Origin of the sequence: Streptomyces sp. NPDC093600 (assembly GCF_044764755.1) — a bacterium.
GTDB lineage: Bacteria > Actinomycetota > Actinomycetes > Streptomycetales > Streptomycetaceae > Streptomyces.
Window position 1 is genome coordinate 113,043 of record NZ_JBIWIU010000003.1, and the last position, 57,671, is coordinate 170,713.

Consider the following 57,671-nt stretch of genomic DNA (forward strand, 5'->3'; position numbering starts at 1 on the left):
GTACGACCGCCAGAACCAGGAGACCCCTACCGGCGGCACGCATCCACCGCATAGGTTCCTCCCAGAGCGCCGCGCCGTACACCTTCGTCCGGCGACAGGGCATGTATACCCGTTAGGCATGGGCGATACTAGAGCCCACATCACACCGGGAGCACGCCAAGGGAGGACAGCACGGGTGCGCCTTCCCCTCCTCGCCCTCCTGGCCAGGGGCCCCGCCCACGGCTACGAACTCAAGCAGGAGCTTGAGCAACTGCTGGGCGCCGCGTACCCTCCCACCAACGTCGGCCAGATCTATGTCACCCTCGGCCGGCTGGAGAAGTCCGGGCTGATCGAGGGCGAGGAGATCGCCCAGGAGAGCCGCCCCAACAAGAAGATCTACCGCCTCACCGACGCCGGGCAGGAAGCACTGCGCGCCTGGTTCGACGAGACGGCGGACGAACCGAGGGTCCGGGACGAGTTCTTCATGAAGCTCGCCCTCGCCCCGCACACCGGTCTCGCCGACCAGATCGCCCTCATCAACAAGCAGCGACGCGAGTACCTCACCACCATGCGCAACCTGTCCAAGCTGGCCGCCACCGAAGACCGGGACAACCGCATCGCCCACCTGCTGATCGAGGGCGCCATGCTGCACCTCCAGGCTGACCTCGACTGGCTGGAGCGGTGCCAGGAGGAATTGGAGGAGCTGCGATGACGGACTCCGCCGCACCCGTACCGCTGCTGTGTGCCGAGGGCCTCGTCAAGACCCACCACGGCGAGGGCGCGCCCGCACACGCCGTGCGCGGTGTCGACCTGACCGTGCGGCGCGGCGAGTTCGTCGCCGTCACCGGGCCCTCCGGCGCCGGGAAGTCCACCCTGCTGCACCTCCTCGGCGGCCTCCAGCGCCCCGACAGCGGCTCGCTCCGGCTGGACGGCGAGAGCACCGACGGCTGGACCGAGGCGCGCTGGGCGGTGGAGCGCCGCCGCCGCATCGGCATCGTCTTCCAGTTCTTCAACCTCGTCTCCAACCTCACCGTCGCCGACAACGTCGAGCTGCCCGCCCTGCTGGCCGGCGCCTCCGCCAGGCGCGCCCGCGCCGAGCGCGAGGAGCTCCTCGCCGAGCTGGGTCTCGACGGCAAGGCCCGCAGCATGCCGGGCGAGCTGTCCGGCGGCGAGCAGCAGCGCGTCGCCCTCGCCCGCGCCCTGGTCAACCATCCGCGGCTGCTCCTCGCCGACGAACCGGCCGGCAGCCTCGACAGCAAGGGCACCCGCGAGGTGATGCGGCAGCTGACCCGCTTCCACCAGCGCGGCCAGACCATCGTCCTCGTCACCCACGACGCCCGGCTCGCCAGCGCGGCGGACCGGGTGATCAGCTTCTTCGACGGCCGGATAGCCGACGACGCGGAACTGGGCGACACCCCGCCACGCGGCCAGGGCCTCGCCGGCGTACTCGAACTGAAGGACTGACCGGTGCGGGCCATGCTGCGCTGGGCGCACGCCGATCTGCGCACCCACCGGGGCGAGGCGCTGTTCATGGTCGTCGCCACCGCCGGTATCGTCGCCTCCCTGCTGCTCGCCACGGCGCTCTTCGGCTACGCCACCAACCCGTGGCAACGCGTCTTCACCCAGTCGCGCGGCGCCCATGTGTGGATCCACGCCGGCCCCGCCGCCGACACCCGCCCCCTCGCGACGCTCGACGGCGTCGAGCAGCTCTCCGGCCCCCACCGCACCGCGGCCGCCACCGTCACCTCCCGGGGCGCCCGCGCCGCCGTGGAACTGCGCGCCACCGGCGCCGAACCCCCGGCCGTCGGCCGGCCCCAGCTGACGTCGGGCCGGTGGCTCGACGACGCCGCAGCCGACGGCGTCGTCCTGGAATCCGGCCTCGCCCGCGCCCTGTGGGCCGAACCGGGCGACCGCCTGACCCTGCCGACCGGCCGCACCCTCACCGTCCTCGGCGTCGCCGACAGCGCGGAGCCCCGCTACCGCCCCGGCGAGCGGCCCGGCATCGTCTGGGCCCTGCCCCACGCCGTACCGGGAGGCGGCGGCCAGGTCGTCGGACTGCGCCTCGCCGACCCGGACGACACCGACTACACCGTCCAGCGCGCCGTCACCGCGCTGGGCGCAGGCGCCGTCACCGACGTCTCCACCTGGCAGCAGGCCCGCGGCGAGGCCCAGGGCGACACCCGGCTCCTCGGCCAGGTCCTCGGCCTGTTCGGGCTCGGCGCGCTGATCGCCGCCGCCCTCGCGGTCTTCGGCGCCATCAGCACCCGGGTGCGCGGCCACCTCCGGGACATCTCCGTCCTCAAGGCCATCGGCTTCACCCCCGGCCAGGTCGTACGCGTCTTCCTCGTCCAGCACCTCGCCTTCGCCGCGGCCGGGGCGACCCTCGCCACAGCGGCCGTGCAGACGCTCGGCAGCCGCCTGCCCGGCCGGCTCGGCGACGCCGTCGGCGTCTGGCAGGGCCTCCAGGGCCACACGGCGGCGCTGCTCGCCGTGCCCGTCGCGGCGGTGCTGTTCATCGGGGCGGCCACCTGCCTCGCCGCGTGGCGGGCCGGGCGCGTGGAGCCCGTGCCCGTCGTCCCGGCCGCGGTCGCCCCGGGCGGCGGCCTGTCCCGGGCCGCCCGCGGAGCACTCGGCCTGCGCGTGCCGGCCGCCCTGGTGCTCGGCTGGCACCAGGCCTTCGGCCGGGGCCGGCGCGCCCCGGCCGCCATCGTCCGCCTCGCCCTGCCGCTGCTGCTGATCACCGTGGCGCTCAGCGCGTGGACCACCATCGAACGCTTCGACAGCCGCCCCGAACAGCTCGGCCACGCCGCCGCGCTCACCGCCCGCCCCGACGCGACCCTCACCGACCGCGAGGCCGCCGCGCTCCTCGATGCCCACGACAAGGTCGTCGCCGCCCACCCCGGCCTGGAGGTCGCCGCCCTGGTCCCCGGCCAGACCGGCACCATCGCGCTGCGCGGCCTCGGCACCCGCGACGAGCCCTACCCGTACTCGATCGCCGAGGGCCGTCCCGCCCACGGCCCCGACGAGGCCGTCGCGGGCCAGGGCCTGCTCGACCTGCTCGGCGTACGCGTCGGCGACTGGGTCCGCGTCACGGTCGGCGGCCACCCGCAGGTACTGCACCTCGTCGGCCGCAGCATCGAACCGGAGAACGGCGGCCGGGTCATCTCCACCTCGCTCGACACCCTGCGCGAGAACGACCCCGCCCTGCGCCCCACGCTCTACCAGCTCCGTCTGGAGCCCGGCGCCGACCCGCGCGCCGTGCGCGCCGAACTGGCCGACGCCTCCGCGGGCCGCCTCGACGTCCACGAGGTCACCACCCCCGCCGACCGGCTGTCCACCCTGCGCGGCGTCGTCCTCGGCCTGATCGCCGTCCTCGCCCTCATCGGTCTGACCGAACTCTCCACAGCGATCGGCGGCGGCATCCGCGACGGCGAACGCGACCTGCTGGCCCTGAAGGCCATCGGGCTCTCCCCGCGCCAGATCACCGCCGTCACCGTGACCGCCATCGGCTGCACCGCCCTCGCCGCCGCCCTCGCCGCGACGGCCCTCGGCGTCCCCTTCGCCCACTGGCTGATCGACCACGAGGCCCACACCACCGGCGTCGGCGCGGGCATCGCCCAGAGCCCGCCCGCCGCGCACCTCGCGGCCGTGACCGCGGCCGCCGTCCTCGGCGCGATCGCCCTGACCACCCTCCCCGCGGCCCGCGCGGCCCGCCACCGCCTCGCGGACACCTTGAGCGCGGTCACCTGACGCCCCGGCCCGGGGCGGAGGCTCTGGTGCTACCTCTCCCCGCGCGCCTGGGCCGATTGCGTGCCGTGCCATTCGGCGAGGAGGACGGTGGCGTCGTCGTTGAGTTGGCCGTCGTGGTGGTCGAGCACCGCGCGGACCAGGCGGCGCAGGGTCTCCGGGACGGGCAGGGCGGCGGCCTGCTGGCGGACGATGAAGTCGACGAAGTGGTCGAGTCCGAACTCGCGGCCGTGACGGTCGCGGGCCTCGGTGATGCCGTCGGTGTAGAGGATCAGCCGATCGCCCGCCTGCAGCTGCTCCTGGTGGACCCGGGCGGGGAGATTGAGTTCGGTTCCCAGCGGGTGCGTCGGCGGGCGGTCGAGCGCGGTGATCCAGCGTCCTTCGCGGATGAGAATGGGCGGCAGGTGCCCGCAGTTGAGCCAGGAGAGCAGGCCCGTGCCCAGGTCGAGGTCGGCGAGGATGGCGGTGGCGTAGCGGTCATGGGTGAACTGCTCGATCAGGATGCGCTCGATGCTGTCGCGCGCGTGGCCGAGGCCCCGGCCCTGGCGCCGCTCGCTGCGGCAGGTGGCCATCGCCAGGTTGGCGGTGAGGCCGGCGGCCGTGTCGTGGCCCATGGCGTCGAAGATCGCCAGATGGGCGATATGGCCGGAGATCGCGTAGTCGAAGGCGTCTCCGGCGGTGGCGTAGGCGGGTTCCATGGCCGCCGCGATGGTGACCTCGGGGCCGGTGTAGGTGCGTGGGGGCATCAGCGTCCACTGCATCTCCGCCGACACCGACATCGGCTGCAGGCGGGTGAGCCGGGCGTAGGAGTCGCTGTGCGGCCGCTGGGAGACGAGCATCAGCCCGACGACGGAAGCGAGGTCCTCCATGGCCTGTTCCGTCTCGTCGTCCGGCTCTCCCTCGACGGTGAGGCCCAGGACGCCCAGGCGCTCCGTGCCGTCGAGGAGCGGGATCCAGTACTGGGTGCCCGACCCACTGGGAGCCGAGCGGACCCGCATGGCCTGGAAGACCCGTCCCGCGAGCGTGCCGTCGACCTTCAGTTCCTGACCGCCCCGGCCGGCGTCGATGCCCTCTCCGGTGACCTCCCGCAGCGTGTCCTCGCGCAGGTCCACCACATACAGCCGCACCTGCTGGAAGCCCGCCGGCGAGGCGTACCGCCGCACCAGCGCCGGCAGCTGTTCGAAAGCGGCCGTGTGGCTGGCCCTCAGCAACCCCGTCAGCATGCGCGCGTAATCGGTGGCAGCGACCATGCCTCTCATCCTGCTGCGAAAGGCCGGGAGCCACCATCCACCACTGTGACGAGGATTATGGCGAAAGGGTGCCCGGGAGGTGTTGTGGCGGCCGGGACGACCTGCACACAATGAGCGCCCTTTATGACTTTCGGCAAGTTGGTGCCTTATGGGTGAACATGTTCACGTGCGGCTCAGGAACGACGTACGGGTCTCCGCGAGCGGAGAGCTGAGCGAATCCTTCCACTGCCGCTGCGGCGCGACCTGGACCAAGACGTACGACGGCAGCGGTACGGAGCCCGAGTAGCAGCCCCCCGGCCCCGTACCCCTGCACTCCGCGCTACTCCCCGCCGGTCTGCGGGTCCATCTGGCTGGGCTCGGCCCTGCCCTCGATGGTGCGGCGGCCGCCACCTATCTCGATCTTGCGCCGGCCCGACCGCTGTTCCGTCTTGGGGACCGTGACCAGGAGGACGCCGTTCTCGAAATTCGCGTCGCACCGCTCACTGTCGCTGCCCGGCGGCAGCGTCGTGCGGTACATGAACTTCCCGGTTCTGCGGCTGAGCACCTTGCCCGTGTGCTCCTCGGCCACCTCACCGCTGACGACCAGCTCGTCCCCCTCCACCTCGATGTCGATGTTCTCCGGCGAGAAGCCCGGAAGCTCGACCTTCACGGTGTAGGAGCTGTCGTCGTCCTGCTCCTCCGCCATCGGCATCCAGGCGCCGCCCGCCGGCGTGGCCGCACGTTCGAGCCGCCGGCCCATCTCGTCCCACATGCTCTCGAAGTCCCGGATCGGGCGCCATGCCGCCGCGCGGCCTCTCGCGCCGCCGGCCCGCCGTATCGGCAGTCCCATGGGGACACACCTCCTCCTCTCCTGACCTGTGTCCGGAGGCCGGAGCAGCCCCCGGCGTACGCGCGGTTAACCCGTGGAGTCGGTGGCAAACCCGCCCGTCATTCCCTGTCCCGGGTGGCCGAGAGCCAGGTGACGGCTCTGTGATGTCGGTGGGAGAGGGCGCCGACGAGCGCGCGGCCGTCCGGGGCCAGGACGAGCACGCGGTTCTCGTTCGCCGCCTCCAGGCGGGGCAGGACGTCGCCGATGGGCTCGCCCGGGGAGGCGGTGGCGACCTCGTCGAGGGGGGCCATGACCTCGGCGATGGTGGTCGAACCGCGCTGGGCCCACGACGTCCGGTCGATCCCGGCGGCGGTCACCAGCCCTACGGGCGTGCCGTCACCTCGACGCCGTTGCGCCGCGCCACGACCGCGTGGGCCAGCTCGTGCGCCAGGATGGAGAGCACGAACACCACGGCCACCGCGGACCCCGGCCCCCAGTAGGTCCCGGTCGGGTAGCCGGGGTAGGCGTGGGAGAGCCGCCCCTCGGCGAGGCTGACGGTCACCAGCCAGAAGATGACGACGACGCTCCAGTTGAGGGCGACGCGTACTCCGACGATGCGTCCCAGCGGGAGCGTTGCCTCCACCGTCCGCCTCCGCTCCTCCGCGGTGACCGGGCGAGATGCCGTCATGGTTGCCCTCACCCCCGGGATCGTTCCGGGCAACAGGCGCGGCCCGGCCCGGTCGGCCGAGTGGAAGCGTCCTCGCCCTGCCGGCACTCGGCGCAGATCCCGGTGAGTTCGAGGGTGTGCTCGACGTCCGCGAAGCCGGTCGACCGCACGACGGCGGCCACCCAGTCCTCCACGACGTCCGTCTCCAGGGGCTCGTTGCGGCGGCAGCGGCGGCACAGCAGGTAGTGGCGGTGCCCGGTCTCGGGGCGGCGGTAGCGGTAGAGCCTCTCGCCGACGTCGTCGCGTACGACATCGGCGGCGCCGGACCGCTCCAGGCCCCGCAGTGCGCGGTAGACGGTGGTGAGACCGACGCGGATGCCCGACTCGCTCATCGACCCGTGGAGCTCCTGGGCCGAGACGAACTCGGCGCGATCGGCCAGCGCCTTCCGCACGGCGGCGCGTTGACGTGTCATGCGCCTGTTCGTCTCCACTGCTGTGACGGTCACGACCGACCCCCTGCCGACGGCTGTTCCTGTTCGTCGAAGCCCGGGTCCCACGGAGGCGTTCCATGGGACCCGGGCAGTGTCGGCCTCCGTGTGACGTGCCCCGGCACGCGGAGGCCGTCCGCTCAGTCCCCGGCGGAGGCGGCGGGCCGGGCCGCGACGCGGGCGAGGACGAGTGCCACCAGCGTCAGTCCGCCGAGGGCCGCCGCCGTGCCCGGGAAGCCGCCGAGGGCCAGGCCCACGCCGCCCAGTCCGGCGCCCACGAAGACACCGAAGCTCATCCCGGCGGCGTTGACACTCAGCGCCGTGCCCCGCAGGGAGCCGCAACGCCGTACGAGCAGGGTGGTGACACAGGCCGCGACGGTCGCGTGCCCGGCGCCGACCAGGGCCGTCAGGGGCAGGGCCAGCCAGAGCGAGTGGGTGAAGAAGACGCCGACCAGCGCGGCCAGGGCCACCAGCAGCGCCATCGTCATCAGGCGTTCCGCCGTGACCTTCGTCCTCTCGGCGCTCAGCAGCCTTCCGGCGAACAGATTGCCGAGGAAGAAGGCCGTGCCGCTGAGCGTCCACACCAGCGCGAAGGGCTCGGGAGCGAGCCCGAACCGCTCGTCGTAGAAGGCGGCGAGATAGGCGAGATAGCCCATGAACGCGGCCGTTCGCAGCATGGCGACCAGGACGAGCGGCACGACTCCGGGCAGGGCGCCCAGAAGCCGGAACGACTCCAGGTAGCCGGGCCGCTTCGTCTCCTCGGCGACCTCCTGCCCGGCCTTGCGGCCGCGCAGCAGGAAGTACACCGCCAGGACGGAGCAGAGCACCGCGATCGCCCACAGGTCGCCGCGCCAGCCCCACACCAGGGCCGGCAGCGCCACGAGCGGCGCCGCGAGGAGCGCGGTCAGCGACTGGGTGGCGGTGATGAGGGTCGCGGCACGGCCCGCGGCGGCATCGTCGGCGAAGCGATCGGCCGCGGCCGCGGTCAGCGCCGGGTTCAGTACGGCCGTACCGGCGCCGACCAGCAGGCAGAAAGCGGCCAGCAGGAGGAAGTCGCCGCTCGCCCCGAGCGCCGCCGACACCGCGAGCACGGCCAGGCCGCCGGCGGCGGCCCACTCCCTGCGGACGCGGTCGATCAGCGGCGCGAGCGCGGTGCCCACCGCCAGGGCGGCGAGACCGCCGAGGCCGCGCAACTGGCCCAGCGCCGCGACGCCGCCGCCCGACTCGGCGGCGATCGGGACGAGGAAGGTGCTGTAGATGGTGAAGGGCACCAGACCCACGGCGGAGGCCAGCATGAAGGGCCACAGGAGGCGGGTCATCCGCAGGTCGCCCGGCACAATCCCGGCCTCCGTCCTCGCCTCGTGCTCGGAGGCCACCGCGGGCTTCCGGGTCTCGCTGCTCATGCCCGCTCCGCCCGGTACCGGTACAGCGGGGTCTCGTCGGCGCTGAACTGGGAGAAGGGGAACGGCTCGGCGGACAGCGCCGTCACGCCGGCGCCGAGGAAGGCACGCGCGACGGCGCTGCCGGTCTGGGCGTACACCACCAGCGGGAGCTCCCGCTTGCGGCAGTGCTCCAGGATCTGGTCGAAGCTGCCGTTGCTGAGGGTCATACCGGTGGCGACGACCGCGTCGGCCTCGGCGAGGACCTCCGTCATGTCGTCGGTGACGGGGTCGCCCCAGTTGGTCGTGCGCAGGTTGAAGTCGCAGGGCAGCGGGACGCCGCCCTGCTCGCGTATCGCCGCGACCAGCGGGTTGACGACGCCGATGAGGGCGACCTTCGCGCCGGGGGCGATGTCGGGGAGCCCGGCGACGGCCGCGTCCCTGGCCCCGGCCCGTACCTCGGGCGTTCCGGTCGGCAGGGTGACCGTCTCGGCCTCCGCCGCGTCGCGATGGGGCCGCACGCGGCCGAGGTAGGCGTCGAGCGCGGCGACGCGCACCGGGGCCGACTCGTGACGGATCAGCGTGTCGAGGGTGTGTCCGGAGGCGTCGGCGCAGAACTCCGGGGCGAGGTCGCCGGCTTCGAAGGAGCAGGCGCCGAAGGCGTCGCCCGAGCGGAGCAGCAGATAGTGGTTGCGGTACGTGACCTGGCTGCCGGCCAGGCGCGTGGTGTGGTGCAGCCAGAAGGCGCTGGTGACGGCCAGTTCGCTGGGGAGCGGCCCGAAGGCGCCGTCCAGGACGGCCTCGCGGAGTTCCGGTACGGACTGCGGCTGTAGAGGAGACATGACGGTTCTTTCTCGATATGTGTACGGGCACGGGCTGTGCCGCATGGGGTGTCGGTACGGGAGCGGAGGTCAGGGCAGGTCGGCCAGCCGCTCGGCGTGGTAGGGCAGGCCGGCGAGCTCGGGGCGCCCGGCCGGCTGGAAGCAGAGCAGCAGCGAACGCCGGTCGTGGGCCGTCCGGTTGGGGCCGGAGCGGTGCACGATGAGCCCGGGGAACATCAGCACCGATCCGGCCGGCGCCTCGACGGTCACGGCGCCGCGCACGTCGGTGCGCGCGGCGTCGACCAGCAGGCCGGTGGGCTCGGCCCGGTCCCGGGGCACCGGCCCGGCCCGATGGCTGCCCGGCACGATCATGAGGGCGCCGTTGTCGGCCGTGACGTCGTCGAGGAAGACCATCGCGGTGGCCACGTCCCGGGCGTCGGGTCCGGCGCAGCAGTACCAGTACGGATAGTCCTGGTGCCAGCGGAACTCCGAACCGACGCCCGCCCGCTTGAAGTTCAGTTTGGACGTGAACCTGCCGAGACGCTCGCCGCCGATGATCCGGCGCATGGGAGCGGTGATCCGTTCGTCGGTCCACAGGGCGTCGAGGACCGGGTCCAGGTGGGTGACGGGCGACAGGCTGCGCACGGCGGGCGGACGGGCCTCCGGCTCCCAGTGGACGGTGGTCCCGTCCACTCTCTCCAGCCGGTGCCCGTCCGGCCACACCGCGACATCGGCCTCTCCTGCCGGTGCCTTGCCCGTCACGCGGGTGAGCACCGACTCCGCCGCCTCGCCCAGGGCCGCTGTCTCGGCCGGCCCGAGGAGCCGAGGCAGGAGAACGAAGCCGCGGGCCAGTTGCTCATCGAGGGAGCCGGGGGAGTCGAGGGAGTCGAGGGACACGGAGGCACCTTCCGGGTCGTTGCACGGGTGGTACGGACGAGGAGCGGTGGCGGGCAGCGCCCCGCGACGTGGCTAGGCCCTCTCGGCCACCAGGACGGGAGCGCCGCGCAGCAGCGCGCCGTCGACCGGCGGCCAGTCCATCGCGGACCACGGGTGGCGGAGCTCGTCCCGCGCCGTCACCTCGTGCGGCCGCATGGCGCCGAGGCCCTTGGCGTCGGAGTGGTGGGCGTAGGCGCTGTCGACGTAGCGGTGTCCGGTGTCGGCGGCGAGGAAGACGTACGTACGGTCGGCGTCGCGCTCCCGCTCCCAGAGCGTGGCCAGGTACGCGGCCCCCGCCGACAGGCCGGCGAAGATGCCGCTGGCCCGCAGGAGTTCGACGGCACCCGACATGGCGTAGTCGAAGTTGACCCAGTGGATCCGGTCGTACAGATCCTGGCGCACGTTCCGGAACGGGATGGAGCTGCCGATCCCGGCGATGATCATGTCGGGGTCGGAGACGTGCTCGGCGCCGAAGGTGACGCTGCCGAACGGCTGCACCCCGACGAGGGTGACGTCCTGGCCCGCCTCGCGCAGGTAGGTGGCGATGGCGCCGGTGGACGCGCCGGTGCCGACGCCGCCGACGAGCGAGAGCGGGCCCTCCGGGACCTCCTTGCGGATCAGGTCGGCGACGTCGCGGTAGCCGAGGTAGTGGATGGCGTCGTGGTACTGCCGCATCCAGTGGTAGTGCGGGTTCTCGCGCAGCAGTTCGCCGATCCGCTGGACGCGGAGGTTCTGGTCCAGGCGGAGGTTCTTGGACGGCCGGACCTGCTCCAGCGTCGCGCCGAGGATCTCCAGCTGGACGCGCAGGGTGCGGTCGACCGTGGTGGAGCCGACGATGTGGCAGTTCAGGCCGTACCGGTGGCAGGCCAGGGCGAGGGCGTGGGCGTAGATGCCGCTGGAGCTGTCCACGAGGGTGTCACCCGGCTTGATCTGCCCGGTCTCCAGGAGGTGCCGTACGGCCCCGAGGGCCGAGTACAGCTTCATCGTCTCGAAGCGCAGGCAGACCGCGCCCGGCGGGACGGCGACGACATCCGGCTCCTTGACCGCCTCGGCTATGTGCTCGTGCATGTCCTTGTCCTCCCGGTCAGGCGGCGTCGCGGCGGATGAGCTTGAACAGGTACGCCTGGCAGTTGTCGCCCTCCCAGGTCTGGCGGTGCAGCACGACGGGACGGAAGCCCGCGTCGACGCCGTGGCCGACGATCCGCTTGAGCTCGGCGGTGTTGGACACGATCAGGTAGATCTCGCCGTCCGGCGCGAGCAGGTCGCGGGTGACGATCTGGTCGAAGAAGCGCAGGACGATCTCGGCGCCCACGCAGACGTTGCGCACCACGGTGGGGTCGTCGCTCGTCCGCGTACTGACGGCGGGCGGGTTGAAGGTGATGACGTCGAGCCGGGCGGAGTCCGGGAACTCCTCGAAGAGGTTCGACACCAGCGGCCGGAAGACGGTCTCCGGCCGGTCCCCGACGAGGCGCGCGTAGTGCCCGGCCGCCGTGGCCACGCTGTCCGGGTGGACATCGGCCGCGTAGACCTCCCGCGCCCCGAGCGTGCCGGCGATCACGGCTTCGACGCCGAGGCCGACGCCCATCGCCGCGTACGACCTGCCCTTGACGGGGATCGTGCCGTCCAGGAGGCGGTCGTGGACGAGACGGCTGGTGTCGCCCGGCTTGAAGACCCCCGGGGGCAGCGTGAAGGTCCAGCCGTTGTAGTCGTACGTCCGCTCGGTGTGTATCTCGGACATGGAGCCGCCGTTGATGGCGAGGATCTCCTCGCGGGGCAGCGTGTCGGGCAGCGAGTCCAGCAGGGCGCGGACGTCGTCCTGGGACGCCGCCGGGTCGGCCGCGGTCCGGTCGGTCATGGGTCCTCCGTGGTCGGGTGGGGATGGGAAGTCCGGGGATTCGGGGGCCGACGGGGGCGGGAGGCCGGGTCCGTGACCGCCCGGTCGCACGCAGGTCCTTGGCGCGTACGAGCCGCCGGGTGAGCGTGGCCCGGGGCGCGCGCAGCACCTGGTCGGAGTGGACTGGTTTCGACGAGCCGCCGTCGAGAACGACGGTGTGGTGCGGCACGACGTGAGAAGCGCGAGGTCCTGGACCGCTCGAGGGAGCGCGGTGCCTACTCCTCGCCGGTCCGGGGGAGTTGGGCGACGACCGCTTCGGCGGCGGCCGGGTCCGTCCAAGACCCCAGGCGCGACGAGGGCAGGCCGTCCCAGCCCCCCGCCCGTACCAGCCCCGCCCGCCGTGGGGCCGCCGCTGCCGGAGCCGACACCACACCCGGTGAGGAGCGGGGCGCCGGCGAGGGCGAGGAATTCTCGGCGGTGTGAAGGACCGACATGCTGCTCCCAGGAGATCACATGGAGTGGTCCCCGCACCGCGGCCGCTGGACGGGGCGGAGGGTGCGGGGCCCGAGCAGCATCCATGAGATGAAAATGATTGTCAACATCGTCTGATAATTACTCAGGGGCGGGGAGGGTCGGCTAGTACTGATTATCATTTTCATATACGCTGCCCTGGCTGTCACCTGGGGACGGGAGTTTGCATGGAACCGCACGACGTGGCCGCCGGATCGGCGGAAGGGGCGGAGAGCTCCGACCGGCTGTTCAGCGCGCTGTGGTCGCCGCTCGGTGCGGCGACCGTCAAGGCTGCGCGCCTGCGCCCAGGTGTGCATGTGCTCGACGCGTGCTGCGGCTCGGGGGCGTCCGCGATGCTGGCCGGTGAACAGGTCGGCCCGCACGGCCTGATCGACGCGGTCGACCTCGCGCAGCCCTCGCTCGAGCGGGGCCGTGCCGAGGCCGCGATCCGCGGTCTCTCCCACGTGCGCTTCCTCTGCGGCGACATCCTCGACCGGCCCGCACCTCCCGGTGGTTACGACGCCGTGGTCTGTTCTCTCGGTGCCTCGTCGTTTCCCGACGCGGCGACAGGAACAGAGCGACTGCTGAGGCTGATGCGGCCTGGCGGCCGACTGACCGCAACCACCTGGTCCCAGGGCGCGCTCGAGCCGCTGACTCGGTTGATCCGCCGGGCCGTCGCGCCGGAACTGCCATGCTCCGCCGACATCCCACGGCCGGCCGACCCGCTCCAACGCATCGGCACTCCCCGGTTGTTCCGGGACTGGCTCGCTGCCCGCTCGCTCTCGTCCATCGATGTGCGGTACGTCCCGCTCGCTGTGCCCGGTGACCCCGACCTGGTGTGGTCCCTGGTCGCCGGCGCCGGGTTCAGGGGCCTGCTCGACGGGCTGTCCGATGCCGCGGTGGACCGCGTTCGCCGGCGGTTCGCGACGGAGCTGCTCGCCGAGGGGCGCGACACGATCGACTTCTCCGCGCTCGTGGGCACGGGGACCCTCCGCCGCGTCGCCCCGCCTCGCCGTCCCCGAGGTGCTCGCCCCTCGCCGACCGCCGGCCGGCCCATCGGGCCGGTGCCGCAGCTCGGTTGACCGACAGGCTGCCCTGAGCCGGTCCACACCCACGGGCGGACGCCACCCGCCCGATCCGTACGTTCCGTTCGACCTGGAAGGCCGAGTTCTATGTCACCGCCAGCGATCACCGCGCCACCGGCGAGCAGCGGCGCCGAAACGTCAGCCGGTGCGGCGCCCCCCGACCCCGCGAGGGGGGTGAAGGGCCGACTCGCCTCCCGTAAGGGTCTGGTGCTCGCCTGCGCCGTTCTGCTCGTCGTCCTCCTCACCTCGATCGTGGTGGCCATCGGTCTGGGGGCCGCCGTGATCACGCCGGGGGAGACCGCCCGGTACCTGTGGGCGGCTGTCAGCGGCGGCCGCATCGCCGAGGACGAGGTGACCACGTACCAGATCATCTGGCAGATCCGTACCCCGCGGGTGCTGCTCGCGGCGCTCGTGGGCGCCGGCCTGAGCGCGATCGGCGTGGCCATCCAGGCCATGGTGCGCAACGCGCTCGCCGACCCCTTCGTGCTGGGCGTCTCCTCGGGCGCGTCCGTCGGAGCCGTCGGTGTCACGGTCACCGGAGGACTGGCGGCGCTGGGCATCTACGCGGTGTCGGCCGGTGCCTTCATCGGGGCCCTGGTCGCGTCGCTCCTGGTGTACGTCGCCTCCTCCAGCCGGGGCTCACTCTCCCCGCTGCGTCTCGTCCTGACGGGCGTGGCCATGTCGCTGGGCTTCCAAGCGGTGATGAGCCTGATCATCTACTTCGCGCCGGACAGCGAGGCGACCAGCATGGTCCTGTACTGGACCATGGGCAGCTTCGGCGCCGCGAGCTGGGGTGCGCTCCCGGTCGTCTCCGTGGTCGTCGTTCTCGGCCTGGTCGTGCTGTACCGGTACGGCCGGGCGCTGGACGTGCTGGCTCTCGGGGACGAGACGGCCGCGAGCCTGGGCATCAGCCCCGACCGGCACCGAAAGGCCCTGCTCGTCCTGGCATCGCTGGTGACCGGAGTGATGGTCGCCGTCAGCGGCGCCATCGCCTTCGTCGGACTGGTCATGCCCCACGTGGTGCGCATGGTCGTCGGCGCCACCCACGCACGCGTACTGGCCGTGGCGCCACTGGCCGGAGCGATCTTCATGGTCTGGGTCGACCTGGTGTCCCGGACGCTGGTGGCACCGCGCGAGCTGCCCCTGGGCGTCATCACCGCTCTCGTCGGGGTGCCGGTGTTCGTCACCCTGATGCGCCGCAAGGGCTACATGTTCGGAGGCCGCTGAGATGGAACTCCGACTCGACGGGCTCTCTGTCGTGACCGACGGCAGGAGCCTGGTACGTGACCTGTCCCTGGACGTGGGAAGTGGCCAGGTCGTGGGCCTGGTCGGGCCGAACGGAAGCGGAAAGTCCACCGCCCTCAGGTGCGTGTACCGTGCGCTCCGCCCCAGCTCCGGCACCGTCTGGATGGGCGAGGAGGATCTCTCCCGCCTGACGGTGCGCCGCTCCGCGCAGGTCATCGCGGCCATGACCCAGGACGGCGCCGTCGATCTCGACTTCACGGTCGAAGAGGTCATCGCACTCGGACGCGCGCCGCACCTTCAGGGCAACCAGGCACTCAGCGGCCGGGAGTGGGAACTGTGCGAACGCGCGATGGACCAGCTCGACATCCGCCACCTCGCCCGGCGCGGAGTCCTGACGCTCTCGGGCGGGGAACGCCAGCGCGTCCTGCTGGCACGGGCGCTCGTCCAGGAGCCGAAGATCCTGGTGCTGGACGAGCCGACCAACCACCTCGACGTACGCCACCAGGTCGAACTGCTCTCGCTCCTGCGCGGCTCGGGACTCACCGTCCTGGTCGTGCTGCACGATCTCAACCTCGCCGCGGCCGCCTGCGACCGCCTCGGGGTTCTCCGCGAAGGCCGCCTCGTCACCACCGGCACGCCGGAGGACGTCCTCACCACGGACCTCGTCCACGAGGTGTTCGGCGTCAAGGCCAGCATCGTGTCCCACCCGCTGACGGGTGACCCGCAGTTGTTGTATTCGCTCAACCCCTCCCTGTGAAAGGCACCACCAGGTCATGACCACTACTCGATCTCCCCGCTCGGTGCGGCAGCACGCCGTCGTCGGCTCCGCGCTCGCGGCCACCCTGCTGCTCGGCGGCTGCGGCGCCGAAGTGGAAACGGACGCCAAGGCATCCAAGAAGGTCACCGTCAAGAGATGCGGTGAGCCGGTCGAATACACGGTTCCCGAGCGGGCCGTGGCGTACGAAGGCGGAAGCGCCGACAAGCTGTTCAGCCTCGGTCTCGTCGACCACGTGCACGGCTACGTGATGCCGCCGGCGAACCCGCCGGTGGAGGAGTCACCGTGGGCGGGCGACTACGCCAAGGTGAAGATGCTCAGTAAGGATCTCCTCAACAAGGAACTCGTGGTCGAGGCCAAGTCCGACTTCGTACTGGCCGGCTGGAATTCGGGCTTCAAGGATGAGCGGGGCATCACCCCGGCAATCCTGGACAAGCTCGGGATCCAGAGCTTCATGCACTCCGAGAGCTGCTTCAACTACCCGAAGTACCCGGAGAAGCTCACCCCGTTCGAAGCCCTCTACACCGACCTCGATCGGCTGGGCAAGATCTTCCAGGTCGAGGACAAGGCGGATGAGGTCGTCGGTGGGCTGAAGAAGCGGGTGGAGGCCGTCAAGGCGAAGGCACCCAAGGGCGACCCGGTCCCGGTCTTCCTCTACGACTCGGGCACCGACCAGCCCTTCACCGCGGGCAACCAGGTCCCGCCCAACGACATCATCAAGACCGCCGGCGGCAAGAACGTCTTCGACGGCCTCGACCAGCGGTGGACGCAGGTGAACTGGGAGGCCGTCGCGAAGGCGGAGCCGGAAGTCATCATGATCCTCGACTACGGGGACCTGCCCGCCAAGAAGAAGATCGACTTCCTGAAGACGTCTCCCCACACGAAGGAGCTGCCTGCCGTCAAGAAGAACAACTTCTTCATCCTCGACTACAACGAGGGCATCAGCGGCCCGCGCAACATCGACGGCCTGGAGAAGTTCGCGAAGTACCTGGGTGAGCTCAAGAGCTGACCGACTCGCAGCGCGCCGGGGCCGTGTCCGTTCCGCACGGCCCCGGCGCTCCGAGCCGCACGAGCTGAACCGGGGCGTGCCCCCGATCGCTCGGGAGCACGCCCCGGGGCTAGGCCGTGTCCGGAAAGTCTCGCCTGGTGTGCGGCGCCCTGCAGCACTCCCCCGTAGCCCTTGGGGCACGGGAGGTGCCCCCACGCCGCGTTGTCGTCGGTCGCCGTAGCTCCGTCAGGGGGTGGAAGTCGGCCTCGTCGGCCTAGCGCCGGCTCGGCGCCGACTTCATGACTTCGGTGATCGGCACGCCGTACTTCCTGTACCTGCTCGTACACAGCTGCCGCAGGTGGGTGGACTCGGTCGGCCATTCCTCCGATGTATCTCGTAACGGCGGGGACGTGACGACGGCGTTTCCGTGGTCGACAAGAGACCTCGACCGGTGACTGACGCGACCAACTCCCGTGGACTGCTTGGTCTCTGGCTAGGAATCCATTGCCAGCTGCGATCTCCGCGTCTAAGGTCGCTGTGGCCGCGATACATCCCATGACTGGCCGGGATCGGCGCGCCTCACCGCGCCCGGCCAGGCAGCTGCCCCGGCGTCAGACCTTCACCCGAGCGTGAAAGGCGGCACCACCGTGACCCCGACGTCCGCCCGGATCACCGCCGTCGACACCTACGACATCCGCTTCCCCACCTCTCGGGAGCTCGACGGCTCCGACGCGATGAACCCGGACCCCGACTACTCCGCCGCCTACGTCGTCCTGCGCACCGGCGCCGACGCCGACGCCGATGGGCTCGAAGGTCACGGCTTCGCCTTCACCATCGGACGCGGCAACGACGTCCAGGTCGCCGCCATCGACGCACTGCGTCCCCATGTCCTCGGCCGCTCCGTCCAGGAACTGTGCGCCGATCCGGGATCGGTCAGCCGGGATCTGATCGGGGACAGCCAACTGCGCTGGCTCGGCCCCGAGAAGGGCGTGATGCACATGGCGATCGGCGCCGTGGTCAACGCCGTATGGGACCTGGCGGCCAAGCGGGCGGGCCGGCCGCTGTGGCGGCTGCTCGCCCACGCCTCGCCGGAGTGGCTGGTCTCCCAGGTCGACTTCCGCTACATCTCCGACGCCCTCACCCCCGAGGACGCCCTCACGCTCCTCCACGAGGGCCGCACCGGGCTCGCGCAGCGCGAGGCGGCCCTGCTGGAGCGTGGATACCCGGGCTACACCACCTCCCCCGGCTGGCTCGGTCACCCCGACGACAAGCTCACCCGGCTGGCCAAGCAGGCCGTGGCCGACGGCTTCACGCAGATCAAGCTCAAGGTCGGCGCCGACATGGGCGACGACATCCGGCGGCTGCGCACCGCCCGTGCCGCCGTCGGTGACGGCATCCGCATCGCCATCGACGCCAACCAGCGGTGGGACGTGGCCGAGGCGATCCGGTGGACCAACGCGCTCGCCGAGTTCGACCCGTACTGGATCGAGGAGCCGACCAGCCCCGACGACATCCTCGGCCACGCGGCCGTACGGCAGGCCGTCGCCCCCGTGAAGGTGGCCACCGGCGAGCATGTGCAGAACCGCGTCGTCTTCAAACAGCTCCTCCAGGCCGGCGCCGTCGATGTCCTGCAGATCGACGCGGCGCGGGTCGGCGGCGTCAACGAGAACCTCGCGATCCTGCTGCTCGCCCGGAAGTTCGGGGTGCCGGTGTGTCCGCACGCCGGCGGAGTGGGGCTGTGCGAGCTGGTGCAACACCTGTCGATGTTCGACTACCTCGTCCTCTCCGGAACCACCGAGAACCGCGTCATCGAGTACGTCGACCACCTTCACCAGCACTTCGTCGACCCGGTGGTGATCCGGGACGGGCACTACACCGCGCCGCTCGCCCCCGGCTTCTCCGCCACCATGCGTGAGGAGTCCATCGCCCGATACCTCTACCCGGACGGCACGTTCTGGGCCGCCGACCGCGCCGCGCAGGAGAAATGACATGACCGAACTGACCGGACTCAGGGCGCTCGTCACCGGTGGCGCGTCCGGTATCGGGCTCGCCACCGCCCACGAGCTGGCGGCGCGCGGCGCGGCCGTCGCCGTACTCGACCTCGACCCGCGCGGCGTACGCGAGCCACTGCTCGGACTGAGGGCCGACGTCGGCGACGACACCTCCGTACGCGCCGCGGTGGAGGAGGCGGCCAGGCAGCTCGGCGGCATCGACATCCTCGTCAACAACGCGGGCACCGGGGCCACCGGCACCGTCGAGGACAATCCCGACGAGCAGTGGCACCGCGTTTTTGACGTCAACGTCCTCGGCATCGTCCGCACCACCCGCGCCGCCCTGCCCCACCTGCGCCGCGCTGCCACCGCCCGTCCGGGCACCGCGTCCGTGGTCAACACCTGCTCCATCGCGGCCACCGCCGGACTGCCGCAGCGCGCCCTGTACTCCGCCAGCAAGGGCGCCGTGCTGTCCCTCACCCTGGCCATGGCCGCCGATCACGTCCGTGAGGGCATCCGCGTCAACTGCGTCAACCCCGGCACCACCGACACCCCGTGGGTGACCCGGCTCCTCGACGCCGCCGACGACCCGGACGCCGAACGGGCCGCACTCGACGCCCGCCAGCCCATGGGCCGACTGGTGACCGCCGGCGAAGTGGCGGCCGCCATCGTCTACCTGGCCGGTCCGGCCGCGGCGTCCGTCACCGGCACCGCCCTCGCGGTGGACGGCGGCATGCACGGACTGCGCCCGCGTCCGGCGGCCCGGTCGTGAGGATCACCGGGCTGGGCGGCAGCGCGGTACCTGTCTCGGAGCTCGCCCTGGGCTGCGCGGCCCTCGGCAACCTCTACCACCCGGTCACCGACGAGATCGCCCACGCCACGGTGGACTCGGCCTGGGACGCCGGCGTCCGCACCTTCGACACCGCCCCCCACTACGGACTCGGCCTGTCGGAACGGCGGCTCGGTGCCGCCCTGCGCGACCGCCCCCGTGACACCTACACCCTCTCCACCAAGGTGGGCCGGCTCCTCGTACCGAACCCGGAAAGCCACGACGGGGACGACCTCGCCCACGGCTTCGCCGTACCGGCCACCCACCGCCGGGTCTGGGACTTCAGCGCCGACGGAGTGCTGCGCTCCCTCTGTGCGAGCCTGGAACGCCTCGGCCTCGACCGCGTCGACATCGCCCTGCTGCACGACCCGGACGACCACGCCGAGCAGGCGCTGCGCGAGGCGTACCCGGCCCTTGAGCGGCTGCGCGCCGAAGGCGTGGTGGGAGCGATCGGCGTCGGCATGAACCAGTCCCCGCTGCCCACCCGCTTCCTGCGCGAGACCGACATCGACGTGGTGCTCCTGGCCGGCCGCTACACCCTCCTGGAACAGGACGGGCTCACCGAACTGCTCCCGGAGGCGGCCGCCCGCGGCCGCGGCGCCATCATCGGCGGAGTGTTCAACTCCGGTCTTCTGACCGGCCCCAGGCCGGGCGCCACCTACGACTACGCGCCGGCCCCGCGGCCGGTCCTCGACCGGGCACTGCGGCTTCTGGCGGTCACCGAGCGCCACGGCGTGCCGTTGCGGGCCGCCGCGCTGCGCTTCCCGTTCGGCCACCCGTCCGTGGCGAGCGTCCTGACCGGTGCCCGTTCCCCCGAGGAGGTGCGCGACACGGTGGAGCAGCTGCGACGCCCCATCCCGACCGCCCTGTGGGACGAGCTGCGCGCCGAGGGTCTGCTGGACCCGGGCACTCCCGTACCCGTCACCGCGCCCCTCGGGGAGACCCAGCCGCCGAAGGAGCCGTGGTGACCGGGGCGGGCCCCGGGCCGGGGATCGTGGACGCCCACCACCACGTGTGGGACCTGTCCGTCCGCGACCAGGACTGGATCACCGGGCCCGAACTCGCCCCGCTGCGGCGCGGCTTCGCCCTCACCGACCTGTCACCGGAGGCCCGCGCGGCCGGAGTCACCGCCACCGTGCTGGTGCAGACGGTCACCGTGCCGGAAGAGACCCCCGAGCTGCTGGCCATGGCCGCGGGCTGCGACCTGGTCGCCGGGGTCGTCGGCTGGACCGACCTGACCGCACCCGACGTCGCCGACACCCTCGCCCGGCTGCGCGCCGGGCCCGGCGGGGAGCATCTCGTCGGGATGCGCCACCAGGTGCAGGGCGAGCCGGACCCCCGCTGGCTCCTGCGCCCGGAGGCACTGCGCGGCCTGGCCGCCGTCGCAGAGGCGGGACTCGTCCACGACCTGGTGGTGAAGCCGCACCAGCTCCCGGCCGCCACCGAGGCCGCGCAGCGCCTGCCCGCCCTCACCTTCGTCCTCGACCACCTCGGCAAGCCCCCCATCGCCTCCGGGCAGCTCGCGCCCTGGGCGGAGCGGATCAGGCGCCTCGCCGCCCTCCCCAACACCGTCTGCAAACTTTCGGGCATGGTCACCGAGGCCGACTGGCACTCCTGGACGGTCGACGACCTCAGGCCGTACGCCGACACCGTCCTGGACGCCTTCGGCCCCGGGCGGCTGATGTTCGGCTCCGACTGGCCCGTCTGCCGGCTCGTCGCCACCTACGCCGACGTCGTCGCCGCCGCCCGCGCCGTGACGGCAGGGCTCAGCCCGGCGGAGCGCCGCCACGTCTTCACCGACACGGCGGTGCGCATCTACGGCCTGCCGCACACCGGCCCCGGCGTCCTGGCGACCGACACCCCCTGCGACTCCGTCCGACACAGCGTCCGGAGTCAGGACGGCTTGCGTGCCTCGATCAGGAAACGCGCGGTGTGAGCCACGAACGGGCCCTCGCTCTCCATCTGCTCGTGCAACTGCCGCAGCCGGTCGCGGTACTGGTCCACCGTGAACCCCGGCACCATCCAGATCACCTTTCGCAGGAAGTAGACCACCGCGCCGATGTCGAAGAACTCGGTACGCAGCGACTCCGAGCGCAGATCGACGATCTCAAGGCCGGCCGCCTCGGCGGCCCGGCGGGCGTCGTCGGGGTGGCGTTCGCGGCGCACCTCGTCCGGCTGCGGGCCGAGGAAGTACTCCACCAGTTCGAAGACGCTGGCCGGGCCCACCTGCTGGGAGAAGTACGTGCCGCCCGGTTCGAGTACCCGCGCGATGTCCTCCCACCACACGGTCACCGGGTGCCGGCTGACCACGAGGTCGAACGCCTCGTCGGCGAACGGCAGCGGCGGCTCGTCCTCGTCCGCGACGACCACCACTCCCCGCTGGGTGGCGACCCCGTGCGCACACGGTCGATGCGGATCTCAGGCGGAGAAGGCGACGCGCGCGAGCCGCAGCGGGCCGCGCAGGCCGATGCGGACGTCGTGCACACCGGCCGCCGCGGCGACGGGGGCGCTCACCGTGGCGTAGTCGTACGGGCCGGCCCTACCGGGGGACAGCGTGAGCACCGCCAGTACCGGACCGTCTCCCAGCGAGAGTTCGACCGTGCCCTCGCCCGCGGCCTCCACCGCGACCCCGGCGGCCCCCGCTCCGAAGTCGCAGTCGCGGAACACCAGCTCGCCCCTCCCGCCGGCCACCGGCGTGACGGAGTCACCCGACGTCTTCGCGCGGTCCACGATCTCCGTGCCGCTCTGGTCGTCGAAGTCCACCGCCTCCAGGCCGCCCGCCATGACCGGCCGGGGCAGGGACGGTTCGCCGTCGAGGGCGAGGGCGCGGGTGAGCCGGATGTCCTCGCTGGACGCTCCGACGAGGATCTCGTGGAGGCCCGGTTCCACCCGGTGGCGTCCCTGCGCCACGTCCCAGAACGCGAAGGCCGACATCGGCACCCGGAAGGCGATCTCCCTGACCTCGCCCGGCGCGAGCGTCACCCGCTGGTGCGCGGCCAGTTCCCTGCGCGGCCGTGGCACCGACGGCTCCACGGCCCGGGTGTAGAGCTGGGCGACCTCGTCCGCGGTGACGTCCCCGGTGTTGGCGACCGTGAAGGACACGTGCACGGCCCCGTCCTCGACGCGGGTCGTGAGGCGTTCGTAGGAGAAGGACGCGTACGACAGGCCGTGGCCGAACGGGAAGAGCGGCGTGCCCTCGAAGTAGAGGTACGTCTGGCGGCCGCCGATCACGTCGTAGTCGAGCAGGTCGGGCAGGTCGGAGTCGTCGGCGTACCAGGTCTGCGGGAGACGGCCGGCGGGGGAGACGTCGCCGGCCAGGATCCGGGCCAGGGCGGTGCCGGCCGCCTGGCCGCCGTGGGCCGTCCACAGCAGCGCCGGCAGCTCCCTGTGGTCGACCGCGTACGGGTACGCCGAGACCAGGGCCAGCACCGTGTGCGGGTTGGCCGTGCGGGCCGCGCGCAGGAGGCGCTCCTGGTGGGCGGGCAGGGCCAGGGTCGTACGGTCCTCGGTCTCCCGTCCGTTGATGTGCGGATCGTTGCCCGCGACCACCAGGACCACGTCCGCCCGCGAGGCGGCCCTGTTCACCGCGTCCTCGCCGCTCTCGACGACGACGACCTCGAGAATCTCCCCGTTCCCGGCGGCAACCTTCAGGCCGTCGGCGGCGACAGACAGGGCGTGACCCGTACCGATGTGCCGAAGAAGGTGCCCGTTCTCCCGCGGTTCCAGGCGGAACGTCTCCTGGACGACCCAGCCCCCGGGCTGGTCGGCGGAGGCGCGGACACGGCCGTCCTCGGCGACGGAGAGATAGCGGCCGTCGGGGGCGCGCAGGGTCAGCACGCCCCCGCCCCAGTCGATGAGGGCGAGCTCGGTGCCGGTCGCGTCGGTGGTGAGCGGCGGCAGATCCGTCCGGCCCGCGAGCAGGGCCGGATCGAGGGCGCCCTCGGCGCCGCGCACCTCGTCGTCGGCGTCCGCCTCGGGGACGCGCAGGAAGGTTCCGGCCGAGGTCTTCAGCAGGACCCGGTCCACGCCCTCCGCGAACTCCACGCGCTCCGCGCCGAACCGCTCGTACAAGCCCTCCAGCGGCGTGCGGCGGTGCAGCAACGTGCCGCTGTACCAGTCGAGTTTGCACTCGTCGGCCAGCAGGCCGACCACCGCGAGCCGGATGTCCGGCGCGAGCGGCAGCAGACCACCGTCGTTCTTGAGCAGCACGACCGCCTGCTCGGCCGCCTCCTGGGCGAGGGCCCGGTGGGCCGGGGTGTCGAAGGCCGTGGTGAGCGTGTGCGGGTCGTACTCCGGGTCGAACTCGCCGAGACGGAAACGGACCGAGAGCTGGCGGCGGACCGCCGCGTCGACGTCCGCCTCGGTCAGGAGCCCCTGCTCCAGGGCGCCGCGGACCCGTGCGGTGATCTTCGAGCTGTCGGTGCCGTGGTCGGTGAAGCTGTCGACGCCGGCCAGCAGCGCGGCGGCCGTCGCCTCCTCGTGGGTGGCGAAGTAGTGCTCGGAGTCGACCAGGTTGGAGGGCGCGCCCGCGTCCGAGCAGACCATCAGCTCCTCGTCCGTCCAGGTGCGCAGATGCTCGCGCAGATACGGCGAGAGGTGGTTCGGGCGGCCGTTGACGAGGTTGTACGCCGGCATCACCCCGGCCACGGCGCCCGCCTGGACCGTCTCGCGGAAGGCGCGCAGGTCGTACTCGTGCAGGACGCGCGGGCGGACGGAGGAGGAGGTGACGTCGCGGCCCGTCTCGTGGTTGTGGGCCAGCCAGTGCTTGAGGACGGGCGCGGTGCGCCAGTACGTGGGGTGCTCGCCGCGCAGCCCCTGCGTATAGGCGGTGGCGATGGCCGAGGTGAGCTTCGGGTCCTCCGAGTAGCCCTCCTCGTTACGGCCCCACAGCGGGTGGCGCAGCAGGTTGACGGTCGGGGACCAGACGTTCAGCCCCACACGGTCGTCGCGGCCGCGCATCGCCCGGACCTCCTTGGACACCGCCTCGCCTACCCGTCGTACGAGATCCGTGTTCCAGGTCGCGCCCAGGCCCACCGCCTGTGGGAAGACGGTCGCCGGACCCATCCAGGCCACGCCGTGCAGGGCCTCCTGGCCGGTGCGGAACGCGGCGACGCCGAGCCGCTCCACGGCGGGCGCGAACTGGTGCAGGAATCCGATCTTCTCGTCGAGCGCGAGCCGCGACAGAAGGTCGTCGACGCGCTTCGCGAAAGGCGACTGAGGATCGCGGAAGGGCGGCGGTGCGTGCGGCGTCTGTGCGGACACGTGGGATCCCCTTGGGATGGAGCGGAGAGTGCTTTCGAAGCGCTTCGATGCTCTTCAGGCATAAGGGTGGGTGTCAAGAGATCGGCACCATTACTTCTAACAAGGTATACACGCCGTCTCCTTCGAGCCTCGGAGGAATCTTGGAAGCGACTCTTGTGCGCCCCTGGGTGTTCACTTAACCTCGCTGCAACATCGAAGCGCTTCGACTGCGCATCGCGTCGCAGTGGTTGGATGTCCCCTCAGCTCAGCCGGTTCCAGTCACGACACCGCGGCCGACGGCCCCACCGCCGGATGTCCAGGTGTGCCATGAAGGGTTGACGCAATGACGCCGAACGCCGCCTCCTCCGGACCGAGCCGGAGAACCTTTCTCGCCTCCACGGCGGTCGCCACCGCAGCGGTGGCCGGGGGAATGCCGCTGCTCACCGCCTGCAGCGGTTCGGACAGCGGGTCGCGAGAAGGCAGCACGTCGGGCAAGGCCGCGGACAAGCTGCTCCCTGCCTACGTCGCCAGCACGGTCGCCGAGCCGGACATCCCGTCGAAGAACGGTTCGGCGGCCGGCTACACCGGCAGGGGCGACCTCGCGGCCCTCCAGACCTCGGTCCCGGAGACGCTCGGCACCGGCGCCCCCTTCAAGATCATGTCCCCGTTCTGGGGTTCCCCGCCGAAGCCGGGCAACCCCTACTACACGGCGGCCGACGCCGCGGCGGGCACCAAGGTCACCTGGCAGAACCAGGACGGCAACACCTACGGCGAGAAGCTCGGCGCCGTCCTCGCCTCCAGCTCCCTGCCCGACATGGTCGTCGTGCCGGGCTGGGAGCTGGTCGGGAAGATCGCGAACGCGGTCACCGCGAAGTTCATGGACCTCGGTCCCTACCTGGCGGGTGACAAGGTCAAGAAGTACCCGAACCTGGCCGCCATCCCGTCCGACGCCTGGCGCATGGGCATCTTCGGCGGCGCGCTGCGCGGCATTCCGATGCCCGCCGCCTCCGCGTCCTGGATCGTGCCCTACTACCGCAAGGACATCTTCGACCAGAAGGGCTACTCCGTCCCCAGGTCACCCGATGAGTTCCTCGGCTGGGCCAAGGAGGCCACCAGCGCCAAGGCGAAGGTGTGGGCCTGCGGCGACATGAACTGGACCGCCTGGAACATCTTCGGTGTCCGCGGCCCCGGAACGATCGGCTGGGACATCGGGGACGACGGCAAGCTCACGTACCGCGTCGAGCAGCCCGAGTACCTGGAAGCCCTGGAGTGGACGCGCAAGCTGTTCGACGCGGGCGTGGTCCATCCCGACGACAAGGCGCGCTCGGGCGACGCGGGCAACCGTTTCACCGCCGGCCAGATCCTCGTCTTCAACAACGACATGTCGGCCTGGTACGGCAAGACCACCGAACAGGCGGCGGCCAACCCGGACTTCGTGATCGAGGGCATGGACATCTTCGGTGCCGACGGCGGCAACCCGAAGCTGTACGCGGCCCAGCCCGCCGGCATCTGGTCGCTGATCCGCAAGGGCGCCTCGAAGGAGACCGTCGAGAACGCGCTGGCCGCCGCCAACTTCTCGGCCGCGCCCTACGGCACCAAGGAGCGGATGCTCGTCGACTACGGCGTCGAGGGCACCCACTACACGGTCAAGGACGGCAGCCCCGTCAAGAACGACCGGGGCAACTCCGAGGTGACGAACGCCTGGTCGATGCTGGCGGCCCCGGCGCCCTACTACGCCCACCCCGACTTTCCCGACGTCGCCCGCAAGCAGGTCGAGTGGCAGCAGCGGATGGGGGCCTTCATGAAGAAGACCTCCACGTACGGCATGAACATCGTCGAGCCCACCCGTTACGCCAACCTCGCCAGCCAGTTCGAGCAGCTGGAGATCGACTACGTACGGGGCAACAAGAAGCTGTCCGACGTGCAGGCCGCCATCTCCACCTGGAGGTCCTCCGGCGGCGACAAGCTGCGCGACTGGTACAAGGAGCTCCTCGACAAGAACGGCAGCGGCAACTGATGTCCCTCACGGCCGGGAGCCGGCCCGACGGGACCCGTCCCCCCGCGGCCGTCGAGGAGCCGGCGGCCGCGGCCGCGGTCGCCACCGCCACCGCCGCGGCGAAGGCGCGGACCCGGGCGCCGCGCGGGACGGGCAAGGCGGGCAAGGCGGGCAAGGGCGGCACGGCGGGCAAGGGGGGCACGGCGAGCACGGCGGGCAAGGTTCCGTGGCGGATCCGGCTGCGCCGGGACCGCACGCTCATCCTGATGACCCTGCCCGTCATCGTCCTGCTCCTGCTCTTCAACTACGTCCCGCTGCTCGGCAACGTCATCGCCTTCCAGGACTACGATCCGTACGTCTCCAGCAACGGCATCACGGCGATCTTCCACAGCCCCTGGGTCGGCGTGGAGCAGTTCTCACGGATGCTCGACGATCCGCTGTTCTGGAGCGCCACGGAGAACACCCTCGTCCTCTTCGTGCTCCAACTGGTGCTGTTCTTCCCCGTCCCCATCGCCCTCGCGCTGGTCATCAACAGCGTCATCCGGCCCCGGGTGCGGGCCGTGGCGCAGGCGATCATGTATCTGCCGCACTTCTTCTCCTGGGTCCTCGTGGTCACCGTCTTCCAGCAGATCTTCGGCGGTGCGGGCATCATCGCGCAGACGCTGGAGAAGCACGGGTGGAGCGGCTTCGACCTGATGACCAACGCGGACCTCTTCAAGTACCTGGTCACCGCGCAGGCCGTGTGGAAGGACGCCGGCTGGGGGATCATCGTCTTCCTGGCGGCCCTGTCCGCCGTCAGCACCGACCTGTACGAGGCCGCCGCCATGGACGGCGCGGGACGCTGGCGACGCATGTGGCATGTGACGCTGCCCGCCCTGCGCCCCGTGATCGCCCTGCTGCTGGTCCTGCGGGTGGGCGACGCGCTGAGCGTCGGATTCGAGCAGTTCCTGCTCCAGCGGTACGCCGTCGGGGCGGGGGCCAGCGAGGTCCTCGACACCTACGTGTGGAACATGGGTATCCAGAACGGCGACTTCAGCTACGCGGCCGCGGTCGGCCTGGTCAAGGGAGTCATCGGAGTCTGCCTCGTCCTGGGCGCGAACAAGTTCGCGCACCTGCTGGGCGAGCAGGGGGTGTACAGGAAATGAGCCTCAACACGCAGCTCGTCCGCAGCCTCAAGGCGCCCGCCCGCCCCACGTGGGAGGAGCCGCCGAGCCGGGCGGGGCTCACCGCCAAGGCCGGCTTCCTGCTGCTCTGCTGCCTCGGCGTGCTCGGTCCGCTGTGGATCGTGATCGTCACCAGCCTCTCTCCCAAACCCGTGATCGACCGGGTCGGCGGCCTCGTCGTGATCCCCCAGGGCATCACCTTCGTCAACTACACCGAACTGCTCAGCGGCGGCCAGGTCAGCCGGGCGATCATGGTCTCGGTCGGTGTCACGCTCTTCGGCACGCTGTTCTCGATGACGGTGTCGGTACTGGCGGCCTACGGCCTGTCGCGGCCGGGGAGCCTGGGCCACCGGTTCTTCCTGATGACCATGATGGCGACCATGTTCTTCGGGGCCGGGCTGATCCCGACGTACCTCCTGGTGCAGTCGCTGGGCCTGACCGACACCTATCTTTCGCTGGTCCTGCCGAGCGCGGTCAGCGTCTTCAACATCCTCGTCCTGCGGGCCTTCTTCATGGGCATCTCACCCGAACTCACCGAGTCCGCCCGCATCGACGGGGCCGGTGAGCTGCGCATCCTGCTGACCATCATCATGCCGCTGTCGCGCGCGGTGCTGGCCGTCATCTCGCTCTTCTACGCGGTCGGCTACTGGAGCGCCTGGTTCAACGCCTCCATCTACCTCACCGACCAGGAGATGATGCCGCTGCAGAACGTGCTCATCCAACTGGTCCAGAAAAACACCGAGGCGCCGACCGGCCTCCAGCAGGCGGTCCGCACCGGTCAACTCTCGTCGCTGGGACTGCAGATGGCCGTCATGGTCCTCGCGCTGATCCCCGTCGCGGTCGCCTCCCCCTTCGTCCAGCGGCACTTCAAGAAGGGCATGCTCACCGGAGCCGTCAAGGGCTGACGCCCTTCTCTCCGGACCCCGCCGCAGTGCCTTCCGCCGTACGGCTTCACGGCTCCGCCCGGCCGTTCGCGCCCACGCGGCGGAGCCGCACATCGACGAGGTCCCGACCCCCGATCCCCGCTCGACCCCCCTCCGCGAAGACCGAGGTATGTCATGAGCACGTTTCCCCTCAGCAGACGTTCAGTACTTGCCGGTTCCGCGGCCGCCGCCGCGGCCGCCTCCCTGCCCGCGGTCTCGGGGCAGGCGCAGGCTGTCGCCCCCGTGGCCGTCGCGAAGAGCGGCTACCGCTGGCGCAACGCCGTCATGGGCGGTACCGGGTTCATCACCGGGGTGCTGTTCCACCCGTCGGTACGAGGGCTCGCCTACGCCCGGACCGACATCGGGGGCGCCTACCGCTGGGACGCCCGTACCGACCGCTGGATCCCGCTCACCGACCACCTCGGCTGGGACGACTGGAACCTCCTCGGCGTCGAGGCCATGGCCGTCGACCCCCACCACCCGAACCGGGTGTACCTCGCCCTCGGCACGTACACCCAGCCCTGGGCGAGCAACGGGGCCGTGCTGCGCTCCGAGGACCGGGGGGTCACCTGGAAGCGGACCGACCTCGCCGTGCGGCTCGGCGCCAACGAGGACGGGCGCGGCTGCGGTGAACGACTCCTGGTCGACCCGCGGAACAGCGACACCCTGTGGCTCGGCACCCGGCACGACGGGCTGCTCAGGTCGACCGACCGGGGCGCGACCTGGCAGGCCGTGAGCTTCCCGGCCACCCCGAGCGCCACCGGCCAGGGCATCACCCTCCTCGTCGCCGCCGGCCGCAGCGTCTACGCCGGCTGGGGCGACTCCGACGGCACCGCCGACCGCCCCCACCTGTACCGCACGTCCGACGGAAAGACCTGGGAACCCGTCCCCGGACAGCCCACCGGCGCCGCCGCGAGAATGCCGATCCGCGCCGCGTACGACCGCAGGAGCCGCGAGCTGTACGTGACCTACGCCAACGCTCCCGGACCCAACGGGCAGACGGACGGCAGCGTGCACCGACTGCGTACCGCCGACGGCACGTGGACCGACGTCACCCCGGTGAAGCCGGGCGGAACCACGACCGACGGCTCCACCGACGCCTTCGGGTACGGCGGGGTCGCCGTCGACGCCCGCCGCCCCGGGACGCTCGTCGTGTCCACCAACAACCGCTGGGCCGAGATCGACACCCTCTTCCGCTCCACCGACGGCGGCCGCACCTGGACGTCCCTGAAGGACCGTGCCGTCCTCGACGTCTCGGAGGCCCCTTACCTCACATGGGGCAAGGACAAGCCCAAGTTCGGCTGGTGGATCCAGGCCGTCGGCCTCGACCCGTTCGACTCCGAGCACATCGTCTACGGCACCGGCGCGACCCTGTACGGCACGCGCGACCTCAAGCACTGGGCTCCGCAGATCCGCGGTATTGAGGAGGCGTCCGTACGCCAGCTGATCTCGCCCCCGGTCGGCGAGGCGCACCTGATCAGCGGGTCCGGGGACATCGGCGTGATGTACCACGAGCGGCTCACGGCATCGCCCTCGCGCGGCATGGCGTCGAATCCTGTCTTCGGGTCCGCGACGGGGCTCGCCCAGGCCGCGGCCGAGCCGTCGTACGTGGTGCGCAGCGGCTGGGGCGACCACGGCAACGGCGCCTACTCGAACGACGGCGGAAAGACCTGGGCGCCCTTCATGGCGCAACCAGCCATCGCCAAGGACGCGCCGGGTCCGATCGCCACCAACGCCGACGGCAGCGTGCTGCTGTGGTCCTTCGTGCACTGGGACGGCACCACCTACCCGGCCCACCGCTCGGCGGACAACGGCGCCACCTGGACCGAGATCACCTCCTGTCCGAAGGGTGCCGCCCCGGTCGCGGACCCGGTCGACCCGAAGCGCTTCTACGCCTACGACACGACCGCCGGCACGCTCTGCGCCAGCACCGACGGCGGCCTGACCTTCACCGCGCGGGCCACCGGCCTGAGCTCGGGCGACGCCGAGTTCCGGCTCGTCGCGGCCCCCGGCCGCTCCGGGGACCTGTGGCTCAGCCTCAAGTGGAACGGGTTGTACCGCTCCACTGACGGAGGTGCGACCTTCACCAAGGTCGGCAGTTGCTGGGCCTCGTACACCCTCGGCTTCGGCAAGGCCGCCGAGGGCGCCTCCTATCCGGCGGTCTACATGGTCGGCTCCACCGAGACGATCACCGCCGTGTACCGCTCGGACGACGAGGCGAAGACCTGGCTGCGCGTCAACGACGACCGGCACCAGTGGGGCTGGACCGGCGCGGCCGTCACCGGCGATCCGCGCGTCCACGGCCGGGTCTACCTCGCCACCAACGGGCGCGGCGTGCAGTACGGGGAGCCCGTCTGATGCCCGAGCTGAGCGACGCGACACGAGGCCGCCTCCTCTTCGGCGGCGACTACAACCCGGAGCAGTGGCCCGAGGAGACCTGGCACGAGGACGTCCGGCTGATGAAGGCGGCCGGGGTCAACTCGGTCACCCTCGGCGTCTTCTCCTGGTCGACGCTGGAACCCGAGCCCGGCGCCCGGGAGTTCGGCTGGCTCGACACGCTGATGGACCTGATGCACGAGAACGGCATCGGCGTCGTCCTCGCCACCCCGACCTCCTCGCCCCCGCCCTGGATGGGCCGGCTGCACCCGGACACCCTGCCCGTCACCGAGGACGGCCGCACCGAGTGGTGGGGCGGCCGGCAGCACTTCTCGCACTCCAGCGCCACCTACCGGCGTTACGCCGCCGCCATCACCGAGGACCTGGCCGTCCGTTACGGCGCCCACCCGGCCCTCACCATGTGGCACATCAACAACGAGTACTGCACCTTCGACCACGGCGACGAGGCCGCGGCCGCCTTCCGCCGCTGGCTGCGCGAGAAGTACGGCACCCTCGACGCCCTCAACCAGGCCTGGGGCACCGCCTTCTGGAGCCAGGGCTACGACACCTGGGACGGCATCCTGCCGCCGCGCCTGCCGCACTACATGCGCAACCCCGGTCAGGTCCTGGACTTCCGGCGCTTCACCTCCGACGCGCTCCTGGAGTGCTACGTCGCCGAGCGGGACATCGTCCGCCGCCACACCCCGCACACCCCGGTCACCAGCAACTTCATGCCGCTGTGGTTCGGCCAGGACGCCTGGCGGTGGGCGGGGGAGGAGGACGTCGTCTCCGTCGACATCTACCCCGACCCGCGCGACCCGCTGGGCGCCCAGAGCGGCGCTCTCGTCCAGGACATGACCCGCTCCCAGGCGCGCGGGCCGTGGATGCTCATGGAACAGGCGGCCGGGGCCGTGAACTCACAGGGGGTGAACCACCCCAAGCCGCGGGGCCTCAACCGGCTCTGGTCCCTCCAGGCCGTGGCCCGGGGCGCCGACGCCGTCTGCTACTTCCAGTGGCGGCAGTCCCGGCAGGGCGCGGAGAAGTTCCACTCCGGCATGGTCAGCCACGCCGGGGAGGAGGGCCGGACCTACCAGGAGGTCAAGCGGCTCGGCGCGGACCTCGCGCGGATCGCCCCGGAGGTCTCGGGCCGGCACGGCACCGCCGACATCGCGATCCTGCACGACTGGCACGCCTGGTGGGCCGGGGCCCAGGACGGCCGCCTGTCCCGGCACGTCGAGCACGCGGACGTCCTCAGGGCCTGGCACCGTGCCCTGTGGCAGGCCCACCTCACCACCGACTTCGCCCACCCCGCGCACGACCTGTCCGCGTACCGGCTCGTCGTCGTCCCGCAGCTGTACCTCCTCGACGACGCGGCGATCGAGAACCTCCTCGGCTACGTCCGCCAGGGCGGCACCCTGGCCTGCGGCTTCCTCACCGGCGTCGCCGACGAGGACGACCGCGTGCGCCCCGGCGGCATGGACGCCCGCCTGCGCGAGCTGTTCGGCATCCGAACCCTGCACGAGTGGTGGCCGCTGGACGCGGGGGAGACCGTCACCTGCGAGGGCTTCACGGCGTCCCTGTGGTCCGAGGAGCTGGAGGCCGACGGCACCGCCGACGAGACCGTGCCGTACAAGGGAGGTGAACTCGACGGACTGCCCGCCGTCCTGCGCAAGGGACGGGCCTGGTACGTCTCCACACTCCCGGAGCCACACGCGCTGCGCGACCTGCTGGCCCGGATCGCCTCCGGGGCGGGCGTCCGGCCGGTGCTGGGCGGCCTCCCCGAGCAGGTCGAGGCCGTCCGCCGGGGCGAGGTCCTGTTCGTGCTCAACCACGGCCGCGAGCCGGTGACCGTCGACGTGCCCGGCACCCACCACGACCTCCTGACGGGGACGGCCGTCACCGACCGGGTCACCCTCGGCCGCTACGGCGTGGCGGTGCTGAAGCCATGACCGCGATCAACGGGCCCGGACACGGCACGGCGGTCGGCGGGGCCGACCACGGCACCGCGATCAACGGGCCCGGACACGACACGGCGGTCAGCGGGCCCGGACACGACACGGCGGTCAGCGGGGCCGACCACGGCACCGCGGCCGACGGGCCCGTCCACGGCACCGCGGCCGACGGGCCCGTCCACGGCACGTGGGAGCCGCGGCCGGCCGGCCGCTGGGAGGACGGCTTCCTGAGCGGCAACGGCCATCACGGCGCCCTCGTCTTCGGTGATCCGAACGCGGAGCGGGTCGTCGTCACGCATCACACCCTCGTACGGCCCAGCGGGAACGGCGAGCACCGGCGGCCGCCCCGGCTGGCCGCCGAACTCCCCGCGCTCCAGGACCGCCTCATGGCGGGCGACCGCACCGCCGGGGAGGGGTTCACCGACGGCCGGCCGCACCAGTGGGCGCGGCCCTTCCACCCCGCCTTCCAGGTCAGACTGGCCCGGCCCGCCGACGACGGGGGCGACTACCGTCGCGATGTCGACTTCACGACCGGCGTCGTACGCGCGACCCGCGCCGGCTGGACCAGCCGGGTCTTCGTCTCCCGCGCCGACGACGTGATCGTCCAGCACGTGACGGCGCCCGGCCTCACCGTCGGTACCTCCCTCGACCACCGGCTCCCCGGCGTCCCCGCCGGACTGGCCGTCTGCCACGGCGCCACCGGCACCCCCGAGGGCGCCCTGCTGAGCCTGCGCGCCCGCTACCCGGAGGGTGACCGCTCCTTCACCGGCGTCACGCTCGTCGTCGTCACCGGCGGCACGACGACCCTCGCCCCGTCCGGCGCTCGCGTCGAGGGAGCCCGGTCCGTGCTGCTCCTCACCCGCGTCCGGCGGCACACCGGCGAACTGGACGTGACCGCGGAGGGCCGCGCGCTGCGCGACCTGCCCCTGGACTACGACCAGCTCCTCGACCGCCACGCCGCCCTCCACCGCCCCGCCTACGAGCGCGCCACCCTCGACCTCGCCGCCGGCCACGCCGAACGTGCCCTGCCCGGCTCGGAGTTGCTGAAGCGACCGCGTGAGCCCGCACTGCTGGAACGGCTGTTCGCGGCCGGCCGCTACCACCTGCTCTCCTCCGCCGGACTCTTCCCGCCCCGCCTGACAGGCCTGTGGACCGGCGACTGGAACACGGCCTGGTCGGGGGCGTTCACCAACGACGCCAACCTCAACCTCCAGACCGCCTCCGCCGCGGCCGCCGACCTGCCCGAGGTCACCGAGGCCCACGCCGCGCTGATCCACCGTCAGCTGCCCGACTGGCGCGACAACGCGCGCGCGGTCTTCGGCACCCGGGGCGTGGTCGCCCCCGCCCACACCGACGGCGACTCCGGGCACGCGTACCACTTCAGCCGCGAGTACCCGCTGCACCTGTGGACCGCGGGCGCCGACTGGCTGCTCAAGCCCCTCGTCGACCACGACGAGACCCACGGCGCCCGCGACCCGCGCACCGCCGCCGCCCTCGCCGAAGTCGCCCTGTTCTACGAGGACTTCCTCACCCGCACCGACGACAAGGGCCAGTTCGTCGTCGTGCCCTCCTACTCGCCCGAGAACCGCCCGGCGGACGCGAGCTGGGTCACGGTCAACGCCGCCATGGACCTCTCGGCGGCCCGCCACGCGCTCCTGACGGCCGCCCGGTACCACCCCGAGCACGGCGACCGCTGGCGCGCCCTCGCCGACCGGCTGCCGCCGCACCGGATCAACGAGGACGGGGCCCTGGCCGAATGGGCCTGGCCGGGCCTGACGGACTCCTACGACCACCGCCACCTCAGCCACCTCTACGGCGTCTGGCCGCTCGACGAGATCACCCCCTACGACACGCCCGACCTGGCGGCCGCCGCCCACCGCGCCCTCGAACTGCGCGGCGCCGAGAACGACTCCGCGCACGGCCACCTCCACCACGCCCTCATCGCGGCCCGGCTCCGGGACGGCGAACGCGTCGCCCACGCCCTCGGCCAGGTCCTGGACGGCGACTTCTTCCACGCCTCCCTGATGAGCGCGCACTACCCGCACCGCGACGTCTACAACGCCGACGCCGCCCATACCCTGCCCGCCGTACTGATCGAGATGCTGCTCCAGTCGACCCCCCAGCGACTGGTTCTGCTGCCCGCGCTGCCGCCCTCCCTCCCGGCGGGCCGGCTCACGGGCGTACGTACGCGGTTCGGCGCCGAGGCCGAACTGACCTGGGCGCCCGGCCGGGCGACGGCGGTTCTGAAGCCGTCTCGCACGGTCCGTATCGAAGTCAGGACTTCTTCCGGCGACGCGCGGTCGATCCAACTCGTCGCCGGAGAGGACCACGTCCTCCGTCAGGGGGCGTGGTAGCAACCCCCACAATTCCCCCCACCCGTGGAAGGGACACCATGGCAAACAGCATGGTCCGCAAGATCACCATGGCGGTGCTCGCGCCGGCGATGGCTCTCGGTGCCACCGTCGGCCTCGCCTCCGCCCCCGCTTCGGCAGCAGTCTGGAACACCTGCGCCCAGTGGGGCAACACCAGCCTGAACGGCTACAAGCTCTACAACAACATCTGGGGCTCCGGCGCGGGAAGCCAGTGCCTCTGGGCCAACTCCGGGACCAACTGGGGTGTCTGGGCCAACCACCCCAACACCGGCGGCATCAAGTCCTACCCCAACTCGACGAAGACGATCAACAAGACGATCGACTCCCTCGGCTGGCTCACCAGCACCTACAACGTCAGCGTCCCGTCGTCCGGCGCGTACAACACGTCGTACGACATCTGGGACACCGACCACCAGTACGAGATCATGCTCTGGGTCAACCACAACGGAGCCGTCGGCCCGATCGGCACCTGGCAGGCCAACGTCTCGCTCGGCGGCCACAGCTGGAACGTCTACAAGGGCTCCAACGGGTCGAACCAGGTGTTCTCGTTCCTGCGCACGTCCGACTCCCACTCCGGCACCGTGGACGTCAAGCCGATCCTCAACTGGATCGCCCACACCAAGCGCTGGATGCCCGGCAACGAGACCATCGGCGACGTCCAGTTCGGCTATGAGATCACCTCGTCCTCCGGCGGCCTGAACTTCAACACCAACAACCTGACCATCAGCGGCGGCTGACCGGCACACCAGGGGGCCGGGGCCGGTCCGCGTCCTTCCTCGGACGCGGTCGGCCTCGGCCCCGCGGCGCGTTCTGCTCGGTCAGGAGACCGTGCCGGTGGCGGCCGTCGGTGCGTGCGGTGATCGTCGCCGTCACCAGCCTGCGCATCGCTCCGTCGAGTTCGCCCCCCGTATCATCGGCGTCACCCTCGGCAGGCGGTCTCCGGAACTGGTCGGACGTGCTCCGAGGCGCGGCGGGGGAGGGGTGAGCGGTGTCACTGACGGACAAGGCCATCGAGCGGATCCGTGAACTGATCCGGACCGGTGCCCTGCCGCCGGGTTCGAAACTCCCACCGGAGCCGGAACTGGCCGCCCAGCTGGGACTGTCCCGCAACCTCGCCCGGGAAGCGGTCAAGGCACTGGCCGTCGCGCGGGTCCTGGAGGTCCGGCGGGGCGACGGCACGTATGTGACGAGCCTCCGGCCGAGCCTCCTCCTCGAAGGTCTCGGCGGCGCGGTGGAACTGCTGCAGGGCGACTCGGTCGCCCTGCGGGACCTCATGGAGGTACGGCGGCTCCTCGAACCGGTCGCCACGGCCCTGGCCGCGACCCGGATCTCCGACGCCCAACTGGCCGAAGTGGAGCGGCACCTGGACGCCATGCGCGAGTCGCGCGACGACGTCGAACAGCTGATCGCCCACGACGCCGCCTTCCACCGCGCCGTCGTCTCGGCCACGGGCAACGAGACCCTCCTCACCCTCCTGGAGGGCATCTCCGGCCGCACCCTGCGCGCCCGCGTCTGGCGCGGCCTGGTCGACGACGAGTCCGCGGGCCACACTCTCACCGAGCACGAGGCGATCTTCAACGCGCTGTCCACCCGTGACGCCGCCCTCAGCCAGGCTGCCGCGCTGCTGCACGTGAGCAACACCGAGCAGTGGCTGAGGAAGCACCTGCGCTCCGGCGAACCGCTCCTTCTCGGGACCACGGCGCGGAAGTGACGGGCGGGCGCCGCCTCGTCCTGGAGACGGTTCCACGCGACCGCCGTCCCGCACGGCGCCCAGTGGTTGAGCTTTCACCTACCCGGGTGAAGTTCGGTAAGCCTACCCTTATAGGCTGACGTCTCCTGGGGCCGCCCACCCGGCGCACCAGGGCCTCCCATGCCCATCTGACAGGACGTCGCCATGCCCACCACCCCCCGCCGCCTCCTCGCGGCGCTCGCGCTCACTCCCCTCCTGGCCGGCTGTTTCGCGGCGGGCGGCGGGGGATCCACCGGGGCAGGTGCAGCGGGTACGGAGGGGCGGCTGCGGGTGGCGCTCGCCGTGCCGCCGGCCAAGGCCCTGTCCCCGTTCAGCAACGACGCCACCGTGCTGAGCAAGCTGTCGATCGCCGAGGGCCTCACCGCCCTGGACGCCAGCGGAACGGCCGCCCCCGCGCTCGCCACCTCCTGGAAGCGGGACTCCGCCACCGCCTGGACCTTCGAGCTGCGCAAAGCCACCTTCCAGGACGGCACCCCGGTCACCGCACAGTCCGTCGTCACCGCCCTCGCGCACGCCAACCGGGCCACCCCCAAGCCACGCGTCCTCAGCGACGTGGACCTGACCGCCCGCGCCGTGGACACCGACACCGTCACCCTGACGACGAAGAGCGCCGACCCGGTCCTGCCGCTCCGGCTCGCCAGCCCCGCCCTCGCCGTCCTGGCCGCCAAGGCGTACGCGGCGGACGGCACGGTCAGCCCGGTCGGCACCGGCACCGGCCCCTTCCGGATCACCCGCCTCACCGGCAGGACCAAGGCCACCCTCGACCGATACGACGGCTACTGGGGCGGCCGGGCCAGGACGGCGGGCGTCGACGTGACCTGGATCGCCGACGGCACCGCCCGCGCCAACGCCCTGCGCTCCGGCACCGTCGACATCGCCGAGTGGATCCCCACCGCCCAGGCGAAGCTCCTGGACCAGGACACCCGGCACGAAGTGCCCTCCGTACGCACCGACAGCCTGATCCTCAACACCGGCGGCGGCCTGTTCACCGACCCCGCCCTGCGCGCCGCCGCCCGCCAGGCCGTGGACGGCTCCGCCCTCGTCGACTCCGTCTTCAGCGGCTACGCCGACCCGGCGCAGGGACTGTTCGGCCCCGCGGTGCCGTGGGCCGCCGGCCGGCGGGCGGCGGTGACCGGCCGCCCCCAGGCCGCCACGCCCGCCCAGGTGAAGGCCGAGGCCGCGGGCAGGACGCTGCGCCTGGCCACGTACACCAACCGCGCCGAACTGCCCGAGGCCGCGACCGTGCTCCAGCAGCAGCTGGAGAAGGCCGGGTTCACGGTGAAGCAGGACGTCCGCGAGTACACGCAGATGGAGGCCGACCTCCTCGCGGGGAAGTACGACGCGCTCGTCTTCTCCCGGGTCACGCTCCTCGACACCGGTGACGCCGTCGCCTACCTCGCCAGCGACTTCACGAGCACCGGCGTCTACAACATCGCCGCACTGAAGAACACCTCGGTCGACCGGGCGATCCGGGCCGCCGCGGAGGAGAGCGACACGACGAAGCGCCGGCAGAAGATCATGCGGGCGGAGGCGGAGATCCTGCGCACCGACGCGGTCGTGCCGCTCGTCCACGAGAAGGTCGTCCAGGGCATCGCCGCCGGCGTCGAGGGCGTCACCCTCGACCCGCGCGAGCGGGCCCTGATCACCCTCGACACCCACCGCGAGTAAGCGGCATGAGCAGCGCTCCGCGAATGAGCGGTATGAGCGGCGCTCCGCGAGTAAGCGGCACGAGCGGCGGTCCCCAGTGAGCGGCACGAGCAGCGCTCACGGCACCACGCCCGCCCGCCCGGCACGCTGGGTGGCGGGCGCCGGCCGCCTCGGCGCGGGAGCGGCGCTCCTGACCGCCGTGGCCATGCTGCCCTGGCTGTCCAGGACCGACCCCGCCCTCACCGTCCTGCGCGCCCGCGCCGCCGACCAGGACCCCACCCCGGCCGAACTGGCCGCCGTACGCGAGGAGATCGGCCTCGACGCCGGCCCCTTCGCCCACCTCGCCGACTGGCTCGGCGGAGTGCCGCGCGGCGACGCCGGCACCTCATGGGTGTCCGGGGAGCCCGTCCTTCCCGAGGTGACGGCCGCACTCGGCGTGTCGGTCACGCTCATGCTGGGCGCGCTCCTCGTCACCGTCCTCGTCGCCGCGGCCGTCTGCGCGCGCACGGTCCACCTCGGGGCACGCCGCCGGCTGCGACGGGAGCGTACGGGCACCGGGGCGGCGGTCCTGGCCGCGCTGCCCAAGTTCCTGCTCGCCTCCCTCCTCGCCCTGGTGTGCGGGGTGTGGCTGGCCTGGTTCCCCACGGGCGGCTGGGAGGGCCCGGCATCGATGGTGCTGCCCGCCCTCGCGCTCGGCCTTCCGTCCGGCGCGATGATCGGCGGCCTGCTCGACCAGGCACTGCCCGCCGCCTTCCACGAACCATGGGCCAAGACCTGGCGCGCCGCCGGCTTCCGCCCCGGGCACACCGCCCGGCACGCGCTGCGCCGGGCCCTGCCGGGAGTCCTGCCCCAACTGCTCCCGACCGTCGTCGGCCTCGTCGGCGGCGCCGTCGCCGTGGAACGCATCTTCAACATCCCCGGGCTCGGCCGCCTCGCCCTCGACGCCGCCATCGCCCAGGACCTTCCCCCTCTGCAGACCGCGACGCTCGCCCTGGTGCTGCTCGGCACGGCCGCGGGCCTCCTCGTCCAGGCCGTCCGCCGCGCGCTCCTCGGCCGCGCGCTGCGCGACCGAGCCCTGCCCGCGCTGCCCCGGCCCCCACTGCCGCCCGGACGCACCCGGCGCCTCGTCGCCACCGGTTGCACCCTCGTCCTGCTCGCCCTCGTCGTCGCCGGGCTGCTGCGCGACCCCCTGCACGTCGACACGGCCGCCCGACTGCTTCCGCCCACCCCCGCCCACCCCCTGGGCACGGACTCCCTCGGCCGCGACCTCCTCGCCCGCCTGGGCCACGGCGCCCTGCGCACGGCGGCCGTCGCCCTCGCCGTCACCGCGGTCTGCGCCCTCACGGGTCTGCTCCTCGGCCTCGCGCCGCGCATCACCGCGGGCCTGACCGACGTCGTCGCCACCATGCCCGCCGTCCTCGCCGGACTCCTCGTGACCGCGGCCACCGGCCCCTCCCTGTGGGGCGCCGCCCTCGCCGTCTGCCTCGTCGGCTGGAGCCCGTACGCCGCCCAGAGCGCCGCCCTCCTCGAGCAGGAACGAGCCGGCGGCCACATCGCCGCCGCCCGCTCACTCGGCGCCGGACGACTCCACCTCCTCCGCCGCCACCTGCTCCCCGCCCTCGGCGCCCCGCTCCTGCGCAACGCGCTCCTCCGCCTGCCCACCACCGTCCTCGTCCTGGCCTCCCTCGGCTTCCTCGGCCTCGGCGAACAGCCCCCCACCCCCGAGTGGGGACGCCTGCTCTCCGAGAACCAGCCCTATGCCGAACTCGCCCCCTGGACCGTCCTCGCCCCGGCCTGCGCCCTGATCCTCCTCTCGGTCCTCGCCGTCACGGCCCCCACGGCAAGCGGAGCCACTGACCCCGGGAGTCCTGCGGACAGTGCGCTGTGGTGCCGACTCCTGGGCGCGGGGAGGAAAGTCGGTCGGCCGGGTCGGCCATAGCTTCGGGGTGTGCCGAGCCGCGGGAACGCGGAAGGCCACCCCTACCGACTGTTCCGAGAGGACCCCTCATGTTCGACATCGACAAGGTGCAGGCAGCCCCGAGCGCCGATCTGCTCACGCCCGACAACGCGGTCATGCTCTTCGTGGACCACCAGCCGCAGATGTTCTTCGGCACCGGGAGCGGCGACCGCGCCGCGATCATCAACAGCACCGTGGGCCTCGCGAAGGCGGCCCGGGCGTTCGACGTGCCGGCCGTGCTGACCACCGTCGCCGCCGAGTCGTTCTCCGGGCCGCTGCTGCCGCAGCTCGCTGAGGTGTTTCCCAAGCAGGAGGCCATCGACCGTACCTCCATGAACGCCTGGGAGGACGAGGCGCTCGTGGCGGCGGTCAAGGCGACCGGGCGCAAGAAGATCATCCTGTCCGGTCTGTGGACCGAGGTCTGCCTGGTGCTGCCCGCGCTCTCCGCACTGGAGCAGGGTTACGAGGTGTACGTCGTCTCCGACGCCTCCGGCGGCGTCAGCCCGGCCGCGCACGAGCACGCCCTGCAGCGGATGCTGGCCGCCGGCGCCGTGCCGGTGACCTGGGTGCAGGTCCTCCTGGAGCTCCAGCGGGACTGGGCGCGCCAGGAGACGTACGGCGCGGTCATGGAGATCGTCAAGGAGCACGCCGGCGCGTACGGTCTGGGCGTCGTGTACGCGCAGTCCGTCATCGGCGCGCACGCGGCCGGCTGACCTCCTTGGACACCGGCATTCTGATCCTGCGTCTGCTGGTGGGCCTGCTCGTCGCCGCCCACGGGGTGCAGAAGGTCAGCAGGCACCTCGGCGGCCGGGGACTCGAAGGCGGTACGGAGGAGTTCCGCGCGGACGGCTTCCGCGGCGGAGTCCTCACCGCCCTGGCGGCGGGCGGTGGCCAGATCGGATCGGGGCTGCTGCTCGCCGTCGGCTTCCTCACCCCGCTCGCCGCGACCGGCGCCATCGGGGTCATGACCGTCGCCCTCACCGTGAAATGGCACAACGGCCTCTGGGTGCAGAACGACGGGTACGAGTATCCGCTGGTCCTGATCGTCACCGCCGCGGCGCTCGCGGCCACCGGCCCCGGCGCGTGGTCCCTCGACGCGGTGCTCGGCCTCACTCCGTACCCGCTGTGGTGGGCGGCCCTCGTGCTCGCGGCGGGTGTCGGCAGCGGCCTGCTCACCCGGCTCGTACTGCACCGGCCGGCCCCCTCGGCGCCCACCCCGGCCCACGGCGAGCGCTGAGCGCGAGCCACACAGACCGGGCCCGGGCGCCCCGTGGGCTTTGACCGGGAGACCGGGCCCTCCTCTCCATCCAACCGACCAGGAGCACCTGATGGACACCGCGACCACGGCATCCACCACCACCCCGTCCCGGCACGGCGGCGGCCAGCCGCTGCTGCACCAGAAGGGCGCCGAGACGCAGGCGTTCGGCACGCTCAAGCAGCTGCCGATCGGCCTCGGCCACGACACGCGCATGTACGCCTGCCAGCGGCTGAACCGTGTACTCGCCGATACGCAGATCCTGTACTCCCTCTACAAGAAACACCATTGGCTGATGCGCGGGGCGACCTTCTACTCGCTCCACCTCATGCTTGACAAGCACGCCGAAGCCCAACTGGCCATCGTGGACGCTCTGGCCGAGCGGATCCAGAGCCTCGGCGGCGTCGCGGCCGGAGACCCGCGCCACGTCGCGGAGCTGACGGCCGTTCCCCGGCCGCCGGACGGCGTCGAGCCGGTTCCCGTGATGCTGTCGCGGCTCCTGGACGCGCACGAGCGGATTCTGATCGACGCGCGGGACGCCGCCGCCCGGATCTCGGCGGAGGGCGACGAGGGCAGCACCGACCTGCTCGTCTCCGAGGTCATCCGCACCGGCGAGGCGCAGGTGTGGTTCCTGGCGGAGCACCTCGTGGACACGCCCCTGGTGCGCGGCTGAGGGAGGCCGCGTACGAGGACGTCATGTACGACGGCACGTACTTGGACCGGCTGATCGCGCCCGCCCGTCCGGCCTGCCCCTCCCCTCCGAGAAGCACCGACGCAAGGAGCACACCGTGCCGTTCATCAAGGTCGCCGACGGCGGATCCGTACCCATCGACGTGTACTACGAGGACCATGGCACCGGACAGCCCGTCGTACTGATCCACGGCTGGCCGCTCAGCGGGGCCTCCTGGGAGAGGCAGACCGCCGCACTCCTCGCCGCCGGCCACCGGGTCATCACCTACGACCGGCGCGGCTTCGGACGCTCCGACCAGCCCGCCGACGGCTACGACTACGACACCCTCGCCTCCGACCTGAACGCGGTGCTCACGACGCTCGACCTGCGCGACGCCGTCCTCGTCGGCTTCTCCATGGGCAGCGGCGAGGTGGCGCGCTACCTCGGCACGTACGGCTCGGAGCGCGTCGACAAGGCCGTCATGATCGGCGTCGTCCCGCCCTTCCTGCTGAAGACGGACGACAACCCGGGCGGGGCGGACGCGAGGGTCTTCCAGGGCATCGAAGAGGACATCACCGCCGACCGGTTCGCGTTCATGACCGCCTTCCTCGCCGACTTCTACAACGTCGACGTCCTCGGCGGCGAGCGCATCAGCGAGCAGACGGTCCGGGCCGGCTGGAACGTGGCCGTCGGAGCCTCCGCCAAGGGCACCGTGGACTCTGTCCGGGCCTGGCTCACGGACTTCCGCGCCGACCTGCCGCGTATCGACGTCCCCACCCTCGTCATCCACGGCGACGCCGACCGCACCCTGCCCGGCATCCCCCGAGCCGCCCCGCAGCCCGTCACCGAACTCGTCGGCCCCACCACCTGGTACGCGGCCGCAGCCCTCGCGGCCGACCGCACACACCAGCGATCCGATGGGCGTCCACGGCGGCGCGCCGGCCCACTCCCGTGGGGGGCAGGCCCGGCGTACCACGTCAGACGGCGACGCCGAGGGCCGTGCGGATGTTTTCGACGGCGGAGACGAAGGCGCCCGGCTCGCGCGGCTCCATCTCCAGGCAGATGTCCAACGGGCGTTCCGGTCCTCGCAGTTCGACGACCTGCGCGAGCAGCCGGAATTCCTCGGGCGGGATGTCGGCGAGGTGCTGGTCCAGATACATGGTCCGGCCCGCGAATTCGGCCTTCACGTATCCCGCGAGGTGGATCTCCGCCACACGTTCCCAGGGAAAGGAGCGCGGCAGGACGGGGTTGCGCCCGTGCACGTTGCGCTCGAACTGCAGGACGTGGGACAGGTCGAGACAGATCTGCACACCCTCGGCGTCCGACGCCTCGTCGAGGAACGACCACAACGAGGGAGCGTCGGGAAGCCACTCCAAGGGCGGATTCTCGACCCGGAACGGGATCCCGCACGCCGCGGCGATCGCCGCGGCGCTCTCGCGGCAGCGCGGGGCGGCGACGTTCATGTGCGGCGGACGGAACCAGGTGCCCTCACGCCGCCCGTGGTACCAGAAGCCGGCGTCGCTGATGAGCGCCGAGACCTCGTGCTCCCGTACCAGGGAGGCCAGAGACTCCACCCAGGGCCCCGTCCCCTGCTCGGGCTGGGCCATGTTCATGTCCAGAGGGTGGAGGGTCAGACCGCAGCCCAGGGCGCGGCGGGTGTCGGTCACCCAGTCCGGGACGCCGGTCGCCATGTGGACGCCGTACTCCACGAACCCGGTGGTCCAGCCGCCCGCCGCCTCCCCCTGCGCGTACTGGTCGCACGCCGCCTCGACCGCCACCCCGATCCGGACGAGGCCGGTCACCGCGTGCCCCCCGCGGGGACGTATGACAGGGAGACGGCCTCGTCGCCGCGCTGGAAGACGACGATCCCCGGACGCGCCTCCGGATCGGGTGTCACGTCCAGCGGCGGCACGCGCAGCAGCCACATCAGCGGCGCGGAGCGTACGAAGGTCATGTCGCGATAGCCGACGACCTGCTGGATCGTCTCCAGGACGTCGTGGCCGACGATCACGAACTCCTTGCCCGAGCGCTCCTGGACGCCCAGCGCCTCTCTCAGAGCCGCCCGCTCCGCGTCGTCGAGCTGGTGCGTCCGGGGACTGGCCCACATCTCGCAGCGGGCGAGGTCCTTCAGCCACGCCGGGTGCTCCTGAGCGAGGAAATGACGGACGAAGTTCACGGCGTGGGCGACGGGCTCGGTGTAGGCCCGCTCGAAGTCGCCGGACTCGCAGTAGGGGCGCAGGCCGTCGAGGGACCGGAACGAGGAGGCGACGGCGGCGGCGAAGTTGGGTGCCCACCGGTGCAGGTCGTCGACGACCTGCGCCATCAGCCGGGCCCAGGCCAGGTACTCCGTCGTCTTCTCGTCGTGCGGAGGCGTACGGACCAGGGTCCGGAAGCAGTCCTCGGCCGGCACGTCGTGGACGAGCTCTTCCGACGCGGTCATGCCATCGCCCTTTCTATCGCGTCAAGTCCCCGGTGCTGGACCTGGGTGGGGGCCAGCTCGGCTTCGTACGTCACCCAGCCGAGGCCGGGCGACCGTTCCTTCACGATGCGCAGAACGTCGAGGCAGCCCTTCAGCGGTGGGACGTTGTGGTTGTCGAGCAGCAGCGGCCGGTCGCTGTAACCGACTCGGCTCAGGCCCGCGATGTGCGCGACCCGGATGGCCTCGAACGGCACCTGCTCCAGTTCCCGCCACACGTCCACGCCCTCGTTGACGCACGCGGCGTAGAAGTGCCCGATGTCGAAGCACAGCGTCGCTCCGCGCTCGGCGAGTTCCCGCATGAACGCGGCGGGACTCAGCTCGCCGGCGTGCGTCAGGCTGAAGGGGTTCTCGGCGTGGACCGGAGCTCCCAACTCCTTGGACAGACCCTCGACGTTACGGGCGATCCGGGCGGCGACCTCGCGGCTGAGCAGCGCGGGACGGAACCACAAGTTCCGCTCATCTCGCCCACCCAGCCTCCAGAAGCCGAAGTCGGTCACCATGTACCGGGGCGAGGTTCCCGCGTGGTTCTCGGCGATACGCCGGGCCTCGTCCTCGATGTCGAGGACATCGGGCAGTTCCACCGACACCAGATGCCGGCTCAGATCGCGCACGATGCCCTCGGCGAGGAGGCGCCGTACCCCGGGGTCCTTCGCCGGCGGGTGATGCCCGCCGTACTCGACGTACGAGACCCGCCGGTACACCGCCTCGTCCATCTGGCCGCGTGCGGGCACGAAGTCGGACAGGCTGATCCCGATCCTGACCGTCCCCGGCTCCTCCTCCGACTCCAGCGCCCGGGCCGGCGCCGTCTCCGCGCGCACCGGCTCGGTGCTCACCGCCTCTGTTCTCGTCACTTGTGCCCCTTGCTCCACTCGTGCCGCAGCAGTCCGTACACCAGCTCGTCGACGCGCCGCCCGTCGCGGTGGATGCTCTCGCGCATCACGCCCTCCCGCACGAAACCGGCACCTTCGAGCAGGCGCACGGAACGCGGGTTGTCGGCGAAGACCTCGGCGGTGATCCGCTCGAGTCCGAGCACATCGAAGGCGTGGCCGACCGCCCGCACGACCGCCTGGTGTCCGTAGCCGCGCCCCCACAGTTCCTTCTCGCCGATGACGATGCCCAGCCGGCACCGCTGATGCGCCCGCTCGATGAGCGCCAGGTGGAGGAATCCGATGGGCTCCGCACGGCCGGCGAGGCCGATCGCGAGATGGACGATCTCCTCACTCGGCCGCATCCACCGCTCCAGCGTCGCGGCGACCTGTTCGCGGCTGTAGGTGTGTGTCTCGTCGTCGCTCAGCCGCCGGATCTCGAGGTCGTTCTTCCAGCGCAGCAGCGGTTCCAGACTTGCCGGGCTGTGGGGCCTCAACTCGACGACGTCGTCGCTGACCGGGGACGTCGGGCTGTCGTTCATCGGGTCTTTCGCTCCTTGACGAGTTCATGAGCACAGCGCATCGCGATCTCGGCGGTCGTACGGTGTGCGGGGTCGGGCAGGACCTCCGACACATCGGCGCTGACGACGGCGCAGTTGTCCGCGAGCCAGGTCAGCACGTCCCTGACCTGCTGGGGGGAGGCCCCGAAGGGCTCCCGGCTGCCGGTGTTGGGCACGTACACCGGGTCGAGTACGTCGATGTCCAGGCTGACGTGCACCTTTCTGCCCCGCAGCGCCGACAGGCCGGCCGGATCGACCTCACGGACGATGGTGACCGGACAGCCGGCGCCGTAGACCTCGTCGTACGTGGTCCACGCCCGCGCGCCGATGTTCACGATCTCGCGGAAGGCGCCGCCGGCGGCCATCGCGGCTACGAAGTTGCCGTTGTGCACCCCGTCGGAGCCGTCGCCGAGATGCAGTCCCAGGTCGAGATGAGCGTCCAGATAGACGTACGTCAGATCCTCGTGCCGTCTGGCCGCCGTCATCGCCACGGGATAGCTCACCGTGTGGTCGCAGCCCACGGCGACGGGTACGTACCCGGACGCGAAGGCCCGCGACACGATCTCGGAAGCGCCGCGGATCACGTCCGCCGGCTCACCGGACAGGACCCCCACGTCGACGGCAGAGGGCCGGTGCCCCCGCGTCCACGGGCGCATCCGGGCCGACCACTGCCGCACGAAGGCGGCGGCGCCGTCGGAGCTGTCCCCGAACCGCTTCGACAGGTCGACGTCGACCCCGAAGAAGCAGGCGGCCGGGGACACCGTGGGCACGAGGGCGTCGAGGGCCACGACCGGCGCGCCCCCGAACCCCACCAGCTCGGTGCCGCGGGGATCGTCGCGCTCCTCACCCATCCCCGCGGCCCTTCACGAAGTACGAGAAGGGTGCGACGTCGCCCGGGATGCTCACGCACAGGTCGGCGAAGGTGTCCCTGACCGCGCGGTGGCCGTCCCAACGGTAGGGAAGGTTGACGATCTTTCGCGGACGGGCGGCCTCGTCACCGCCGGCCCGGGCAGCCTCCAGACGGTAGGCGGCCGTTTCCACGGTCGTCCGCAGATCCGACAGCCGGCTCTGCAGATCGGGCGTCATGTCGGTGCGCACGAACCGGAGATGGTGCTCCCCGTGGTCGTTGGTCGTCTTCTGGTCCTTGAGGATGACGAGGTTCGCGCTCTCGGGTGTGAACGCCAGTGGAGCATGCGGCGTCAGTCCGAACGAGTGGACGCCGAGGGACTCCACGTAGGGCAGGATCTCCTCCAGCCGTTCAAGCGTCTCGTCGACATGACGCGGCTGCATCCGCGGGTGATCGAAGATGAGATTGGCCTTCACTTTGATGCCGTGCTCGCGCGCCAGCCGCATCGACCGCATGATGTCGGCGTACGTATTGCCCTTCTGCATTCCGTCCAGGACCTCGTCGGCCAGTGACTCGACGCCGATCGTCACCAGATCGACACCGGCCGCGGCCATCGCCTCGAAATGATGGGCCTTCGCCTTGGGCTCCGCCCGGATCGAGCATTCGAGCCGCGCGCCGAGTTCCCGCAACCTGTCCGCACCGGCGTCGGCCATCAGACGGAAATATCCCATCGGCACCGCGTCCGAGATCAGATCGATGCGCGACACGCCGAATTTCTCGACGAGTATGCCGATGTCGTGGACCACATCGGGCGCCTTCCTGAAGAAGGCGCTGACCTTGAACGGGTCCTGCGAGGAGAGGAAGGGGTAGTCGCAGAAGTCGCACTTTCCCCAGTAACAGCCCTCCGAGAGCAGGACCGGATAGATGTGTTCCGGAAGGTAGGCCACGCCCTGGACCAGATCGTACGAAAGGGCCCGAACCATGGACCGGACCGCACCGCCCTTCGCCGAGGCGTGGCGCAGACTGCCCGTCTCGTCGAGATACGTGGCGTTCGCCACCTCGTCGGCACCGCATTCGCCCCGCAAGTACGCCGCGAGTGTGGGGAATTCCCCGTACAGGCTGTACTTGTAGGAAAGGTCGGCCGAGCAGGTGGTCATCAGCTGTTCGAGCGCCATGTCGTCGGTCAGTTTGATCGCCGCTCCACCGAGGATGATCCGCCCCGCGAACCCGGCCTCGCGCAGCCTCCGGCACAGCTCGGCCGTCGCCTCTGTCTGCGTGTGGAACAGCGTCGAGAACGCGACGTGGTCCGGCCCGCGCCGCAGGATCTCCTCGCACAGCCCGTCCATGGCCGTGGCGAGCCAGGTGTCCCGGAACTCCGGATCGGGCACGGCGGCACGCGGGTTGACCAGCAGTTCGTGCGCGGCCTCCCAGTCCATGCCCGCCCGGGACGCGCTGACCTCCCCGCCCCGGCAGTAGTCGCTCTCGAGGAACGACAGGTACCGGCCGATCCGGGTGAGGTCCGCCGATTCCAGGACATCGGGTGACAGCTCGGCGACGGTGAGCTGCTTCAGCCGGCCCGTCACCGCCGCCCTCACCTCGTCACCGCACAACCATCCGAAGAAGCTCAGATTGGCGTCGAAGAACTCGACGTCCACACCGTGGGGCGTGAGCGCGTAATCGAGCAGGAGCGGGGCCAACGGCGGACCGTTGACCATGCTCACAGCCTGCGGCGGGACGACGACGAGAAGCTTGGGCCGCGTCATGCCGCGTTCACCGGCAGGAACATCGCCAGGGAGTTCTTCACCAGGAAATCAAGCAGAACGCGCACCTGTCGGGAAAGGCCTTCCTTCGTCTGGAGCCGCAGCCACCGGCCGCGGTCGAACAACGCCGCGAACAGCTTCGCCTGCTCGGGATGGAGTATGACCGCACGCCCTGTCAGTCCGCTCAGCAGCGTGGTCGTGCCCGCGTCCTCGTGGGCGTGGTAGAAGGGAATGACGTCGAACGACTTCCAGGTGTCCGTGTATCCCCACTGGGGGATGGGGAACGGCGCCTTGGGATGCCGCTCGAAATACAGCAGGCTGTGCAGCGTTGAGGTGGCCCCCAGGAAGGGGTACGGGAAGCCTCTGATCAGACGGAGCGAGTGCGCGAAGTCGTCTTCGGGATAGACGTCGATCTCCTCGCGATGCGTCCAGTTCAGTTCCCACGGAATGGCCGCGTCACCGGACGGATCGTAATGGACCTCGATCCCGTACTCGTCGGGGCGCCGAGCGATGTCCGCGCCCGGGGTCAGCCCGAACTTCCCCAACGCGACGGTCGCGGCGGTCTCGAGCATCGCCTCCGCGGTGTCCAGCGTCACCTGGGCCTGCCTGCGCGTCTCACCGGGATGCCCGGTGAAACCCATCAGCTGCACGGGGATGCCGACGTCCGCGAACGCGCCCACCAGAGTCTCCAGGCGCCGCACCTCGGTGCCCTTGTTGATGAGGTCGAGGACTTCCTGGTCCGTGCTCTCCATGCCGAACGCCGCACCCAGGCATCCGGCCCGGGCGAACACCTCGGTGTTCTCCGTCCGGAAGCTCTTCTCGAGCCGGAAGTCCGCCATCCACTTGATGTCCAGGCCACTCTCGATGAGCGCGTCGGAGATCTTCAGCGCATAGGCCGGCGACAGCACGTCGACCGCGAAGAAGAAGTGCCGGGAGTACTGGGACGCCGCCTTGAGGTCCGCGATGACGGTCTCCGGCTTGCGCGTACGCCAGGGCGACGTCGGCGCGTTCATCGCCAGCCCGTAGTCACAGAACGAGCACTTGTTCCAGTAGCACCCACGTGTGGGCGAGTAGAGGGCACCGGGCTTCGGCGACGCGTACAGGCTGTAGTCCCACACCCCGTAGTTCGGAGGCGGAAGAGAGTCGACCTTCTCGAAGAAGAAACGCTTCAGCGGACGCGGGTCACGAACGTCGACAAGGTTGTCGACCTGGCCCAGCTCCTCGCCCTTCTGGCAGTGGTCCGCCAGCTGCGCGATGAGGGTTTCGCCCTCGCCCGTAACGAGGTAGTCGACGGCGAAATCCAGCACCTTCAGCTCGTTCACATCGCCGAGGTACTTGTAGAACTTCGCCGCGATCGGTCCGCCGATCGCCACCGTGACACCACGCTGCTTCAGCCGGGCCGCGAGGGCCAGCGAATGCTCCAGCTGCGAGATGAACGGGATCGTCAGGCCCACCAGCCCCGGCCGCAGAGCCGCGATCCGGTCGGCGTGGTGATCGTAGAAGGCATCCACGACATCGATCCCGAACCCGGCCTCGATCTCGCGACGCAGGGTCACCAGATTGATCCGGTCCTCCTCCGACCCCGGCGGAGAGGCGCTGCTGAACGTACGGTAGGTCGCGCCGCGGGACAGCAGAGTCAGCAGCCGCGGCAGCAGACTCAGCTCGCGTACGGCGTCCAGGTACGCCGGCAGTTCGTAGAACGCCGTCTCGTCGCGCAGCGTCGCGAACGCGCGCTGGAAGCGCTCTCCGTCCGCGAGCACGTCGATGAACAGGGGGAGGAGCGAATCCTCCTCGGGAGCCTCTTCGTAGCGCTTCACACACTCGGCGCGCAGCTGCTCCACCACCGCGGGCGACATCATGAAGTGCCAGAACTCGATGGCGAGATCCCGCACGACATAGGAATGCCCGGAGCTGTCCAGCGCACCCGCGAGGTACGAAAGGCTGTGATAAGGCTGCGTGATGTCAGTCGTGCCGCAACATGCCAGGTAGATGACTGACTCGTCACGGGTGACGTGCGCGAAGCGTGACGTCCAGTCCTTGTCCTGCCGGTCGAGGACCTCCGTGACGGTGCGGGGCAGGACGCCCTCGAACCGGACAGACATGATCAGCGGTCGTACTGCTTGGCGATCATGGCGCCAGGGCTGACCTCAAGGGCCTGCACGACGCGCACGTTCTCCGCGTTCTCCAGGTCCGCGGAGGCCAGCATGTCGTCAAGCTGCTCCACCGTGAAGGCGGGCCGCTCGTCCTGGGCATGAGTGGCGGCGACGGCCGGCGTACCCATGGCCGTCACAGCCGCAGCGGTGACCGCGGCGGTCGCGGCGGCACGAGCGATCTTCTTCCTGCCGCCACTGGGATTCTGCTCGTCCTCGCTCATGACGGTTCCCCTTTCCCATCGTTCGTGATGTCACTCGGATGAGTGGTGCCTGCCTTGTATAGCAGCACCTCACCTGTCCCACCAGAACGCCTCGGTCTAACTGGCTCGATATCAACTCTCCCTAGACTGGCCTGAATTGACGCCCTGCCTATCCGTGGTGACCAGGTCGGTTCGGGCATCTGCTCCGCGCGTCAGTCCGCCAGGGCGAGCGCACCGTGCCGTACGAGTTCCCGGGCAACGGGTTCGAGCGCGCTGCCGCGTATGACACTCCAGCGCACGTCGCTCGCCAGCGTTGCCTGCCACAGCTTCCTCGCCAGATCGCTGATGTCCATGTCGGCCACGTAGTCGTCGTCCGGCGCGACGAGCCGGTACGTCCGACGGCCATCGGGTAGGGCTGTCGTCACGAGACGGACCTCGGGGTTGGTCCGCAGCACCGCGTCCGCCCCGCCGTCGAGGTCACGGTCGAGGAACCGGAAGTGGTCCGCCACCCGGCTTCCCGCCGGTCGCGTCACCGCGGGGGCGACGCGGACGGTCTCGACCGCCCCCGGGCGCGAGGAACCGTCCGCGCGCTTGCGCACGACGATGTACCCGGTATGGACGGACTCGATGCCGGCCTCGTCCATCGCGTCCAGCATGCGCGCGGCGTACGCCCTCCGTTCCCCGGCGGTCGGCGCGTGCGCGGCGTGCGTGTCCGCGTAGGACCACACCGGCAACTCTCGCTCCACCAGGACGAGTACGTCGAACGCGTCCTTGGCCCCGAGCCACTCCTCGATTCTGCGGGGCAGACCGGAGAGGTTGAACAGGTCGGTCGTGATCGGCATCAGTCCACCCGGCGCCAGCACCTGCCCGGCCCCGGCCACGATCCGCGCGAGCAGCCGCTCCCCGTCGGGACCGCCGTCCCGGTAGTGCAGATGGCTCTCCCCGGGAACTTCGGGCACGAACGGTGGATTGGAGAGCACCCGGTCGAACTGCCGTCCCTCGACGGGCCCGAACAGGTCTCCCTGGAGGAAGGTCGCGTTCTCGATACCGTTGAGCGCGGCGTTGAACCGGGCGAACCTGACCGCCCGGGGGTTGAGGTCGACGCCCACCACCTCGTCGCTGTACCGGCTCGCCACCAGTGCCTGGATTCCGCTGCCGGAGCACAGATCCAGCGTCCGCCCCACCCGGTCGCGCGGCGCGACCTGGGCAAGGCCCACGCTGTCGTAGCCGATGTACATGACTCGGTCGCCCAGATCGTCGACGCCGTCCCACCACCGCGAGTAACGGCCGGTGTCGGTCGCCAGCAGAAGACCGTCCACGCAGGTGATGTGGACCTGGGAGCGCAGATCCCCGCCGCTCCGCGTCAGGACCCCGAGTTCGAGCAGTACTTCCACGGACGCCATGCTCAGGAAGGACAGGACGGACTGCTCGTCCACGGCCCTGTCGAGCAGGAAGAGTCTGATCGCGGCCGACAGCGGGTCCGTCCCGAGGACATGCCGGTCGAGATAGTGGAACGTCGCGGGATGGATCTCGAGCAACGGCATCCCCACCAACGCGTGGATGCCGTCCTCGTCATAACCGGCGGCGAACAGTTCCTCACGGACGGCACCGACGGCCGCCCGGTGGTCGGGCTGCATGGCTGTGAACACGGCACGGCCATGGTGGTGTTCGCTGAAGCTGTCGAGCGTCACGGTTTCACTTCACCTTAACTCGGAGGCAGCTGCTGGGCGTTGTCGTCACGGGTGGTCAAGGCGACTGTTCAACGCTGGCGTTCATGGTCATCGCTGACCGGACCGAGGTCAATCACGCGACCATGCCATCGCCTCCGGGCGAAGTGCGGCATCCGGAAGCAGGGGTAGTCCTGAGGCGACCTGATGTACCGCCCTGGGAGGTCGGGGTCCCGACGGGGCGTTGTCTCTGGCGCGGCCGGGGCATCGGTCCTGTCGCAGGCTGGTGGTCTGGTGGCTGTCGGCCGAGGGCGTCCGGCGGGTCAGGACGAGAGGCTCGGGCTCGGGGGTGAGGAGGGCGCGGGGCAGGGGCCGCGGTGGCGTGGTGCCGGCCTTGCCGTGCTGTCGGCGGCTGCTGATCGTCGCGAGAGAGTGACGGTGATCACGGCCATTCTTCGGAGGGTGCTGCGTAGGCTGGGAACGCTGCCCGAACACGCGACTCGTTGTAGGGTAGAAAACCGCCCTTGACCTGCAAAAACGCAGGCAGGGAGCCTAAGTCCAGGAGTACCTCGATGATGCGTACCATGTTCAAGTCCAAGATCTGACTATTTGGCGTCGCCGCAGGTCAGGGGCATCATGTGCCCCCCTCAGGTCAGCAAACGGTCAGCATGCGTCCCGGACGTGTCCCCGCGTGCTGCTGCGACCGACAGTGCGGCGCCTGAGCAGGTTCTTGGGCCGGAACGGATGGTGCGTACATGGCCCGACAGCTCGCCCGCGGCATGGGGTCCTTCTTCAAGGATTGCGGCTGCGCCAAGCCCACCCGCTGCCCCCACCCCTACTCGATCCGCTTCCGCGACGTGCTCGGAAAGCAGCGCGAGGAATCCGGTTACGGCACGCAGGACGACGCGATCGAATGCCTCACGCAGCTGTACGCGGAGAAGAAGACCACGGCCCCGTCCGTTGCTGCGGCCCGCAGTGAACTGGGTCAGCTGACGGTCGAGGAGTACGCGAAGCAGTGGCGTCCCCGGCAGCGCAAGATGACGGATTACTCCACGGGCTGGCATGTCGACAGCTCGATCAACGTGCACATCGTTCCTCGCATGGGGGCGCGGAAGCTGAACTCGGTCACGCCGATGGTGGTCGAGCGCTTTCTTGACGAGATGGAGGGCGATGGGGTCGGGCGGGGCAACCAGGTGAACATCTTCCGGGTTCTCAAGATCATTCTGCGGGACGCGTTCGACAAGGGGGCCATGGCGGACGATCCGGTGAAGGGGGTCCAGGAGCCGGAGTACGTGCGTGAGCAGGTGGCCATTCCTTCGCTCACCTACGTGAAGCGGGCGTTGGCGGTTGCCGATGCGGACCTTGCGCTGGAGATCGTCATGATGGCGGGATGCGGTCTCCGGAATGGCGAGGCGCGGGCGGTGAACGTCAACAACGTCGTGGCCAAGGACGTGTACCGAGTGGACGAGCGGATCCATTCCAATACGCACAAGCCGGCGAAGCTGAAGCACCGGAAGACGGGGGAGTTCCGCGAGGTGCCTCTGCCCCGATCGGTCCATGAGGCGACCGAGCGCTACGCGGAGAAGTACGGCACAACTGGAGACGGATACCTGCTGCGAGGTCCCGGTGGCTGCTACACGGAGCCGATGGAGCGGCGGCGCGTGAAGCGACTCTTCGAGAACCTCCCGCCAGAGCAGGGCGTGGGGATGTACGGCTTCCGGCACTACTTCGCCTCGAACGTGCTCGGGAACGGCATCCCGATCACCGACGTGGCGGAGTGGATGGGGCACAAGTCCGTCGAAGAGACGTACCGCACCTACCGGCACCTGATGCCCGGCAGCATCACTAAAGCCGCCCGGATCCTGGACGCCGGCCTCTGGGAAGCAGCGTGATTTCCGGATTTGAGGGATCAGCAGGTTCTTCGTCTGCTGGCGGTACACGCCTCGCGTGGCCGTTGACCAGAGGAAACGGCTACGATTCGGTCAGGCGGCTGGTCGAATGGGCCCTGGAGGTCCTCCACCCCACCCCCGGAACACCCCGGCTCGCGCGTTGACCACGCCCCCGTCTGGGACTGGCCCGTCACCGACATTGGAACACCCCCGCTCGCGCGGGAACCGCCGGCGCCGCAGCGACGGCCGCGACCCCCAGACCGGAACACCCCCGCTCGCCCGGGGACCACGGAACCGGCACCTACCCCGAACCCGCAGACCGCGGAACACTCCCGCTTGCGCGGGGACCACTCCACGGGGTCGGCCTCCAGGACCGCCATCTCCCCGCTCGTGCGGGCATCACGAGGCGCCGAGCTGGCGTCCGTTGTCGACGCCCGGAACACCCCCGCTCGCGCGGGGACCATACGCTCGGCCCGTTCACGTGGCAGACCACCGACGGAACACCCCCGCTCCCGCGGGGACCACGACGCCGACATCAAGCGACTGGCCCGCGGGGGCGGAACACCCCTGCTCGCGCGGGGACCATGAGCGCATGACCTCCGGGTTCCCCGACGGCTACGGAACACCCCCGCTCGCGCGGGGACCACCTGAACCTCGCGACGCTGCGGCGTCACCAGGTCGGAACATCCCCGCTCGTGCGGGGACCACGCCGACCGTACCCGGGAGACCTCCACCACCGGCGGAACACCCTCGCTCGCGCGGGGACCACCCGGGATTGTCGTCCATGACGAAGCGCTAGGAGGGGACACCCCCGCTCGCGCGGGGACCACTGCGCCTTGAGGTGACGTGCGCGCTTGCGGACCGGAGTACCCCCGCTCGCGCGGGACCACGACGCGTACGAGCGGCGCGGCCGATCCCGACCCGGAACACCCCCGCTCGCGAGGAGACCACGGGTACGTGTCGATTGTCCCCGAAGTCCAGGGCGGAACACCCCCGCTCGCGCGGGGACCACCTGGAGTCCTGACTCGTGGGTCATTCGCACACCGGAACACCCCCGCTCGCGCGGGGACCACTCCGACACCTACTCGAAGGAAGACCAGCGGCTCGAAACACCCCCGCTCGCCCGTGCTTGCGCGGGGACCACGCAGCGAGGCGCTCCAGTGCGCAGCGGTCTACCGGAACACGCCAGCTTGCGTGGGGACCACGAGGGTGATCATGCCGCCACCGCCTTCGCGACCGGAACACCCCCCTCGTGCCAGCACCACCCTGAGCGCCTCGGCCTCGAGCACCGGCAGGACGGAGCACCCCCGCTCGTGCGGGGACCGGATCAGGGCCTCCGTGGTCACGTTGGCCAGTGCTAGAACACCCCGCTCGCGGGGGGACCGGAGGATTAATTGTTTAGTTCTCAAGGTACGGAGGCGGAACGCCCACGCTGGCGGGGAACCAGACCCGCTCCAGGGTGTACTCGACCGCCTTTTCGGAGCACCCCCGCTCGCGGGGGGTCGGTCGTTCAATACGGCGGACATGCAGCATCGTACGGAGCACCCCTGCACGCGGGGAGCCAGCAGTACGCCCGGTGATACCTGCACCTGCGGCGGAGCACCCCCGCTCGCGCGGGGACTGCCCAGCCAGGGCCATGGAACGGGCCGGGGCGTGCGGAACACCCCCACTCGCGTGGGGACTACCGGGAGTCTCCGCACCAGGCGACGGTCAGGGACGGAACACCCCCGCTCGCGCGGGGACCACGGCCTGGCGGGGGCGGATGGGGGCGCCGTGATCGGAACACCCCCGCTCGCGCGGGGACCACGCCGGCCGCCGTCAGCTCGATAAGGCCGTGTGGGCGGCGCAGATGACTTTCACCGGAGCACCCCCGCTCGAGCGGGGACCACCAGCACACGCCGTACTGCACCAGCCACACCCCTCGGAACACTCTCGCTCGCGCGGGGACCACTACCGAAGCGCGTCGACGCTGTGGTCGTCGACCGGAACACTCCCGCTCGAGCGGGGACCACCCCAGGCCGATGCCGCTCCCTCCAGCCGCGCCACGGAATATCCCCGCTCGCGTGGGGAGCACATCGGGCCGCTCCTCGCGGTCCGCCGACAGAACGGAACACCCCCGCTCGCGCGGGGACCACCCCGAAAGGTCGACGAGCCACGCCTCCGTAACCGGAACGCCCCCGCCCGCGCGGGGACCACCCCTTCTTGCTGTCGATCCAGCCGTCGTGATTCGGAACACCCCCGCTCGCGCGGGGAGCGGATGGCCTGTGAACCATTGTTGCTGAGCGCCGACGGAACACCCCCGCTCACACGGGGACTGGGCCGACGACGGGACTTGCTCACCGTCGTGCTCCGGAACACTCCCGCTCGCGCGGGGACCACGCCGTGGTCTCGACGACGTTCAACCTCCAGACCGGAACACCCCCGCTCGCGCGGGGACCACGCCCTCCGGGCCGGGCCCGGCATCGTCAACGCCGGAACACCCCCGCTCGCGCGGGGGCCACCTTCGGGCCGATGAAGCGCACACGCGCCATCGCGGAACACCCCCGCTGGCGCGGGGACCACGGCCTCGGCGGGCTCCTGGACGACACGGCCAGCGGAACACCCCTGCTCGCGTGG

General features: G+C 71.2%; 46 protein-coding genes and 2 pseudogenes (1 of these 48 only partly in view). 26 read left to right on the forward strand and 22 right to left on the reverse strand.

Annotated features, from left to right (window positions below; all coding sequences use genetic code 11):
• Positions 1 to 52, reverse strand: the 5' end (the start) of a protein-coding gene (locus ACIRB4_RS10515; RefSeq protein WP_403289808.1) for an ABC transporter substrate-binding protein. 1,223 nt of this gene lie to the left of the window's left edge; only the first 52 of its 1,275 coding nucleotides appear in the window; it begins with the start codon at positions 50 to 52; the stop codon falls past the left edge of the window.
• A gap of 123 nt (positions 53 to 175) precedes the next feature.
• Here ACIRB4_RS10515 and ACIRB4_RS10520 point away from each other — a divergent pair, with 123 nt between their 5' ends.
• The 3 genes from ACIRB4_RS10520 to ACIRB4_RS10530 are packed head-to-tail and all read left to right on the forward strand — an operon-like array spanning position 176 to position 3,729.
• Positions 176 to 691 (forward strand): PadR family transcriptional regulator, encoded by a 516-nt coding sequence (locus ACIRB4_RS10520; RefSeq protein WP_403289809.1) that lies wholly within the window; start codon positions 176 to 178, stop codon positions 689 to 691.
• Positions 688 to 1,443 carry an ABC transporter ATP-binding protein gene (locus ACIRB4_RS10525; protein WP_403289810.1) on the forward strand — a complete coding sequence of 252 codons (756 nt, stop codon included), beginning with the start codon at positions 688 to 690 and terminating at the stop codon, positions 1,441 to 1,443. Before ACIRB4_RS10520 ends, ACIRB4_RS10525 begins: the two co-directional genes overlap by 4 nt.
• A gap of 3 nt (positions 1,444 to 1,446) precedes the next feature.
• Complete coding sequence (locus ACIRB4_RS10530; protein ID WP_403289812.1) at positions 1,447 to 3,729, forward strand: ABC transporter permease; 2,283 nt, start codon at positions 1,447 to 1,449, stop codon at positions 3,727 to 3,729.
• A 29-nt stretch (positions 3,730 to 3,758) separates the two neighbouring features.
• Here the strand turns inward: ACIRB4_RS10530 and ACIRB4_RS10535 are convergent, their stop codons facing one another.
• From ACIRB4_RS10535 to ACIRB4_RS10580, 10 genes are all read right to left on the reverse strand, one after another.
• Positions 3,759 to 4,976 (reverse strand): PP2C family protein-serine/threonine phosphatase, encoded by a 1,218-nt coding sequence (locus tag ACIRB4_RS10535; RefSeq protein ID WP_403289813.1) that lies wholly within the window; start codon positions 4,974 to 4,976, stop codon positions 3,759 to 3,761.
• Between the two features lie 319 nt (positions 4,977 to 5,295).
• On the reverse strand, positions 5,296 to 5,805 hold the full coding sequence (locus ACIRB4_RS10540; RefSeq protein ID WP_403289814.1) for an Hsp20/alpha crystallin family protein: 510 nt from the start codon (positions 5,803 to 5,805) through the stop codon (positions 5,296 to 5,298).
• A 98-nt stretch (positions 5,806 to 5,903) separates the two neighbouring features.
• On the reverse strand, positions 5,904 to 6,161 hold the full coding sequence (locus tag ACIRB4_RS10545) for a hypothetical protein (protein WP_403289815.1): 258 nt from the start codon (positions 6,159 to 6,161) through the stop codon (positions 5,904 to 5,906).
• Positions 6,162 to 6,166: 5 nt separating this feature from the next.
• Positions 6,167 to 6,472 carry a hypothetical protein gene (locus ACIRB4_RS10550; protein WP_403289816.1) on the reverse strand — a complete coding sequence of 102 codons (306 nt, stop codon included), beginning with the start codon at positions 6,470 to 6,472 and terminating at the stop codon, positions 6,167 to 6,169.
• 8 nt (positions 6,473 to 6,480) lie between these two features.
• Entirely contained in the window at positions 6,481 to 6,924 is a 444-nt protein-coding gene (locus ACIRB4_RS10555) for a Fur family transcriptional regulator (RefSeq protein WP_403289817.1), read from the reverse strand.
• Between the two features lie 155 nt (positions 6,925 to 7,079).
• On the reverse strand, positions 7,080 to 8,342 hold the full coding sequence (locus tag ACIRB4_RS10560; RefSeq protein ID WP_403289818.1) for an MFS transporter: 1,263 nt from the start codon (positions 8,340 to 8,342) through the stop codon (positions 7,080 to 7,082).
• On the reverse strand, positions 8,339 to 9,160 hold the full coding sequence (locus ACIRB4_RS10565) for a Rossmann-like domain-containing protein (RefSeq protein ID WP_403289820.1): 822 nt from the start codon (positions 9,158 to 9,160) through the stop codon (positions 8,339 to 8,341). The genes ACIRB4_RS10560 and ACIRB4_RS10565 overlap by 4 nt, the downstream gene beginning before the upstream one ends.
• A 69-nt stretch (positions 9,161 to 9,229) precedes the next feature.
• Positions 9,230 to 10,036: a phytanoyl-CoA dioxygenase family protein gene (locus ACIRB4_RS10570; RefSeq protein ID WP_403289821.1), complete on the reverse strand. Its 807-nt coding sequence runs from the start codon at positions 10,034 to 10,036 to the stop codon at positions 9,230 to 9,232.
• A gap of 72 nt (positions 10,037 to 10,108) precedes the next feature.
• Positions 10,109 to 11,143 carry a pyridoxal-phosphate dependent enzyme gene (locus ACIRB4_RS10575; protein ID WP_403289822.1) on the reverse strand — a complete coding sequence of 345 codons (1,035 nt, stop codon included), beginning with the start codon at positions 11,141 to 11,143 and terminating at the stop codon, positions 10,109 to 10,111.
• 16 nt (positions 11,144 to 11,159) lie between these two features.
• Positions 11,160 to 11,930: a methyltransferase gene (locus ACIRB4_RS10580; protein WP_403289823.1), complete on the reverse strand. Its 771-nt coding sequence runs from the start codon at positions 11,928 to 11,930 to the stop codon at positions 11,160 to 11,162.
• Positions 11,931 to 12,607: 677 nt separating this feature from the next.
• On the opposite strand from ACIRB4_RS10580, the gene ACIRB4_RS10585 reads away from it, so the two are divergent.
• The 8 genes from ACIRB4_RS10585 (at position 12,608) to ACIRB4_RS10620 (ending at position 21,268) form a co-directional block, all read left to right on the forward strand.
• Complete coding sequence (locus ACIRB4_RS10585; RefSeq protein ID WP_403289824.1) at positions 12,608 to 13,501, forward strand: class I SAM-dependent methyltransferase; 894 nt, start codon at positions 12,608 to 12,610, stop codon at positions 13,499 to 13,501.
• 210 nt (positions 13,502 to 13,711) lie between these two features.
• Positions 13,712 to 14,731: a FecCD family ABC transporter permease gene (locus ACIRB4_RS10590; RefSeq protein WP_403290425.1), complete on the forward strand. Its 1,020-nt coding sequence runs from the start codon at positions 13,712 to 13,714 to the stop codon at positions 14,729 to 14,731.
• Position 14,732: 1 nt separating this feature from the next.
• Entirely contained in the window at positions 14,733 to 15,506 is a 774-nt protein-coding gene (locus tag ACIRB4_RS10595) for an ABC transporter ATP-binding protein (protein ID WP_403289825.1), read from the forward strand.
• A gap of 16 nt (positions 15,507 to 15,522) precedes the next feature.
• Positions 15,523 to 16,533, forward strand: coding sequence for an ABC transporter substrate-binding protein (locus ACIRB4_RS10600; RefSeq protein WP_403289826.1), 1,011 nt, complete (start codon positions 15,523 to 15,525; stop codon positions 16,531 to 16,533).
• A 626-nt stretch (positions 16,534 to 17,159) separates the two neighbouring features.
• Positions 17,160 to 18,500, forward strand: a complete 1,341-nt coding sequence (locus ACIRB4_RS10605) for an L-fuconate dehydratase (protein WP_403289827.1) — start codon at positions 17,160 to 17,162, stop codon at positions 18,498 to 18,500.
• Position 18,501: 1 nt separating this feature from the next.
• Positions 18,502 to 19,275 carry an SDR family NAD(P)-dependent oxidoreductase gene (locus ACIRB4_RS10610; RefSeq protein WP_403289828.1) on the forward strand — a complete coding sequence of 258 codons (774 nt, stop codon included), beginning with the start codon at positions 18,502 to 18,504 and terminating at the stop codon, positions 19,273 to 19,275.
• A complete protein-coding gene (locus tag ACIRB4_RS10615; RefSeq protein ID WP_403289830.1) occupies positions 19,272 to 20,300 on the forward strand; it encodes an aldo/keto reductase in 1,029 nt (342 codons plus the stop codon). Before ACIRB4_RS10610 ends, ACIRB4_RS10615 begins: the two co-directional genes overlap by 4 nt.
• Complete coding sequence (locus ACIRB4_RS10620; RefSeq protein ID WP_403289831.1) at positions 20,297 to 21,268, forward strand: amidohydrolase family protein; 972 nt, start codon at positions 20,297 to 20,299, stop codon at positions 21,266 to 21,268. Before ACIRB4_RS10615 ends, ACIRB4_RS10620 begins: the two co-directional genes overlap by 4 nt.
• Here ACIRB4_RS10620 and ACIRB4_RS10625 read toward each other — a convergent pair.
• Positions 21,226 to 21,708: pseudogene (locus ACIRB4_RS10625) on the reverse strand (SAM-dependent methyltransferase); the annotation flags it as partial. The gene ACIRB4_RS10620 and the pseudogene ACIRB4_RS10625 sit on opposite strands and share 43 nt — an antisense overlap.
• A gap of 42 nt (positions 21,709 to 21,750) precedes the next feature.
• Complete coding sequence (locus ACIRB4_RS10630) at positions 21,751 to 24,594, reverse strand: glycoside hydrolase family 3 C-terminal domain-containing protein (protein ID WP_403289832.1); 2,844 nt, start codon at positions 24,592 to 24,594, stop codon at positions 21,751 to 21,753.
• 322 nt (positions 24,595 to 24,916) lie between these two features.
• Between ACIRB4_RS10630 and ACIRB4_RS10635 the strand changes: the two genes are divergently transcribed.
• The 14 genes and pseudogenes from ACIRB4_RS10635 to ACIRB4_RS10700 all read left to right on the forward strand — a co-directional run.
• Positions 24,917 to 26,590 (forward strand): extracellular solute-binding protein, encoded by a 1,674-nt coding sequence (locus tag ACIRB4_RS10635; RefSeq protein ID WP_403289834.1) that lies wholly within the window; start codon positions 24,917 to 24,919, stop codon positions 26,588 to 26,590.
• Positions 26,590 to 27,714 (forward strand): ABC transporter permease, encoded by a 1,125-nt coding sequence (locus ACIRB4_RS10640; RefSeq protein ID WP_403289835.1) that lies wholly within the window; start codon positions 26,590 to 26,592, stop codon positions 27,712 to 27,714. The genes ACIRB4_RS10635 and ACIRB4_RS10640 overlap by 1 nt, the downstream gene beginning before the upstream one ends.
• Positions 27,711 to 28,637, forward strand: a complete 927-nt coding sequence (locus ACIRB4_RS10645) for a carbohydrate ABC transporter permease (protein WP_403289836.1) — start codon at positions 27,711 to 27,713, stop codon at positions 28,635 to 28,637. The genes ACIRB4_RS10640 and ACIRB4_RS10645 overlap by 4 nt, the downstream gene beginning before the upstream one ends.
• A 153-nt stretch (positions 28,638 to 28,790) precedes the next feature.
• Positions 28,791 to 31,013: a 1,4-beta-glucanase gene (locus ACIRB4_RS10650; protein ID WP_403289837.1), complete on the forward strand. Its 2,223-nt coding sequence runs from the start codon at positions 28,791 to 28,793 to the stop codon at positions 31,011 to 31,013.
• Positions 31,013 to 32,980, forward strand: coding sequence for a beta-galactosidase (locus ACIRB4_RS10655; protein ID WP_403289838.1), 1,968 nt, complete (start codon positions 31,013 to 31,015; stop codon positions 32,978 to 32,980). The genes ACIRB4_RS10650 and ACIRB4_RS10655 overlap by 1 nt, the downstream gene beginning before the upstream one ends.
• Positions 32,977 to 35,337 (forward strand): glycosyl hydrolase family 95 catalytic domain-containing protein, encoded by a 2,361-nt coding sequence (locus ACIRB4_RS10660; RefSeq protein ID WP_403289840.1) that lies wholly within the window; start codon positions 32,977 to 32,979, stop codon positions 35,335 to 35,337. Before ACIRB4_RS10655 ends, ACIRB4_RS10660 begins: the two co-directional genes overlap by 4 nt.
• Positions 35,338 to 35,375: 38 nt before the next feature.
• The gene (locus tag ACIRB4_RS10665) at positions 35,376 to 36,092 is read left to right on the forward strand and encodes a hypothetical protein (protein WP_403289841.1); all 717 of its coding nucleotides are present in this window, start codon (positions 35,376 to 35,378) and stop codon (positions 36,090 to 36,092) included.
• A 251-nt stretch (positions 36,093 to 36,343) separates the two neighbouring features.
• Positions 36,344 to 37,066 (forward strand): FadR/GntR family transcriptional regulator, encoded by a 723-nt coding sequence (locus ACIRB4_RS10670; RefSeq protein ID WP_403289842.1) that lies wholly within the window; start codon positions 36,344 to 36,346, stop codon positions 37,064 to 37,066.
• A gap of 183 nt (positions 37,067 to 37,249) precedes the next feature.
• Positions 37,250 to 38,773: an ABC transporter substrate-binding protein gene (locus ACIRB4_RS10675; protein ID WP_403289843.1), complete on the forward strand. Its 1,524-nt coding sequence runs from the start codon at positions 37,250 to 37,252 to the stop codon at positions 38,771 to 38,773.
• Positions 38,774 to 38,957: 184 nt separating this feature from the next.
• A complete protein-coding gene (locus tag ACIRB4_RS10680) occupies positions 38,958 to 40,691 on the forward strand; it encodes an ABC transporter permease subunit (protein ID WP_403290428.1) in 1,734 nt (577 codons plus the stop codon).
• Between the two features lie 68 nt (positions 40,692 to 40,759).
• The gene (locus ACIRB4_RS10685; RefSeq protein WP_403289844.1) at positions 40,760 to 41,422 is read left to right on the forward strand and encodes a hydrolase; all 663 of its coding nucleotides are present in this window, start codon (positions 40,760 to 40,762) and stop codon (positions 41,420 to 41,422) included.
• Between the two features lie 5 nt (positions 41,423 to 41,427).
• Positions 41,428 to 41,946 (forward strand): DoxX family protein, encoded by a 519-nt coding sequence (locus ACIRB4_RS10690; RefSeq protein WP_403289845.1) that lies wholly within the window; start codon positions 41,428 to 41,430, stop codon positions 41,944 to 41,946.
• 91 nt (positions 41,947 to 42,037) lie between these two features.
• Positions 42,038 to 42,637 carry a Dps family protein gene (locus ACIRB4_RS10695; protein ID WP_403289846.1) on the forward strand — a complete coding sequence of 200 codons (600 nt, stop codon included), beginning with the start codon at positions 42,038 to 42,040 and terminating at the stop codon, positions 42,635 to 42,637.
• 115 nt (positions 42,638 to 42,752) lie between these two features.
• A pseudogene (locus ACIRB4_RS10700) lies at positions 42,753 to 43,469 on the forward strand (alpha/beta fold hydrolase); the annotation flags it as partial.
• Positions 43,470 to 43,611: 142 nt separating this feature from the next.
• Here ACIRB4_RS10700 and ACIRB4_RS10705 read toward each other — a convergent pair.
• The 9 genes from ACIRB4_RS10705 to ACIRB4_RS10745 all read right to left on the reverse strand — a co-directional run bounded on the left by ACIRB4_RS10705 (position 43,612) and on the right by ACIRB4_RS10745 (position 53,190).
• The gene (locus ACIRB4_RS10705) at positions 43,612 to 44,436 is read right to left on the reverse strand and encodes a DUF692 family multinuclear iron-containing protein (RefSeq protein ID WP_403289847.1); all 825 of its coding nucleotides are present in this window, start codon (positions 44,434 to 44,436) and stop codon (positions 43,612 to 43,614) included.
• A complete protein-coding gene (locus ACIRB4_RS10710) occupies positions 44,433 to 45,074 on the reverse strand; it encodes a hypothetical protein (RefSeq protein WP_403289848.1) in 642 nt (213 codons plus the stop codon). The genes ACIRB4_RS10705 and ACIRB4_RS10710 overlap by 4 nt, the downstream gene beginning before the upstream one ends.
• A complete protein-coding gene (locus ACIRB4_RS10715) occupies positions 45,071 to 45,964 on the reverse strand; it encodes a DUF692 family multinuclear iron-containing protein (protein WP_403289849.1) in 894 nt (297 codons plus the stop codon). The genes ACIRB4_RS10710 and ACIRB4_RS10715 overlap by 4 nt, the downstream gene beginning before the upstream one ends.
• Positions 45,961 to 46,521 (reverse strand): GNAT family N-acetyltransferase, encoded by a 561-nt coding sequence (locus tag ACIRB4_RS10720; protein WP_403289850.1) that lies wholly within the window; start codon positions 46,519 to 46,521, stop codon positions 45,961 to 45,963. Before ACIRB4_RS10720 ends, ACIRB4_RS10715 begins: the two co-directional genes overlap by 4 nt.
• On the reverse strand, positions 46,518 to 47,390 hold the full coding sequence (locus ACIRB4_RS10725; protein ID WP_403289852.1) for an arginase family protein: 873 nt from the start codon (positions 47,388 to 47,390) through the stop codon (positions 46,518 to 46,520). The genes ACIRB4_RS10720 and ACIRB4_RS10725 overlap by 4 nt, the downstream gene beginning before the upstream one ends.
• Positions 47,383 to 49,149 (reverse strand): B12-binding domain-containing radical SAM protein, encoded by a 1,767-nt coding sequence (locus tag ACIRB4_RS10730; protein ID WP_403289853.1) that lies wholly within the window; start codon positions 49,147 to 49,149, stop codon positions 47,383 to 47,385. The genes ACIRB4_RS10725 and ACIRB4_RS10730 overlap by 8 nt, the downstream gene beginning before the upstream one ends.
• On the reverse strand, positions 49,146 to 51,248 hold the full coding sequence (locus tag ACIRB4_RS10735; RefSeq protein WP_403289854.1) for a B12-binding domain-containing radical SAM protein: 2,103 nt from the start codon (positions 51,246 to 51,248) through the stop codon (positions 49,146 to 49,148). Before ACIRB4_RS10735 ends, ACIRB4_RS10730 begins: the two co-directional genes overlap by 4 nt.
• Positions 51,249 to 51,250: 2 nt before the next feature.
• Positions 51,251 to 51,520 (reverse strand): hypothetical protein, encoded by a 270-nt coding sequence (locus ACIRB4_RS10740; RefSeq protein WP_403289855.1) that lies wholly within the window; start codon positions 51,518 to 51,520, stop codon positions 51,251 to 51,253.
• Positions 51,521 to 51,711: 191 nt separating this feature from the next.
• Entirely contained in the window at positions 51,712 to 53,190 is a 1,479-nt protein-coding gene (locus ACIRB4_RS10745; protein ID WP_403289857.1) for a methyltransferase, read from the reverse strand.
• Between the two features lie 731 nt (positions 53,191 to 53,921).
• On the opposite strand from ACIRB4_RS10745, the gene ACIRB4_RS10750 reads away from it, so the two are divergent.
• On the forward strand, positions 53,922 to 55,058 hold the full coding sequence (locus ACIRB4_RS10750) for a tyrosine-type recombinase/integrase (protein ID WP_403289858.1): 1,137 nt from the start codon (positions 53,922 to 53,924) through the stop codon (positions 55,056 to 55,058).
• The last annotated feature ends 2,613 nt before the right edge of the window (positions 55,059 to 57,671 follow it).

Coding starts and splice junctions, on each gene's coding strand:
- ACIRB4_RS10580 (WP_403289823.1), bottom strand. CDS start 11,930: ATGACCGACCGGACCGCGGCCGACCCGGCGGCGTCCCAGGACGACGTC.
- ACIRB4_RS10595 (WP_403289825.1), top strand. CDS start 14,733: ATGGAACTCCGACTCGACGGGCTCTCTGTCGTGACCGACGGCAGGAGC.
- ACIRB4_RS10725 (WP_403289852.1), bottom strand. CDS start 47,390: ATGGGTGAGGAGCGCGACGATCCCCGCGGCACCGAGCTGGTGGGGTTC.
- ACIRB4_RS10695 (WP_403289846.1), top strand. CDS start 42,038: ATGGACACCGCGACCACGGCATCCACCACCACCCCGTCCCGGCACGGC.
- ACIRB4_RS10550 (WP_403289816.1), bottom strand. CDS start 6,472: ATGACGGCATCTCGCCCGGTCACCGCGGAGGAGCGGAGGCGGACGGTG.
- ACIRB4_RS10655 (WP_403289838.1), top strand. CDS start 31,013: ATGCCCGAGCTGAGCGACGCGACACGAGGCCGCCTCCTCTTCGGCGGC.
- ACIRB4_RS10685 (WP_403289844.1), top strand. CDS start 40,760: ATGTTCGACATCGACAAGGTGCAGGCAGCCCCGAGCGCCGATCTGCTC.
- ACIRB4_RS10680 (WP_403290428.1), top strand. CDS start 38,958: ATGCTGCCCTGGCTGTCCAGGACCGACCCCGCCCTCACCGTCCTGCGC.
- ACIRB4_RS10740 (WP_403289855.1), bottom strand. CDS start 51,520: ATGAGCGAGGACGAGCAGAATCCCAGTGGCGGCAGGAAGAAGATCGCT.
- ACIRB4_RS10660 (WP_403289840.1), top strand. CDS start 32,977: ATGACCGCGATCAACGGGCCCGGACACGGCACGGCGGTCGGCGGGGCC.
- ACIRB4_RS10710 (WP_403289848.1), bottom strand. CDS start 45,074: ATGACCGCGTCGGAAGAGCTCGTCCACGACGTGCCGGCCGAGGACTGC.
- ACIRB4_RS10650 (WP_403289837.1), top strand. CDS start 28,791: ATGAGCACGTTTCCCCTCAGCAGACGTTCAGTACTTGCCGGTTCCGCG.
- ACIRB4_RS10560 (WP_403289818.1), bottom strand. CDS start 8,342: ATGAGCAGCGAGACCCGGAAGCCCGCGGTGGCCTCCGAGCACGAGGCG.
- ACIRB4_RS10565 (WP_403289820.1), bottom strand. CDS start 9,160: ATGTCTCCTCTACAGCCGCAGTCCGTACCGGAACTCCGCGAGGCCGTC.
- ACIRB4_RS10585 (WP_403289824.1), top strand. CDS start 12,608: ATGGAACCGCACGACGTGGCCGCCGGATCGGCGGAAGGGGCGGAGAGC.
- ACIRB4_RS10730 (WP_403289853.1), bottom strand. CDS start 49,149: ATGACGCGGCCCAAGCTTCTCGTCGTCGTCCCGCCGCAGGCTGTGAGC.
- ACIRB4_RS10640 (WP_403289835.1), top strand. CDS start 26,590: ATGTCCCTCACGGCCGGGAGCCGGCCCGACGGGACCCGTCCCCCCGCG.
- ACIRB4_RS10750 (WP_403289858.1), top strand. CDS start 53,922: ATGGCCCGACAGCTCGCCCGCGGCATGGGGTCCTTCTTCAAGGATTGC.
- ACIRB4_RS10555 (WP_403289817.1), bottom strand. CDS start 6,924: ATGACACGTCAACGCGCCGCCGTGCGGAAGGCGCTGGCCGATCGCGCC.
- ACIRB4_RS10720 (WP_403289850.1), bottom strand. CDS start 46,521: ATGAACGACAGCCCGACGTCCCCGGTCAGCGACGACGTCGTCGAGTTG.
- ACIRB4_RS10735 (WP_403289854.1), bottom strand. CDS start 51,248: ATGTCTGTCCGGTTCGAGGGCGTCCTGCCCCGCACCGTCACGGAGGTC.
- ACIRB4_RS10575 (WP_403289822.1), bottom strand. CDS start 11,143: ATGCACGAGCACATAGCCGAGGCGGTCAAGGAGCCGGATGTCGTCGCC.
- ACIRB4_RS10645 (WP_403289836.1), top strand. CDS start 27,711: ATGAGCCTCAACACGCAGCTCGTCCGCAGCCTCAAGGCGCCCGCCCGC.
- ACIRB4_RS10675 (WP_403289843.1), top strand. CDS start 37,250: ATGCCCACCACCCCCCGCCGCCTCCTCGCGGCGCTCGCGCTCACTCCC.
- ACIRB4_RS10665 (WP_403289841.1), top strand. CDS start 35,376: ATGGCAAACAGCATGGTCCGCAAGATCACCATGGCGGTGCTCGCGCCG.
- ACIRB4_RS10610 (WP_403289828.1), top strand. CDS start 18,502: ATGACCGAACTGACCGGACTCAGGGCGCTCGTCACCGGTGGCGCGTCC.
- ACIRB4_RS10540 (WP_403289814.1), bottom strand. CDS start 5,805: ATGGGACTGCCGATACGGCGGGCCGGCGGCGCGAGAGGCCGCGCGGCG.
- ACIRB4_RS10600 (WP_403289826.1), top strand. CDS start 15,523: ATGACCACTACTCGATCTCCCCGCTCGGTGCGGCAGCACGCCGTCGTC.
- ACIRB4_RS10525 (WP_403289810.1), top strand. CDS start 688: ATGACGGACTCCGCCGCACCCGTACCGCTGCTGTGTGCCGAGGGCCTC.
- ACIRB4_RS10635 (WP_403289834.1), top strand. CDS start 24,917: ATGACGCCGAACGCCGCCTCCTCCGGACCGAGCCGGAGAACCTTTCTC.
- ACIRB4_RS10535 (WP_403289813.1), bottom strand. CDS start 4,976: ATGGTCGCTGCCACCGATTACGCGCGCATGCTGACGGGGTTGCTGAGG.